Annotated in this window: 60 protein-coding genes and 1 tRNA gene (2 of these 61 running past the window's edge); 30 read left to right on the top strand and 31 right to left on the bottom strand. The window is 68.7% G+C overall.

The window, feature by feature from the left end:
* On the bottom strand, window positions 1–607 hold the 5' portion of the coding sequence (locus tag PK606_RS00860) for a TetR/AcrR family transcriptional regulator (RefSeq protein WP_324559568.1). 47 nt of this gene lie to the left of the window's left edge; 607 of the gene's 654 nt are visible here — the first part of the coding sequence; it begins with the start codon at window positions 605–607; its stop codon lies off the left edge, out of view.
* A gap of 85 nt (window positions 608–692) precedes the next feature.
* On the opposite strand from PK606_RS00860, the gene PK606_RS00855 reads away from it, so the two are divergent.
* The 6 genes from PK606_RS00855 to ipdC all read left to right on the top strand — a co-directional run bounded on the left by PK606_RS00855 (window position 693) and on the right by ipdC (window position 4,816).
* Window positions 693–1,196 carry a VOC family protein gene (locus PK606_RS00855; RefSeq protein ID WP_324559566.1) on the top strand — a complete coding sequence of 168 codons (504 nt, stop codon included), beginning with the start codon at window positions 693–695 and terminating at the stop codon, window positions 1,194–1,196.
* A gap of 44 nt (window positions 1,197–1,240) precedes the next feature.
* Window positions 1,241–1,678, top strand: coding sequence for a VOC family protein (locus PK606_RS00850; protein ID WP_324559564.1), 438 nt, complete (start codon window positions 1,241–1,243; stop codon window positions 1,676–1,678).
* 13 nt (window positions 1,679–1,691) lie between these two features.
* On the top strand, window positions 1,692–2,102 hold the full coding sequence (locus tag PK606_RS00845) for an SRPBCC family protein (protein ID WP_324559562.1): 411 nt from the start codon (window positions 1,692–1,694) through the stop codon (window positions 2,100–2,102).
* 28 nt (window positions 2,103–2,130) lie between these two features.
* A complete protein-coding gene (locus PK606_RS00840) occupies window positions 2,131–2,517 on the top strand; it encodes a VOC family protein (protein ID WP_324559559.1) in 387 nt (128 codons plus the stop codon).
* 7 nt (window positions 2,518–2,524) lie between these two features.
* The gene (locus PK606_RS00835; RefSeq protein ID WP_324559557.1) at window positions 2,525–3,001 is read left to right on the top strand and encodes an SRPBCC family protein; all 477 of its coding nucleotides are present in this window, start codon (window positions 2,525–2,527) and stop codon (window positions 2,999–3,001) included.
* A 162-nt stretch (window positions 3,002–3,163) separates the two neighbouring features.
* Window positions 3,164–4,816: an indolepyruvate/phenylpyruvate decarboxylase gene (gene ipdC, locus PK606_RS00830; RefSeq protein WP_324559555.1), complete on the top strand. Its 1,653-nt coding sequence runs from the start codon at window positions 3,164–3,166 to the stop codon at window positions 4,814–4,816.
* Window positions 4,817–4,842: 26 nt separating this feature from the next.
* On the opposite strand, the gene rlmB is transcribed toward ipdC, so the two are convergent.
* The 10 genes from rlmB to thrS all read right to left on the bottom strand — a co-directional run bounded on the left by rlmB (window position 4,843) and on the right by thrS (window position 13,838).
* Complete coding sequence (gene rlmB, locus PK606_RS00825; protein WP_324559553.1) at window positions 4,843–5,598, bottom strand: 23S rRNA (guanosine(2251)-2'-O)-methyltransferase RlmB; 756 nt, start codon at window positions 5,596–5,598, stop codon at window positions 4,843–4,845.
* 54 nt (window positions 5,599–5,652) lie between these two features.
* Window positions 5,653–5,729: transfer RNA gene (locus tag PK606_RS00820), tRNA-Pro, on the bottom strand.
* A 35-nt stretch (window positions 5,730–5,764) separates the two neighbouring features.
* The gene (locus tag PK606_RS00815) at window positions 5,765–6,208 is read right to left on the bottom strand and encodes a MerR family transcriptional regulator (protein WP_324559551.1); all 444 of its coding nucleotides are present in this window, start codon (window positions 6,206–6,208) and stop codon (window positions 5,765–5,767) included.
* Window positions 6,209–6,341: 133 nt separating this feature from the next.
* The gene (locus tag PK606_RS00810) at window positions 6,342–6,713 is read right to left on the bottom strand and encodes an integration host factor subunit alpha (RefSeq protein WP_324559549.1); all 372 of its coding nucleotides are present in this window, start codon (window positions 6,711–6,713) and stop codon (window positions 6,342–6,344) included.
* Between the two features lie 27 nt (window positions 6,714–6,740).
* Entirely contained in the window at window positions 6,741–9,176 is a 2,436-nt protein-coding gene (pheT, locus tag PK606_RS00805) for a phenylalanine--tRNA ligase subunit beta (protein WP_324559547.1), read from the bottom strand.
* An 80-nt stretch (window positions 9,177–9,256) separates the two neighbouring features.
* Entirely contained in the window at window positions 9,257–10,327 is a 1,071-nt protein-coding gene (gene pheS / locus PK606_RS00800; RefSeq protein ID WP_324559545.1) for a phenylalanine--tRNA ligase subunit alpha, read from the bottom strand.
* A gap of 119 nt (window positions 10,328–10,446) precedes the next feature.
* Window positions 10,447–10,803: a 50S ribosomal protein L20 gene (gene rplT / locus PK606_RS00795; RefSeq protein ID WP_324559543.1), complete on the bottom strand. Its 357-nt coding sequence runs from the start codon at window positions 10,801–10,803 to the stop codon at window positions 10,447–10,449.
* A 26-nt stretch (window positions 10,804–10,829) separates the two neighbouring features.
* On the bottom strand, window positions 10,830–11,033 hold the full coding sequence (rpmI, locus tag PK606_RS00790; RefSeq protein WP_324559541.1) for a 50S ribosomal protein L35: 204 nt from the start codon (window positions 11,031–11,033) through the stop codon (window positions 10,830–10,832).
* A 181-nt stretch (window positions 11,034–11,214) separates the two neighbouring features.
* Window positions 11,215–11,829, bottom strand: a complete 615-nt coding sequence (infC, locus tag PK606_RS00785; protein ID WP_324559632.1) for a translation initiation factor IF-3 — start codon at window positions 11,827–11,829, stop codon at window positions 11,215–11,217.
* A 77-nt stretch (window positions 11,830–11,906) separates the two neighbouring features.
* Window positions 11,907–13,838: a threonine--tRNA ligase gene (thrS, locus tag PK606_RS00780; RefSeq protein ID WP_324559539.1), complete on the bottom strand. Its 1,932-nt coding sequence runs from the start codon at window positions 13,836–13,838 to the stop codon at window positions 11,907–11,909.
* A gap of 479 nt (window positions 13,839–14,317) precedes the next feature.
* Between thrS and PK606_RS00775 the strand changes: the two genes are divergently transcribed.
* Window positions 14,318–14,686, top strand: coding sequence for a hypothetical protein (locus tag PK606_RS00775; protein ID WP_324559537.1), 369 nt, complete (start codon window positions 14,318–14,320; stop codon window positions 14,684–14,686).
* Between the two features lie 39 nt (window positions 14,687–14,725).
* On the opposite strand, the gene PK606_RS00770 is transcribed toward PK606_RS00775, so the two are convergent.
* Complete coding sequence (locus tag PK606_RS00770; RefSeq protein ID WP_324559535.1) at window positions 14,726–15,025, bottom strand: YdhR family protein; 300 nt, start codon at window positions 15,023–15,025, stop codon at window positions 14,726–14,728.
* Between the two features lie 46 nt (window positions 15,026–15,071).
* Window positions 15,072–16,031: a M14 family metallopeptidase gene (locus PK606_RS00765; protein ID WP_324559533.1), complete on the bottom strand. Its 960-nt coding sequence runs from the start codon at window positions 16,029–16,031 to the stop codon at window positions 15,072–15,074.
* Window positions 16,032–16,133: 102 nt separating this feature from the next.
* Here PK606_RS00765 and PK606_RS00760 point away from each other — a divergent pair, with 102 nt between their 5' ends.
* A complete protein-coding gene (locus tag PK606_RS00760; RefSeq protein WP_324559531.1) occupies window positions 16,134–17,162 on the top strand; it encodes an LLM class flavin-dependent oxidoreductase in 1,029 nt (342 codons plus the stop codon).
* Window positions 17,159–17,398, top strand: a complete 240-nt coding sequence (locus PK606_RS00755) for a hypothetical protein (protein ID WP_324559529.1) — start codon at window positions 17,159–17,161, stop codon at window positions 17,396–17,398. Before PK606_RS00760 ends, PK606_RS00755 begins: the two co-directional genes overlap by 4 nt.
* Before the next feature lie 21 nt (window positions 17,399–17,419).
* On the opposite strand, the gene xdhC is transcribed toward PK606_RS00755, so the two are convergent.
* From xdhC to PK606_RS00730, 5 genes are all read right to left on the bottom strand, one after another.
* A complete protein-coding gene (gene xdhC / locus PK606_RS00750; RefSeq protein WP_324559527.1) occupies window positions 17,420–18,238 on the bottom strand; it encodes a xanthine dehydrogenase accessory protein XdhC in 819 nt (272 codons plus the stop codon).
* A gap of 70 nt (window positions 18,239–18,308) precedes the next feature.
* Window positions 18,309–20,849, bottom strand: coding sequence for a xanthine dehydrogenase molybdopterin binding subunit (gene xdhB, locus PK606_RS00745; protein ID WP_324559524.1), 2,541 nt, complete (start codon window positions 20,847–20,849; stop codon window positions 18,309–18,311).
* 16 nt (window positions 20,850–20,865) lie between these two features.
* On the bottom strand, window positions 20,866–22,443 hold the full coding sequence (gene xdhA, locus PK606_RS00740) for a xanthine dehydrogenase small subunit (protein WP_324559522.1): 1,578 nt from the start codon (window positions 22,441–22,443) through the stop codon (window positions 20,866–20,868).
* A gap of 131 nt (window positions 22,444–22,574) precedes the next feature.
* Window positions 22,575–22,718: a hypothetical protein gene (locus PK606_RS00735; protein ID WP_324559630.1), complete on the bottom strand. Its 144-nt coding sequence runs from the start codon at window positions 22,716–22,718 to the stop codon at window positions 22,575–22,577.
* Between the two features lie 23 nt (window positions 22,719–22,741).
* Entirely contained in the window at window positions 22,742–23,143 is a 402-nt protein-coding gene (locus tag PK606_RS00730; RefSeq protein WP_324559636.1) for a type 1 periplasmic-binding domain-containing protein, read from the bottom strand.
* Window positions 23,144–23,171: 28 nt separating this feature from the next.
* Between PK606_RS00730 and PK606_RS00725 the strand changes: the two genes are divergently transcribed.
* The 4 genes from PK606_RS00725 to PK606_RS00710 are packed head-to-tail and all read left to right on the top strand — an operon-like array spanning window position 23,172 to window position 27,380.
* A complete protein-coding gene (locus tag PK606_RS00725; protein ID WP_502920761.1) occupies window positions 23,172–24,095 on the top strand; it encodes a LysR family transcriptional regulator in 924 nt (307 codons plus the stop codon).
* On the top strand, window positions 24,092–25,393 hold the full coding sequence (guaD, locus tag PK606_RS00720; protein WP_324559518.1) for a guanine deaminase: 1,302 nt from the start codon (window positions 24,092–24,094) through the stop codon (window positions 25,391–25,393). Before PK606_RS00725 ends, guaD begins: the two co-directional genes overlap by 4 nt.
* A 50-nt stretch (window positions 25,394–25,443) precedes the next feature.
* The gene (locus tag PK606_RS00715; RefSeq protein WP_324559516.1) at window positions 25,444–26,748 is read left to right on the top strand and encodes an NCS2 family permease; all 1,305 of its coding nucleotides are present in this window, start codon (window positions 25,444–25,446) and stop codon (window positions 26,746–26,748) included.
* 14 nt (window positions 26,749–26,762) lie between these two features.
* Window positions 26,763–27,380, top strand: coding sequence for a DUF938 domain-containing protein (locus PK606_RS00710; RefSeq protein ID WP_324559514.1), 618 nt, complete (start codon window positions 26,763–26,765; stop codon window positions 27,378–27,380).
* A 13-nt stretch (window positions 27,381–27,393) separates the two neighbouring features.
* Here the strand turns inward: PK606_RS00710 and PK606_RS00705 are convergent, their stop codons facing one another.
* Window positions 27,394–28,287: an MBL fold metallo-hydrolase gene (locus PK606_RS00705; protein WP_324559512.1), complete on the bottom strand. Its 894-nt coding sequence runs from the start codon at window positions 28,285–28,287 to the stop codon at window positions 27,394–27,396.
* A 151-nt stretch (window positions 28,288–28,438) separates the two neighbouring features.
* On the opposite strand from PK606_RS00705, the gene gmk reads away from it, so the two are divergent.
* From gmk to PK606_RS00685, 4 genes are all read left to right on the top strand, one after another.
* Window positions 28,439–29,059, top strand: a complete 621-nt coding sequence (gene gmk, locus PK606_RS00700; RefSeq protein ID WP_324559510.1) for a guanylate kinase — start codon at window positions 28,439–28,441, stop codon at window positions 29,057–29,059.
* A gap of 29 nt (window positions 29,060–29,088) precedes the next feature.
* Window positions 29,089–29,289 carry a DNA-directed RNA polymerase subunit omega gene (gene rpoZ / locus PK606_RS00695; RefSeq protein ID WP_324559508.1) on the top strand — a complete coding sequence of 67 codons (201 nt, stop codon included), beginning with the start codon at window positions 29,089–29,091 and terminating at the stop codon, window positions 29,287–29,289.
* A 111-nt stretch (window positions 29,290–29,400) separates the two neighbouring features.
* Window positions 29,401–31,629 carry a RelA/SpoT family protein gene (locus PK606_RS00690; protein WP_324559506.1) on the top strand — a complete coding sequence of 743 codons (2,229 nt, stop codon included), beginning with the start codon at window positions 29,401–29,403 and terminating at the stop codon, window positions 31,627–31,629.
* A 23-nt stretch (window positions 31,630–31,652) separates the two neighbouring features.
* A complete protein-coding gene (locus tag PK606_RS00685) occupies window positions 31,653–32,123 on the top strand; it encodes a c-type cytochrome (protein WP_324559504.1) in 471 nt (156 codons plus the stop codon).
* A gap of 93 nt (window positions 32,124–32,216) precedes the next feature.
* Here the strand turns inward: PK606_RS00685 and greB are convergent, their stop codons facing one another.
* On the bottom strand, window positions 32,217–32,777 hold the full coding sequence (gene greB / locus PK606_RS00680) for a transcription elongation factor GreB (RefSeq protein WP_324559502.1): 561 nt from the start codon (window positions 32,775–32,777) through the stop codon (window positions 32,217–32,219).
* Window positions 32,778–32,802: 25 nt separating this feature from the next.
* Window positions 32,803–32,976 carry a hypothetical protein gene (locus PK606_RS00675; RefSeq protein WP_324559500.1) on the bottom strand — a complete coding sequence of 58 codons (174 nt, stop codon included), beginning with the start codon at window positions 32,974–32,976 and terminating at the stop codon, window positions 32,803–32,805.
* Window positions 32,977–33,391: 415 nt separating this feature from the next.
* Between PK606_RS00675 and atpD the strand changes: the two genes are divergently transcribed.
* From atpD to PK606_RS00620, 11 genes are all read left to right on the top strand, one after another.
* Window positions 33,392–34,789: a F0F1 ATP synthase subunit beta gene (atpD, locus tag PK606_RS00670; protein ID WP_324559498.1), complete on the top strand. Its 1,398-nt coding sequence runs from the start codon at window positions 33,392–33,394 to the stop codon at window positions 34,787–34,789.
* A complete protein-coding gene (locus tag PK606_RS00665; RefSeq protein ID WP_324559496.1) occupies window positions 34,786–35,193 on the top strand; it encodes a F0F1 ATP synthase subunit epsilon in 408 nt (135 codons plus the stop codon). The genes atpD and PK606_RS00665 overlap by 4 nt, the downstream gene beginning before the upstream one ends.
* Window positions 35,190–35,522, top strand: a complete 333-nt coding sequence (locus PK606_RS00660; protein WP_324559495.1) for an AtpZ/AtpI family protein — start codon at window positions 35,190–35,192, stop codon at window positions 35,520–35,522. The genes PK606_RS00665 and PK606_RS00660 overlap by 4 nt, the downstream gene beginning before the upstream one ends.
* A complete protein-coding gene (locus tag PK606_RS00655; protein ID WP_324559493.1) occupies window positions 35,515–35,832 on the top strand; it encodes an N-ATPase subunit AtpR in 318 nt (105 codons plus the stop codon). The genes PK606_RS00660 and PK606_RS00655 overlap by 8 nt, the downstream gene beginning before the upstream one ends.
* Window position 35,833: 1 nt before the next feature.
* Window positions 35,834–36,529, top strand: a complete 696-nt coding sequence (locus PK606_RS00650; RefSeq protein ID WP_324559491.1) for a F0F1 ATP synthase subunit A — start codon at window positions 35,834–35,836, stop codon at window positions 36,527–36,529.
* A complete protein-coding gene (locus PK606_RS00645) occupies window positions 36,526–36,804 on the top strand; it encodes a F0F1 ATP synthase subunit C (RefSeq protein ID WP_324559489.1) in 279 nt (92 codons plus the stop codon). Before PK606_RS00650 ends, PK606_RS00645 begins: the two co-directional genes overlap by 4 nt.
* 5 nt (window positions 36,805–36,809) lie before the next feature.
* Window positions 36,810–37,604: a F0F1 ATP synthase subunit delta gene (locus PK606_RS00640; protein ID WP_324559487.1), complete on the top strand. Its 795-nt coding sequence runs from the start codon at window positions 36,810–36,812 to the stop codon at window positions 37,602–37,604.
* The gene (locus tag PK606_RS00635) at window positions 37,594–39,129 is read left to right on the top strand and encodes a F0F1 ATP synthase subunit alpha (RefSeq protein WP_324559485.1); all 1,536 of its coding nucleotides are present in this window, start codon (window positions 37,594–37,596) and stop codon (window positions 39,127–39,129) included. The genes PK606_RS00640 and PK606_RS00635 overlap by 11 nt, the downstream gene beginning before the upstream one ends.
* Entirely contained in the window at window positions 39,129–40,025 is an 897-nt protein-coding gene (locus PK606_RS00630) for a F0F1 ATP synthase subunit gamma (RefSeq protein WP_324559483.1), read from the top strand. Before PK606_RS00635 ends, PK606_RS00630 begins: the two co-directional genes overlap by 1 nt.
* 162 nt (window positions 40,026–40,187) lie before the next feature.
* Complete coding sequence (gene mutS / locus PK606_RS00625; protein ID WP_324559481.1) at window positions 40,188–42,758, top strand: DNA mismatch repair protein MutS; 2,571 nt, start codon at window positions 40,188–40,190, stop codon at window positions 42,756–42,758.
* Window positions 42,759–42,794: 36 nt separating this feature from the next.
* Window positions 42,795–43,622: a proteasome-type protease gene (locus PK606_RS00620; protein ID WP_324559479.1), complete on the top strand. Its 828-nt coding sequence runs from the start codon at window positions 42,795–42,797 to the stop codon at window positions 43,620–43,622.
* Between the two features lie 69 nt (window positions 43,623–43,691).
* Here the strand turns inward: PK606_RS00620 and PK606_RS00615 are convergent, their stop codons facing one another.
* Window positions 43,692–44,216, bottom strand: a complete 525-nt coding sequence (locus tag PK606_RS00615) for a DUF1622 domain-containing protein (RefSeq protein WP_324559477.1) — start codon at window positions 44,214–44,216, stop codon at window positions 43,692–43,694.
* Here PK606_RS00615 and PK606_RS00610 point away from each other — a divergent pair.
* The gene (locus PK606_RS00610) at window positions 44,206–45,018 is read left to right on the top strand and encodes an alpha/beta fold hydrolase (RefSeq protein ID WP_324559475.1); all 813 of its coding nucleotides are present in this window, start codon (window positions 44,206–44,208) and stop codon (window positions 45,016–45,018) included. The genes PK606_RS00615 and PK606_RS00610 overlap by 11 nt on opposite strands.
* Here PK606_RS00610 and PK606_RS00605 read toward each other — a convergent pair.
* From PK606_RS00605 to PK606_RS00580, 6 genes are all read right to left on the bottom strand, one after another.
* Window positions 44,921–45,667 (bottom strand): alpha-ketoglutarate-dependent dioxygenase AlkB, encoded by a 747-nt coding sequence (locus PK606_RS00605; RefSeq protein WP_324559473.1) that lies wholly within the window; start codon window positions 45,665–45,667, stop codon window positions 44,921–44,923. The genes PK606_RS00610 and PK606_RS00605 overlap by 98 nt on opposite strands.
* A 52-nt stretch (window positions 45,668–45,719) precedes the next feature.
* Window positions 45,720–46,577 carry a pantoate--beta-alanine ligase gene (gene panC, locus PK606_RS00600; protein WP_324559471.1) on the bottom strand — a complete coding sequence of 286 codons (858 nt, stop codon included), beginning with the start codon at window positions 46,575–46,577 and terminating at the stop codon, window positions 45,720–45,722.
* 78 nt (window positions 46,578–46,655) lie between these two features.
* Window positions 46,656–47,534, bottom strand: a complete 879-nt coding sequence (gene panB, locus PK606_RS00595; RefSeq protein ID WP_324559469.1) for a 3-methyl-2-oxobutanoate hydroxymethyltransferase — start codon at window positions 47,532–47,534, stop codon at window positions 46,656–46,658.
* Window positions 47,535–47,741: 207 nt separating this feature from the next.
* A complete protein-coding gene (locus PK606_RS00590; RefSeq protein WP_324559467.1) occupies window positions 47,742–49,430 on the bottom strand; it encodes a cobyric acid synthase in 1,689 nt (562 codons plus the stop codon).
* A 98-nt stretch (window positions 49,431–49,528) separates the two neighbouring features.
* The gene (lepB, locus tag PK606_RS00585) at window positions 49,529–49,930 is read right to left on the bottom strand and encodes a signal peptidase I (RefSeq protein WP_324559465.1); all 402 of its coding nucleotides are present in this window, start codon (window positions 49,928–49,930) and stop codon (window positions 49,529–49,531) included.
* Window positions 49,930–50,544, bottom strand: coding sequence for a DUF6448 family protein (locus PK606_RS00580; RefSeq protein WP_324559463.1), 615 nt, complete (start codon window positions 50,542–50,544; stop codon window positions 49,930–49,932). The genes lepB and PK606_RS00580 overlap by 1 nt, the downstream gene beginning before the upstream one ends.
* 349 nt (window positions 50,545–50,893) lie before the next feature.
* On the opposite strand from PK606_RS00580, the gene PK606_RS00575 reads away from it, so the two are divergent.
* A complete protein-coding gene (locus PK606_RS00575; RefSeq protein WP_324559461.1) occupies window positions 50,894–51,172 on the top strand; it encodes a hypothetical protein in 279 nt (92 codons plus the stop codon).
* Between the two features lie 33 nt (window positions 51,173–51,205).
* Here PK606_RS00575 and PK606_RS00570 read toward each other — a convergent pair whose 3' ends face one another.
* The 3 genes in view from PK606_RS00570 to PK606_RS00560 are tightly spaced (at most 40 nt apart) and all read right to left on the bottom strand, a layout consistent with a single transcriptional unit that may run on beyond the window.
* Window positions 51,206–51,640 (bottom strand): DNA-binding protein, encoded by a 435-nt coding sequence (locus PK606_RS00570; RefSeq protein WP_324559459.1) that lies wholly within the window; start codon window positions 51,638–51,640, stop codon window positions 51,206–51,208.
* Entirely contained in the window at window positions 51,573–52,208 is a 636-nt protein-coding gene (locus tag PK606_RS00565) for a nucleotidyltransferase domain-containing protein (RefSeq protein WP_324559457.1), read from the bottom strand. Before PK606_RS00565 ends, PK606_RS00570 begins: the two co-directional genes overlap by 68 nt.
* A 40-nt stretch (window positions 52,209–52,248) precedes the next feature.
* Window positions 52,249–54,114, bottom strand: the 3' portion of a protein-coding gene (locus PK606_RS00560) for a DNA methyltransferase (protein WP_324559628.1). The gene runs 915 nt beyond the window's last position; the window shows 1,866 of its 2,781 coding nt (coding positions 916–2,781); its start codon lies off the right edge, out of view; its stop codon occupies window positions 52,249–52,251.

Genomic DNA, 54,114 nt, shown 5'->3' with positions numbered 1-54,114 from the left:
GGCGTGCCGCGGCCGAGGCACGGCGCAAGGGTCCGTCGATGCACAGCAGCGCCATGCCGTGCACCGCCGACCAGGCCAGGTACTCGGCGCCCGGCCGGCGCGCCGCGGGCAGCACACCAGCCTGCGTCATGGCGTCGAGTGCCGCGCCGAGCAGCTCGAACGGGTTCAGGCCCAGGGTGCCGGTACGCGCCGGGTCGGCAGGTACCTGGACATCGTGCTCACCGGCGGCGAACGCGGTGCGGAACAGCCCGGTCTCCGCCTGGGCGAAAGCCAGGTAGCCGGCGCCCACCGCGCGCAGCAAGGCGCGCGCGCGCGCCGCCGGATCGGCGATGTGCTGCGCCCGCGCCCAGCGCCGCTCGATGACGCGCGCCAGGGCACCCAGTGCCGCCGCGCGCACCGCCTCGAACAGCGCCTGCCGGCTGGCGAAATGCCGATAGGCGGCATTCGGCACCACGCCGGCGCGGCGGGTCGCCTCGCGCAGCACGATGGCGTCCGGCCCGCCCTCGCGGGCCAGCGCGATGCCGGCATCCAGCAGCGCGCGGCGCAGGTCGCCGTGGCGGTAGGTTCTGCGCGCCGCCGCTGCCGTCCGATCGGAGCGATCCGTCATGTCGTTACAAAATAAATGTGGACAGTGTTCATTTTATCCTTAGCATATGTGTACGTCGTCCACAATCACCACGAAAGACGCTTTCATGCCGTCACTCGCCGCCCGCATTCAACCCTGCCTCTGGTTCGACGACCAGGCCGAGCAGGCCGTCGCGTTCTACTGCGGCATCTTTCCCGGCGCGCGCCTGGGCGCCATCACGCACTACCCCGAGGCCGGTCGCCAGCAGCACGGCAAGCCGCCCGGCAGCGTGATGACGGTGTCGTTCGAACTGCTCGGTCAGCCCATGCTGGCGCTCAACGGCGGGCTGCATTTCAGGTTCAGCGAGGCGCTGTCGCTGATGGTCCTGTGCGAGACGCAGGACGAGATCGATCACTACTGGAACGCCTTGTCACAAGGCGGTGACCCGGCGGCCCAACAATGCGGCTGGCTGAAGGACCGTTTCGGCCTGTCGTGGCAGATCGTGCCGACGCTGTACCAGGAGATCGAGAGCTCGACCGACCGCGCGGCCGTCGAGCGCTACATGGCCGCGATGATGGGCATGAAGAAACTCGACATCACCCGGCTCCGGCAGGCGTTCGACGGCCACTGACGCGAGGCGGCCGCGCCCTTTCAACCCACCCACGGGAGTTCCCGATGCAATTCACCCCCTACCTGAACTTCAACGGCAACTGCGCCGAAGCGTTTGCCTTCTACGTCGACTTGTTCAAGGGCACCATCGTGCACCAGAGCAGCTTCGGCGAGATGCCGCCCAACCCGCAAGGCCCTCCGATTCCACCCGAAGGCCGCGACCACGTCATGCACGTTCACCTGCAGGTCGGCGAGCAGGCGCTGATGGGCTCGGACGCCCTGCCCGGCGCCGCTGACGCCTGCGCCGGTGGCTACGCGCGGCCGCAGGGTCTGTGGGTGTCGATCGGCGCCGACAGCGTGGCCGAAGGCCGCCACATCTTCGACGCCCTGGCCGCCGGCGGCCAGGTGGCCATGCCCTTCGGCCGGACCTTCTGGTCGCCCGGCTTCGGCATGGTCACCGACCGCTTCGGCACGCCGTGGATGGTCAATGCGCCGCACGAGTGACGCCGGTACGCGCATGAACATCACCGTCGAGACCATCGTGCAGGCGCCGATCGAGCGCGTCTGGGCAGCCTGGAACGATCCCGCTGCGATCCGCCAATGGAACGCCGCGACACCGGAATGGCACACGCTACGCGCCAGCGTCGATCTGCGCGAAGGCGGCAAGTTCTGCTGGCGCATGGAGGCAAAGGACGGCAGTGCCGGCTTCGATTTCGAAGGCCGCTACACACGCATCGAAGCGCCGCGCCTGATCGAGTACGTGATGAGCGATGGGCGCGCGGTGCGCGTCGAATTCCTCGCATCCGGCGACAGCATCACTGTGCGCGAAACCTTCGACGCCGAGGACGTGCACAGCGCCGAGCAACAGCGGCACGGCTGGCAGGCCATCCTGGACAACTTCGCGCGCCACGTCGAAGCGCGCATCTGATCTCTCTCCCACCACCAAGGAACGTCCGATGAAACCCAACCCCGTCGTCTGGTTCGAAATCTACGTGCAGGACATGCCGCGCGCCCAGGCGTTCTACGAGCAGGTGTTCCAGTGCAAGCTGACGCCGCTCGGCGCACCGTCCTCCGACACGCAGGGCATGCAGATGCTGGCATTTCCCGGCGACATGAGCACCATGGGTGCCAGCGGCACGCTGTGCAGGATGGACGGCGTGCCCTCTGGCGGCGGCGGCACGCTGGTGTATTTCGCCTGCGACGACTGCGCCATCGAGCAGGGCCGGGTCGAGGCCGCCGGCGGCAGCATCTTCCGGCCCAAGTTCTCGATCGGCGAGTACGGCTTCGCCGCGCTGGTGCAGGACACCGAGGGCAACATGATCGGCCTGCATTCGATGCAGTAAGCCGCGCATGGACCACACCGCGATCCACCACCAGCTTGCCGTCCGGGCGCCACGCGAGCGCATCTACCGCGCGTTGAGCGAGCCGGCCGAGATTGGCGCCTGGTGGTGCCCGCAAAGCATGGCCGACACGCCGGACGGACTGGTCATGTCGCACCAGGCCGGTCCCTATGGCACGGTGCGACTGCGCGTGCTGTGGCGCGATCCGGGCGCGGGCGTCACCTGGACCTGCATCAGCCAGCACCCGACGGACAACCCGGCATCAAGCTGGACCGGCACGCAGCTGGCGTTCGACCTGAGTCGAGGCGACAGTGGCGCTGCCATGGTCGAGCACGCCGTCAGCGGTACACCCTTGTCGCAACTGACCACGGTCGATTTCAGGCACCAGGGCTACGACCTGGCAAGCCGATTCGCCGGCTTCAACAGCTTCGCCTGGGCGCAGGTGCTGCAGTCGCTCAAGCGGCATTGCGAGCGCGAGCCGGACTGATTCGGCAACGCCATCCGCGGCGGATCACCGGCTCCCAGTGAAAGCATGATTTCTGCGTGACATCCTGTTCACGCGCAGTGCATGATGCAGTGAATACGTCAGCACGCACAAACACGCCGCTTTATTGCGGCCTCCCGCTCGGACAATTCATCCTTCGACCAGATGGAAGCCCGACACGCCATGAACCTGACCGAATCCCTGCTGCACGCCCTCAAGGCCAATGGCGCACGCCATATCTTCGGCATTCCGGGCGACTTCGCGCTGCCCTTCTTCAAGATCATCGAGGAATCCGGCATCCTGCCGCTCTACACGCTGTCGCACGAACCGGGCGTTGGCTTCGCGGCCGACGCGGCGGCGCGCATCGATGGCACGCTGGGCGTGGCCGCTGTCACCTACGGCGCCGGCGCGCTCAACATGGTCAACGCCGTGGCCTCGGCCTACGCGGAGAAGTCGCCGCTGGTGGTCCTTTCGGGCGGACCGGGCCAGCACGAATCGGCCTCGGGCCTGCTGCTGCACCACCAGGCCAAGCAGCTCGATTCGCAGCAGCGCATCTACGAGGAAATCACCTGCGCGCAGACCCGGCTGCACGACGCCGAGCGCGCGCCGCAGGAGATCGCCCGCGTCATCGGCGCCTGCCTGGAGCATTCGCGCCCGGTCTACATCGAGTTGCCGCGCGACATGGTGGCGGCACCCTGCGCCCCGGTGCCGCCGCTGCCCGCCATCCAGGTTGATGCCGACGCGCTCGCCGCCTGCGCCGCCGAGGTGCTGGCGCGCCTGCGCGCTGCCAGCAAACCGGCGCTGGTGGTGGACGTCGAGGTGCGCCGCTATGGGCTGGAAGCCAAGGTGGCCGAACTGGCGCGCCGCCTCGGCCTGCCGGTGGCCACCTGCATCATGGGCCGCGGCCTGCTGGCCGACGCCGACATGCACCTGATGGGCACCTACATGGGCGTGGCCGGCGAGCCAGAGCTGACTCGCATGGTGGAGGGATCCGACGGCCTGTTCCTGCTCGGCGTGATCCTGTCGGACACCAATTTCGCGGTGTCCGAGAAGAAGATCGACTTGCGCCACGCCATCATCGCCTGCGACGGCGAGGTGCGCCTGGGCTACCACGTCTATCCGCACATCCCGCTGGCCAGCCTGGTCGACGCGCTGCAGGCGCAGACCGACGCGCGCACCGTGGCCGCGCCGCCGCATCCGCAGCCGGCGCCCTACGCGCGCGGCATGCCGGCCGACGAGGCTTCGATCAGCCCGAACGACATCGCCATGGCCGTGAACGATTTGTTCGATGTACACGGCAAGATGCCGATCGCCAGCGACATGGGCGACTGCATGTTCACCGCCATGGACATCGACCACACCGCCTTCACCGCACCCGGCTACTACGCCACCATGGGCTTCGGCGTGCCGGCCGGGCTGGGCCTGCAGGCGGCCACCGGCCAGCGCCCGCTGGTGCTGGTGGGCGACGGCGCGTTCCAGATGACCGGCTGGGAACTCGGGAACTGCCGCCGCTACGGCTGGGACCCGATCGTGCTGCTGCTCAACAACGCCAGCTGGGAGATGCTGCGCACCTTCCAACCCGAATCGCGCTTCAACGCGCTCGACGACTGGGGTTTCGCCGACATGGCGGCCGGCCTGGGCGGCGACGGCGTGCGCGTGCGCACGCGTGCCGAACTGAAGGCCGCGCTCGACCAGGCGCAGGCCACGCGCGGGCGCTTCCAGCTGATCGAGGTCATGATCCCCAAGGGCGTGCTGTCGCAGACACTGCAGCGCTTCGTCGCCGGGGTCAAGCGGCTGACGGCGACGTCGGCTGGCTGAAGCCGCACGATTCGGTTGCCAGCCGCTCAGCGCGCGGCAGCCAGGCGCTGGCGCCGCGCCTCGTACAGGCACACGCCGCTGGCCACCGACACGTTCAGGCTTTCCACCGGGCCCTGCATCGGGATGCGCACCAGCGCGTCGCAGGTCTTGCGCGTCAGCTGCCGCATGCCCGGGCCTTCGGCGCCCAGCACCAGCGCCGTCGGCACCGTCAGATCGGCGTCGTACAGCGTCTGCCCGGCATCGTCCGCGGTACCGGTGACCCAGATGCCACGCTCCTTCAGTTCATTCAGCGTGCGCGCCAGGTTGGTCACCATGAAGTACGGCACCGTTTCGGCGGCACCGCTGGCCACCTTGGCCACGGTGGCGTTGATGCCGGCGGCGTGGTCCTTGGGTGCGATCACCGCCTGCGCGCCGGCACCGTCGGCCACGCGCAGGCAGGCGCCCAGGTTGTGCGGATCGGTCACGCCGTCGAGCACCAGCAGCAGCGGCACCTCGCCCTGCTCCTGCAGGTCATCCAGCAACTCGTCCAGCGTGCGTACGCCCTCGATCGGCTGCACGCGCGCCACCACGCCCTGGTGGCCGTGACTGCCGCACAGCTTCGCCAGCCGCAGCCCATCGGCCTCGATCACCCGCACGCCCGCCTCGGCGGCGCGCGCCAGGAACTGCTTCATGCGCGCATCGCGCCGCGTCGGATCGGCGTAGACCTCGACGATCGAAGTCGGCGCCGTCTTCAGGCGCACGCCGACGGCATGGAAGCCAAACAGAACTCTTGCAGTTGACATCAACAAAAAGAAAAAGGAGCTACAACTTTGATAGCTGTAGCCCCTTATGAAGGTTGGTCGGCGCGGCGGGATTCGAACTCGCGACCCCTTGCACCCCATGCAAGTGCGCTACCAGGCTGCGCTACGCGCCGACAAGCAGCGAATTATAGCTTGCGCCCGCGCACGGTCATCCGGCCACGGTGAGTAGATCGCGGATTTCCTTCAGCTCGCGCTCGACCTGCCGGATCTGCTCGGGCAGCATGTCCTGATCCCACGCCGCTGCGTCCACTTCGCCCGCAAGCTGTCCGCTCGGTTCCGGCTCCTGCAAGTCCGCTGACGATGCCGCATTGGTGCGGTGCCGGTTGCGTTCGTGCTGCGCCAGTTCCTGCAGCTTGGCGCGCGCGCCGTTGATGGTGAAGCCCTGGTTGTAGAGCAGTTCGCGGATGCGGCGGATCATCAGCACTTCATGGTGCTGGTAGTAGCGCCGGTTGCCGCGCCGCTTCATCGGGCGCAGTTGCGTGAACTCCTGCTCCCAGTAGCGCAGCACGTGGGGCTTGACGCCGCACAGTTCGCCCACTTCACCGATGGTGAAGTAGCGCTTGGCGGGAATCGGGGGCAGCTGGGTCTCCATGGCACGTCAGCATCTTGCACGCTGAGCCATTGAGGTTAGCGCAACTGCACGCGCACTTCTATAGCCCGCACGTGAAATAGTGCTGAGTTTCGCGTGTCGGCTGGTGTCCGGGCGCCACGCCGGTCGGCGCCGGTCAACCCTCGTCGGGATCGGTCGCGCCGACGCTGGGCGCCGACTGGATCATGTCCTTCAGCTTCTGGCTCGGGTGAAAGGTGACGACGCGGCGCGCCGCGATCGGGATCAGCTCGCCGGTACGCGGGTTGCGCCCCGGCCGCGCTGCCTTGACGCGAAGCTGGAAGTTGCCGAAACCCGACAGCTTGACGTCCTCGCCGGCGATCAGGCGCGCACTCATCAGGTCGAAGAACGCGTCCACCATGTCCTTGGCTTCGCGCTTGTTCAGGCCGATCTGCTCGAACAGCATCTCGGCGAGCTGGGCCTTGGTCAGTGCCGAGGTGGCCAGGCTGTCGACCACGAGGTCGAGCACGTGCTTGGGTTCAGTGGCCATGGTGTTTGGACTCCTTGCCTGTCGCCGTCAACCGCGCAGCCGCGCACCGAGCTCGCTGCCCAGGCGCGCGACCACCGCCTGCACCGCGGCGTCGATGCGCTCGTCGGTCAGCGCTTCGCCGTCGCTGCCGAGCACCAGGCGTACCGCCAGGCTCTTGTCGCCGGGCACCATGCCGGCCGCCGCTTCGCTGCCGGCCCTGGGCCGGTAGATGTCGAACAGGCTGGCCTGGCGCAGCAGGCCGCCGGTCGGCGCAGCGTGGACGGACGCCATCAACTGGCCGTGCGTCACCGCCTCCTTGACCACCACGGCAATGTCGCGCTCGACCGACTGCCGGCGCGGCACGGCCTGCGCCTGCGGCAGCGGCGTCGCCAGCACGGCATCGAGGTCGAGTTCGAACATCACCGGCGCCTGCGGCAGCTCCCACTGCTGGCGCCAGCGCGGATGCAGTTCGCCGACGAAGCCGATGGCCTGGCCGTCGAGTTCGACGCGCGCGCAGCGGCCCGGATGCAGCGCCGGGTGCTCGGCGCGCACGAACGTCGCCTGGCGCTGTCCCAGCAAGGCCTCGACGTCGCCCTTGGCGTCGTAGAAATCAGCGGCGGCTTGCCGCCCTTCCCAGCCCTGGCGGCTGGCCGGGCCGTAGCTGATGCCGGCCACCCGCATCGGCTGCGCCACGCCCTTGACGTCGGCGCTGGAGGCCTGCACGCCGGCGTCGCGCCGGTACACCCGGCCGAGCTCGAACACGCGCACGCGCTCGGCACGGCGGTCGGTGTTGTGCTTGACCACCTGCAGCAGCGAACCCAGCAGCGACGAGCGCATCACGTTCATCTGGCTGGCGATCGGGTTCAGCAGCCGGATCGGATCGGGGTTGCCGGCCAGGTCGCGCTCCCAGGCCTCGTCGACAAAGCTGAAGTTGATGGTTTCCAGGTAGCCCAGTGCGGCCATGGCGCGCCGCACGCCGAAGCGGTCGCGGCGGGATTCGGAACCGACGCGCGGCACGATGGGCGCCAGCGGCGCGGTTTCGGGCAGCTGCTGGTAGCCGATGACACGGGCCACCTCCTCGATGAGGTCTTCCTCGATGCGCAGATCGAAGCGATACGCCGGCGGCGTCACCGTGACCGCGCCCTCGCCTTCCGCGCAAGGCAGCCCCAGGCGCCGGAACACGTCGACGCACTGCGCCTGCGACACCGGCATGCCGATCACCTTGCTGGCGCGCGCCACGCGCAGTGAGACCGGCTGCGGCTGCGGCATGTTGGGTTGCTGGTCGTCGACCGGGCCGCAGGCGGTCTCCGGCGTGCCGCAGATGTCGATGATGAGCTGACTGATGCGCTCGATGTGCGCCACCGTCAATTCGGGATCGACGCCGCGCTCGAAGCGGTGGCCGGCATCGGTGGAGAAGTTGAAGCGGCGCGAGCGGCCGGCGACGGCGTCGGGCCACCAGAATGCGGCTTCGACGTAGACATTCTGCGTGTCGTCGGACACGGCGGTGGCGTCGCCGCCCATGATGCCGGCCAGCGACTCGACCTCGCGCTCATCGGCGATCACGCCCACGTTTTCATCGACGCTGACGGTGCCGCCGTTCAGCAGCTTGAGCCGCTCGCCTGCCCTGCCCCAGCGCACATCGAGGCCGCCATGGATCTTGTCCAGGTCGAAGATGTGCGAGGGCCGGCCGTACTCGAACATCACGTAGTTGGAGATGTCCACCAGGGCGGTCACGCTGCGCTGACCGCAGCGCGCCAGCCGGTCGACCATCCAGGCCGGGGTGGTGGCCTGCGTGTTGACGTGCTTGATGACGCGGCCCGAGAAGCGCCCGCACAGGTCGGGCGCGCTGATCTTCACCGGCAGCACATCGGGCGTCGTCACAGCCACGGGCGGGATCTCGGGCGTGCGCAGCGGCGCGCCGGTCAGCGCCGACAGTTCGCGCGCGATGCCATGGACGCTGAGCGCATGACCTAGGTTGGGCGTGAGCTTGAGTGTGAAGATGGTGTCGTCCAGGCGCAGCACCTGGCGGATGTCGGCGCCGACGGCCGGATCGCCCGTCAGTTCGAGCAGGCCTTCGTGGTCGTCCGAGAGCTGCAGTTCGCGCGCCGAGCACAGCATGCCCTGGCTTTCGACGCCACGCAGCTTGCCGAGCTTGATCCGGAACGGCTGGCCATCGTCGCCCGGCGGCAATTCGGCGCCGACCAGCGCCGTCGGCACCTTGATGCCGATGCGCGCATTCGGCGCGCCGCAGACGATGTTCAGCAAGGCGTCCTGGCCGACGTCGACCTGGCACACGCGCAGGCGGTCGGCGTTGGGGTGCTGCTCGACCTGCCTGATCTCGCCGACCACGACCTGGGTGAAGGGCGGCGCCAGCGGGCGCAGCTCCTCGACCTCGAGGCCGGCCATGGTCAGTGTGTCGGCCAGTTGGCTTGTGGTGATCGGCGGATTGCAGAATTCGCGCAGCCAGGATTCGGGAAATTGCATTTCAGGGATTCAGCGTTCGGTGTTTGGCGTCGGACGGGGACGAGGACGCTGAGCGCTTCAATACTCAACGCCCAAGCTCTTCACCGGAATTGACTCAGGAAACGGATGTCGCCATCGAAGAACAGGCGCAAGTCGTTGACGCCGTAGCGCAGCATGGCCAGCCGGTCGATGCCGGAGCCGAAGGCGAAGCCGATGAAGCGCTCCGGATCCAGACCCATGTTGCGCACCACCTGCGGATGAACCTGGCCGGAGCCCGACACCTCGAGCCAGCGGCCGGCCAGCGGGCCGGTCTGGAACTGGATGTCGATCTCGGCACTGGGCTCGGTGAACGGGAAATAGCTGGGCCTAAAGCGCAGCACCAGGTCGTCGGTCTCGAAGAAGGCCTTGCAGAAGTTCAGGTAGGTGACCTTCAGGTCCTTGAAGCTGACGTTCTCGCCCAGCCACAGGCCCTCGACCTGGTGGAACATGGGCGAATGCGTGGCGTCGTTGTCGACCCGGTAGGTGCGACCGGGCACAATGACGCGAATCTCGTGCATCTCGCCGGCCGCCAGCGCCGCTGCGTGCTTTTTCGCATGTGCGGTGGCGTAGCGGATCTGCATCGGGCTGGTGTGGGTGCGCAGGCAGTATGGCAGCCCGTCCTCGTCCTGGATGTCGACGTAGAAGGTGTCCTGCATCGAGCGCGCCGGGTGGTTCGGCGGGTTGTTGAGCGCGGTGAAGTTGTACCAGTCGTTCTCGATCTCGGGGCCGTCGCCGACATCAAAACCCATGCTGCCGAAAATCTGCTCGATGCGCTGCCAGGCCAGGCTGACCGGGTGCAGCCCGCCGACGCCGCGTTGGCGCCCGGGCAAGGTCACGTCCAGCGCCTCGGCCTTCAGCTGGCGCTCCAGTTCGGCATCCTGCAGCGCCTGGCGGCGTGCAGAAAGCAGCGATTCGATGGCCTGCTTGGCCTGGTTGATGGCGGCGCCCCGGGTCTTCTTCTCGTCGACGGACAGCTGCGCCATGCCCTTCATCAGTCCGGTCACGCGCCCGGCCTTGCCGAGGAACTGGGCCTTGGCGTTTTCCAGTTCGGCCGGCGTGGTGGCGCGCGCAAAGCTGTCGCTTGCGCCCTGGATCAGGTCGCGCAGGTCTTCGGGGGCGGTGGTGGTAGTCATCGGTGCAAAACCACGGGATCTCTTGAAACGAAAAAGGGATTGAAGCCGCTGGCCTCAATCCCTCGAGTCGCCGACGCGGCAGCCAGGCAAGCCATGGCCACCGGAGCCGGCGCCGCAGATCAGGCCAGTTTGGCCTTGGCCTGCTCCACGATGCCGGCAAAAGCGGCCTTGTCGTGCACGGCGATGTCGGCCAGCACCTTGCGGTCCAGCGTGATCCCGGCCTTGTTCATGCCATTGATGAACTGGCTGTAGGTGATGCCGCATTCACGCGCTGCGGCGTTGATGCGGGCGATCCACAGACGACGGAAGTCGCGCTTCTTGGCGCGGCGGTCACGGTAGGCGTACTGGCCGGCCTTCATCACCGCCTGCTTGGCGACGCGGAAGACGTTCTTGCGGCGGCCGCGGAAACCCTTGGCCAGGGCCAGGATCTTCTTGTGACGAGCGCGGGCGGTTACACCACGTTTGACGCGAGGCATGTGTTTTCTCCTTGTCCGTCAGTTGATCAAAGGCCGGCGAAGGGCAGCATCTGCGCCATCTGTCCGAGGTCGGACGAGTGCACATTCACCGCACCGCGCAGCTGGCGCTTGTTCTTGGTGGTCTTCTTGGTCAGGATGTGACGCTTGAAGGCTTGACCGCGCTTGACGGTGCCACCGGGACGGACGCGAAAACGCTTCTTCGCGCTGCTCTTGGTCTTCATCTTGGGCATTTCAAATGCTCCTGTTACTTGTGCTCGCGAGGCGTGCGCAAAACTGCTTTGCGCCCTTGCAGGCCCCGAGCCACTTCTTGATGTGATGGGTCACCCCACCACGTTGGGTGGCGGGTCTTGCAACCCACCCGTTCTCCGGACAAGCCGGAAAATGCTTCAGAACTCCCTGCGCCGCCGCCAATCAGGCTGCAGCCTGCTGCTCCGCGGCGGGCGCCGGCTTGGACGCGCCGCCACCGGATGTCTTCTTGCGCGCCGGCGCGATCATCATGATCATCTGCCGGCCCTCCAGCTTCGGAAACTGCTCGACGATGATGCTGTCGGCCAGTTCGTCGCGGATGCGGTTGAGCAGCGCCATGCCCAGTTCCTGGTGCGTGATCTCGCGGCCGCGAAAGCGCAGCGTGACCTTCACCTTGTCGCCATCACCCAGAAAGCGCCGGATGTTGCGCAGCTTGATGTTGTAGTCGCCATCGTCGGTACCGGGCCGGAACTTGACTTCCTTGATTTCGATGACCGTCTGCTTGGCCTTGGCCTCGGCCGCCTTCTTCTGTTCCTGGTACTTGAACTTGCCGTAGTCCATCAGGCGACAGACCGGCGGATTGGCCGTGGCGGCGATTTCCACCAGATCCACATCCAACTCACCTGCCATGCGCAGGGCTTCCTGGATCGGAACCACGCCCAGCGGCTCGTTGTTGGGACCGTTGAGGCGAACCTCCGGCGACATGATTTCTCGGTTCAGACGATGCGCGCGCTCTTCACGATGGCGGCGGTCACGAAAATGGGTAGCGATGGCAGAAATCCTTTGTTCAGAATGCTACGCAAAGCGTAGCTGATACCGCACAATCCACGCGGGCCAGAGCTGTTTCGATCAGAAAATCAGGCTTTGGAAGCGATGTCCTGCGCGATGCGCTTGGCAAACGCATCGAGGGACATCACACCGAGGTCTTGGTTGCCCCGGGCGCGCACTGCGACGGCGCCAGCTTCCTTTTCCTTGTCGCCTACGACCAGGATATAGGGAAGCTTTTGCAACGAATGCTCGCGTATTTTATACGTGATCTTCTCGTTGCGCAGGTCGGTTTCGACCCTAAGCCCTTGATTGCGCAGCGTTTTCGCCACGCTTTGCACGTAATCGGCCTGCGCATCGGTAATCCCGGTGACCACCACCTGCACAGGCGACAGCCACACCGGCAGCGCGCCGGCGTGCTCCTCGATCAGGATGCCGATGAAGCGCTCCATGCTGCCGATGATGGCGCGGTGCAGCATCACCGGCCGGTGCCGGGCGCCGTCCTCGCCGACGTACTCGGCGTCGAGCCGCTCGGCCATCGAGAAATCCACCTGCATCGTGCCGCACTGCCACTGGCGGCCGATCGCGTCCTTCAGCGTGTACTCGATCTTGGGGCCGTAGAACGCACCCTCGCCGGGCGAGATCTCGAACTCGCAGCCGGAATCACGCAGGCTCTCGATCAGCGCCTGCTCGGCCTTGTCCCAGATCTCGTCCGAGCCGATGCGCTGCTCGGGCCGCGTCGCCATCTTGTAGATGATGTCGGTGAAGCCGAAGTCCTTGTAGACCTTCTGCAGCAGCGCCGTGTAGGCGGTGCACTCGGCCAGGATCTGGTCCTCGGTGCAGAAAATGTGGCCGTCGTCCTGCGTGAAGGCGCGCACGCGCATGATGCCATGCAGGCCGCCGGTGGGCTCGTTGCGGTGGCAGGCGCCGAACTCGCCATAGCGCAGCGGCAGGTCACGGTAGCTCTTGACGCCCTGCTTGAAGATCATGATGTGGCCGGGGCAGTTCATCGGCTTGAGCGCGTAGTCGCGCTTCTCGCTCTCGGTGATGAACATGTTTTCGCGGTACTTGTCCCAGTGGCCGGTTTTCTCCCACAAGCTCTTGTCGAGCAGTTGCGGACCCTTGACCTCCTGATAGCCGTTGTCGCGGTAGACGCGGCGCATGTACTGCTCGACCTCCTGCCACAGCGTCCAGCCCTTGGGGTGCCAGAACACGGTGCCGGGCGAATGCTCGTCGATGTGGAACAGATCGAGCTCCTTGCCGAGCTTGCGGTGGTCGCGCTTCTCGGCCTCCTCCAGCATGGTCAGGTAGGCCTTCAGTTCATCCTTGCTGGCCCAGGCGGTGCCGTAGATGCGCTGCAGCATCTCGTTGCGGTGGTCGCCGCGCCAGTAGGCGCCGGCCACCTTCATCAGCTTGAAGTGCTTGAGCTTGCCGGTGCTGGGCACGTGCGGGCCGCGGCACAGGTCCTCGAAGCCGCCTTCGCGGTACAGGCTGACGTCCTCGTTGGTCGGGATGCTGGCGATGATCTCGGCCTTGTAGTGCTCTCCCAGACCCTTGAAGTACTCCACGGCGGCATCACGCGGCATCACCCGGCGTACCACCGGTTCGTCCCTGGCGGCGAGTTCCTCCATCTTCTTCTCGATGGCAGTCAGGTCCTCGGGCGTGAACGGGCGCTTGTAGCTGAAGTCGTAGTAGAAGCCGTTCTCGATCACGGGGCCGATGGTGACCTGCGCATCCGGGAACAGTTCCTTCACCGCATAGGCCAGCAGGTGCGCGGTGGAGTGGCGGATCATCTCCAGCCCCTCGGCATCCTTGGCGGTGATGATCGAGAGTTTGGCATCCTGCGTGATCGGGTAGCTGGTATCGACCAGCCGGCCATCCGCGGCCGACGCACCGGGTGCGCTGACCTTGCCACCCAGTGCGGCCTTGGCCAGGCCGGCGCCGATCGACTGCGCCACCTCGGCCACCGTCACTGGGCCGGGGTAGTCGCGCTGCGATCCGTCGGGAAGCGTGATTTGAACCATCTGAAAACCTCTGAAGCGTGAAACTGGAAAGAACCGGTGGCCAGGACAGCAACAAAAAAGCGCGGCTGTAGGCCGCGCCTGGCTGGATTCTTGCGGCGCCCGTGTGCGATGCGCCCGCGCCTGTCCCGCGATCGGCCTAGATCGTGCCCCTTGTCCGGCAAGTTCGCGGTGTCATAACCAGGGTGCCTTTCTCGCTCTTACACAAAAATGCTGCCGATCACGCGCGCCGCATCGCGCGCGTGCAAAGAGCACATTTTAACCTTTTGATGCGCCGCAGCAAAAGAAGTTCGGCAGGAGCCCGTGCCGCCTGCGCGCCCGGCGGTCCGGACAACGCGCACCAGGGCATGTGAAGGCGACGTAAAGACCCGCTCTCATCGTATCGGTCGGTCAGCCACGTACGCGCGCCGGCGTTGTAGGCATGAGGCGGGCGCAGCCTGGAATGCGGGTTGCGCACGTTTCCTTTGATCGAGTCTACAGCCATGAGAAATCGAAACGTCCAACCCCGGCCCGCCCGCCTCGCCCTCGTCGCCGCCCTGCTGGCCGCAACCACGCTGACCGCCTGCGTGGTCGCGCCGGCGCCGGTGGTCTCCGATCCCTACGGCTACCCGGTCGGCGGCAGCGCCTACGCACCGCTGGCACCGCCCGCACCGTATTACGAGGTGCAGCCGGCGCTGCCCTACCCCGGTGCCATCTGGATCAACGGCTACTGGAACTGGAGCGGCAGCCGCCACCACTGGGTGCCCGGCCGCTACGAGCGCCCACGCCCCGGCTACCGCTGGCACCCGCACCGCTGGGAACGCGCGCCGCGTGGCGGCTGGTACCTGCAGGGCGGCGGCTGGGTGCGCTGAAACCCGTCCGCCCTGCGCTGACCCGCATCGAAGCGGCGCTCAGGCGTCGTCGATCACCCGGCCTGCCTGGTTATCGACCATCACCGGGGTGTGGAAGTAGCTGACTTCCGGCTCGGTGGCGTACTTGTCGCGGATGAACTGGCGCCACTCCTCGGTGTAGATGCGCTCGGCGTCGGCGCGTGTCTGCCAGAGGTAGACGCCGCCAGCGGTGCGGCCGTCCTCGGAAAGCAGGTAGTGCTTGCGCACCAGGCCCTGCATGTCCAAGTAGCGCGGCGCCGTGCTGGCGAACACGGCGCGCGCCTGTTCGGGGGTGAAGGGCTCGGGGAGCCGAAATTGCACCAGGGTCGTGATCATGGCAAGCCTTTCTCGAGCATCACAACATCATTCATGAGGCAAGCGGACGCGTCAGGTACACCGCCTCGCGCCCCACCACCGGCGCGCGCGTCGGCATCATCACGGTGCAGTCGTCGCAGGGCGCGCGGATCTCGCCGGCATCGCCATCGGTGGCGATCAGCTCGCCGCTGGCAAAGGTCTCGAAGCCGACCAGCGGCCGCACGAAGCGGAATTCGGGCGTTCGCACCAGGCAGGTCTGCAGCAGCTCGAAGCGCCGCTGCCGGCTGGCCGTGGCCGGCGCCTCGGCCGGCGTGTCGATGAGCCCGAAATAGGCCAGGAAGTCCAGTGCCGTCACGGTTGCCAGATCGGCTGAGGTCTGCAGGAAATGCTGGCCGCACTCGACCACCAGCGCCACGCCGGCGGTGTCGTCGGGCCGGCCATGGCGCCCATGCTCGATCAGCGGCGTGCCGCTGCCCAAGCCGCGCGGCATCTGCAGATGCACCGCAACCCGCCCCAGCGCGCCCAGCGCCAGCGCGGCGCGCGCGTTGCGCTCGAAACCCGGGTAAACCCAGAACGGCACCACCGGCTGACTGGTCGAATGGATGTCGAGGATGTGGTCGGCCGCGGCCACGATCGGCCGCAGCTCGCGCGCCCGCTTCAGCTCGGGGCTGTGCTCGGGGCCGTCCAGCCATTCGTCCGACCAGACACGGTTGAGGTTGTGCACCAGCTGGCGGTTGGCGAACGGATCATCCTGGCGGAACGCCTCGTAGGCCGCGACGTGGGCGAAGCTCACCGTCAGCGTGCCGATCCGTGGCTGCACGCCGGTATCCAGCAGGTGCGTGGCCGCCACCATGCCGCAGACCTCGTTGCCGTGCGTCAGCGCATTGATCAGCACGTGCGGACCCGGCCGACCGGAGTCGAAGCGGTGCACGTAGTCGATGCCGGTGTTGCCGATCCGGTAGGCCGACAGGTCGCGCGGCAGCACTTCGAGCAGGGGAGCGGTTTGGGCCATGGGTGAGCGCGGTTCCAGATCAATTCCTCGATGACGACCGCCGCATCTTATCGGCCGCCGCACTCGCCAGCGCGCGTTGCCCGCTCTGGCCACAATACGCGCATGCACAAACCACTCCACGACATCGCCTTTTCCATGCTCGACCTGGTGCCGGTGCGCGAGCACCATTCGGTCGCCGACGCGCTGGCCGTCTCGCTGCAGACCGCGCGCCATGCCGAGCGCCTGGGTTTCACGCGCTACTGGCTGGCCGAACACCACAACATGGCCGGCATCGCCTCGTCGGCCACTGCGGTGCTGGTCGGCCACATCGCCGGCGGTACCGAGCGCATCCGGGTCGGCTCCGGCGGCGTGATGCTGCCCAACCACGCGCCGCTGGTGGTGGCCGAGGCCTTCGGCACCCTGGCCGAGCTGTATCCCGGCCGCATCGATCTCGGCCTCGGCCGTGCGCCCGGCACCGACCCGATGACCATGCGCGCGCTGCGGCGCGACCGCGTGGAATCGGTGGAGGATTTCCCGCGCGACGTGGCCGAGCTGCAGCGCCTGCTGGGCACGTCGCAGCCGGGCCAGCGCCTGATCGCCAACCCCGGCGCCGGCACCCAGGTGCCGATCTGGCTGCTGGGCTCCAGCCTGTTCAGCGCCCAGCTGGCGGCCGAGCGCGGCCTGCCCTACGCCTTCGCCTCGCACTTCGCGCCCGCGCTGCTGCTGCAGGCGATCGAGGTCTACCGGCGTGGCTTCAAGCCGTCGGCGCAGTGCGAGAAACCCTACGTGATGATCGGCGTGCCGCTGGTGGCGGCGCCAACCGATGCCGAGGCGCAGTTCCTGGCCAGCAGCATCTTCCAGCGCGTGCTGGGCATCCTGCGTGGCGCGCGCGGGCTGCTGCAGCCGCCGCAGGAGGGTTTCTTCCAGCACCTGAGCACGCAGGAGCGCGCCGGCATCGCCGACTTCCTGGCCTGCGCCGTCGTCGGCGGGCCCGACACGGTGCGCGAAGGCCTGCAGACGCTGGCGCGTGAAACCGCGTGCGACGAGATGATCTTCACCTGCGACATCTACGACCCGGCGCTGCGCCTGCGCTCGCTCGACATCGCGGTGCAGGTGCGCAGCGGCCAGGCGACCGGTACGGCCAGCGCATGAAGCGGCTGGCGTGCGCCGGCGCGACCACGATGGCGGTGATCCTGCTGTCCGGCTGCGCCGTCGCCAGCGCCACTGCGGGCGCCGCGATCTCGGTCACCGGCGCCGTGGTCGCCACCGGCGTGCAGCTGACCGGCCGCGCGATCAGTGCCGGCATCGATGCGCTGTCGTCCGAATCCGAGCCGCCGGACAACAGCGGTATCGTCATTCACGAGCGCATCCGCGACGACGCGCCCTGACCGCGCTGGCCTGGGCCCCGCTCAGGCTGGCGCCGCCTGCTGCAGCAGCTGCGCCACCACGCCGATCGCGATCACTTCGGGCTCCTTGCCCTCGATGCCCGGCACGCCGATCGGGCAGGTCATGCGCGCGATCGCATCGTCCCCGATGCCGCGCCGCTGGAAATGGTGGATGAAGCGCATGCGCTTGCTCTTCGAGCCGATCAGGCCGAAGAAGCCGAAATCATCCCGCTGCAGGATCTGCTCGCAGATGCGCATGTCCAGATCGTGCCGGTGGGTCAGCACCAGGTAGAACCAGCCCGGCCGCGCCTCGGCCACCTCGGCTTCGACCGCATCGACCGACACCATGCGGATGTGATCGGGCCATGGCTGGCCGTCGTCGCCCGGCTGCGGAAACTCGTCCTCGCGCTCGTCGATCCAGTCGACCACGCAGTCGATGTCGGCCAGCAGCCGCACGATGGCACGGCCGACGTGGCCGGCGCCGTACAACTGCAGGTGGAAGCGGGGTCGAGTCGCCGGCCAGGTCGCCAGATGCGTGGTGACGAGCGGCTCGAAGCCCAGCGTGACGGCACCGCCACAGCACTGGCCCAGCGCCGGCCCGAGCGGGAAGTGCTCGGTCTCGGCGTCCTGCACGCCCTCGGCCAGCATGCGGCGCGCGCGGCGGATCGCCTTCAGCTCCAGGTGGCCGCCGCCAATCGTGCCCTCGCAGCCACCGGCCGAAACCAGCATGCGCGTGCCGGCCTCGCGCGGCGCCGAGCCACGCGTGCCTTGCACCTCGACCACGATCGCGGGTATCGCGCGCGCCAGCCACGTGCCGGCAATGCCTTTCAAGCGTGTCGACATGGAACTCTCCTGCGCCCGGCATGGTGGGGCGTGCGGGGCCATGCGGCCATGCCAGGCCGCGCCAAGCGGTTCAGGCCGTCGCGGCGACCTTGGACCTGGCCGCCGCACCAGCGTTCGCTGGCGCTGCCGGCTTGCCGCCCTGCACCACCTGCAGCGCATCCAGGATCGCCTCGCCGGTGGCCGGAGCCCGCAGCGGCGGATCGACGCGGTGCCCGCCGGCGGCCGAGACGGCGTCGCGGATGGCGAAGAACACCGAGAACGGCAGCAGCAGCGGCGGCTCGCCCACCGCCTTGCTGCGGTGGATGCTGTCCTCGACGTTGCGGCCCTGGAACAGGCGCACGCGGAAGTCGGCCGGGCAGTCGTTGGCGGTCGGGATCTTGTAGGTCGACGGCGCGTGCGTGGTCAGCAGGCCGGTCTTGGGATGCCAGACCAGCTCTTCCATCGTCAGCCAGCCCATGCCCTGGATGAAGGCGCCCTCGATCTGGCCGATGTCGACGGCCGGATTCAGCGAGCTGCCGACGTCGTGCAGCAGGTCGGCACGCAGCAGCTTCCACTCGCCGGTCAGGGTGTCGACGACGACCTCGCTCACGGCGGCGCCGTAGGCGTAGTAGTAGAAAGGCCGGCCGGTCATGGTCTCGCGGTCCCAGGACAGGCCCGGCGTGGCGTAGAAGCCGTCCGACCACAGCTGCACGCGGTCCAGGTAGGCCTGCGCCACCAGCGCATCGAAGCCGATGGTGCGGCCGCCGGCCTCGACCTTGTCGTTGGCGAAGCGCACCTGCTCCGGCGTGCCGCCGAAGTGCTCGGCAGCACAGACCGCCAGCCGCTCGCGGATCTGGCGCGCCGCGTCCTGCCCGGCCTTGCCGTTGAGGTCGGCGCCGGTCGAGGCCGCCGTGGCCGAGGTGTTGGCGACCTTCTGCGTGTCGGTGGCGGTGCAGCGCACGCGCCCCAAGTCGACGCCGAGCTCGTGCGCCACCACCTGGGCGACCTTGGTGTTCAGGCCCTGCCCCATCTCGGTGCCGCCGTGGTTGACCAGGATCGAGCCGTCGTTGTAGACGTGCACCAGCGCACCGGCCTGGTTGAAGTGCTTGACGTTGAACGAGATGCCGAACTTGACCGGCGTCAGCGCGATGCCGCGCTTGAGGATGGCGCTGCCGGCGTTGAACTCGGCGATCTCGGCGCGGCGCTTGCGGTAGTCGCTGGAGCTTTCCAGCTCATCGACCAGTTCGTGGATGATGTTGTCGGCCACCGTCTGCGCATAGGGCGTGACGTTGCGACCGGCGGCGCTGCCGGCCTCGCCGGCGGCGGGGCTCGGACCGTAGAAGTTGGCGCGCCGCACGTCGAGCGGATCCCGGCCCAGGTGCCGCGCGACCGAGTCCATGATCTGCTCGATCAGCAGCGCGCCCTGCGGGCCGCCGAAGCCGCGGAACGCCGTGTTGCTCTGCGTGTTGGTGCGACCCGAATAGCCGTGCATCTCGACCTCGGGCAGCCAGTAGGCATTGTCGAAGTGGCACAGCGCGCGCGTCATCACCGGGCCCGACAGGTCGGCCGAGTGGCCGGCGTGCGAGATCATGGTGGCACGCACGCCGAGAATGCGGCCCTGCTCGTCGAAGCCGACTTCATAGCTGTCGTGGTAGCCGTGGCGGCGGCCGGTGATCATGAAGTCGTCGTCGCGGTCCACGCGCAGCTTGACCGGGCGGCCGAGTTTGGCGGCGCCGACCGCGGCGACGCAGGCAAACAGCGCCGACTGCGATTCCTTGCCGCCGAAGCCGCCGCCCATGCGGCGGCACACCACCTGCACGTCGTTGGCCTTGCGCGCCAGCGCGATGGCGACCAGGTGCTGCATCTCGCTCGGGTGCTGGGTCGAGCAGTGCACCAGCATGCCGCCGCCTTCCTGCGGCACCGCGTAGCTGATCTGGCCTTCGAGGTAGAACTGTTCCTGGCCGCCGAGGTCGAACGTGCCCTCGACGCGATGCGGCGCCGCCGCGATCGCCGCGCGCACGGCCTGCGTCACGGCGCTGTCGCCGTCGCCGCTGGCATCGGTGGCACCGGCTGCCACGCTGCGCGACAGGTGCATCGGCGGCAGCACGTACTGGCCGCGCGCATGCGCCTCCTTGGGCGTCAGCACCGGCGGCTCGGATTCCACCGTCATGGCCTGCCTCGCACGGGCCGCGGCGCGGCGTGCCTGCAGGCGGGTCCTGGCCAGCACGGCGAACACCGGCTGCCCGATGTAGCGCAGCTCGCCACCGGCCTGCAGATCGACCAGGATCGGGTCGTCGTGGATGATCGAGCCGCAGTCGTTGCTGCCGGGGATGTCGGCGTGCGTCAGCACGTCGACCACGCCCGGCATAGCGCGGATCTCGCTCAGATCCAGCTTCAGCACGCGGCCGTTGGCCACCGGGCTCAGGCCCAGCGCCACGTGCAGCGTGCCGGCCAGTTCGGGCAGGTCGTCGACATAGGCGGCGCGCCCCGACACGTGCAGGGTGGCCGATTCGTGCGGGCGCGACACGCCGACGCGGGCCCCGGCCTGCGCGCGGCGCGTTTCCTCGTCACGAACGGGCTGCGACGCGGCAGCACCGGATCGGATCACTGGTGTTTCGATGAATTTGTTCATCACAGGCCTCCCGCGTTCAACCGATGGTAGGGACGGTGTCCGCGGCCAGCGTCGGCCGTAGGTGCGCCATCTGGGCAAAGACGCTGACTTCGCTGGCCGGCAGCGGCTGCTCGGCACGCGTCTCGAGCCAGAAGCGCTGCAGCAGGTTGGCAGCCACGCGGGCACGGTGGCTGTCGCTGGCCCGCATGTCGGTCAGCGGCGTGAAGTCGCGCGCCAGTTCGGCCTGCGCGGCGGCGACCGAGGCCTCGTTCCAGGGCTGGCCGAGCAGCGCCGCCTCGGCATGGGCCGCGCGCTTGACGATGCCGGCCATGCCACCGAAGGACAGCCGCACCTGGCTCACTTTCTCGCCGTCGAGCTCGATCGCGAAGCCGGCGCAGACGGCCGAGATGTCGCAGTCGAAGCGCTTGCTGATCTTGTAGCCACGCACCGCGCGGCGCTGCGGATCGAGCGCCGCCAGCGGCACCAGGATCGCCTCGACGAACTCGCCCGGCTCGAGCAGGTTCTTCATGTAGTCGAGGTAGAACTCACCCAGTGCGACCCGGCGCACGCGGTCGCCGCGGCGCAGGTCGAGTTCGGCGTCGAGCGCCAGCAGGATCGGCGCCGAATCGCCGATCGGCGAGCCGTTGGCGACGTTGCCGCCCATGGTGCCGGCATGGCGCAGCGGCAGCGCGGCAAAGCGCAGCCAGACGTCGGCAAGCTGAGGCACGCGTGCGACCAGGGCCTGCCAGGCCTGCTCCAGCGATGCGCCGGCGCCGATGCGCAGCATGCCGTCCTGTTCATTGATGCGCTTGAGCTCGTCGACGGCACCCAGCCAGATGATGTCGCCCAGGTCGCGGTGCTGCTTGGTCACCCACAGACCGATGTCGGTGGAGCCCGCCAGCAGCGTGGCCTTGGGTTTGTCCATGCGCAGCCGGGCCAGCTCGGCCAGCGTGCGCGGCGCATACAGGCGGTCGAGCTCGCCGGCGCGGTGCACCGAGGGCGACTCGAACACCAGCGGACCGTCGGCGGCCAGCTGTTCGAGCGCCTTGATCACCGGCGCGGTATCGAGCGCGGCCGGCGGCAGTTCGAACATGCGCTGGCCCGCGTCGAGGATCGGGCGGTAGCCGGTGCAGCGGCACAGGTTGCCGGACAGCTCGTCAGCCATCTCCTGTCGCGTCGGCTGCGTGCCGGCGGCGCCATGGCGTTCCTGACAAGCCCACATCGACATCACGAACCCGGGCGTGCAAAAGCCGCACTGCGAACCGTGGCAGTCGACCATGGCCTGCTGCACCGGGTGCAGCTTGCCTCCGGCCAGACGTTCCAGGTCTTCCACCGTGAACAGCGCCTTGCCGTCCAGCGTCGGCAGGAAGCGGATGCAGGCGTTGACGCTCTCGAGCTTCAGGCCGCGCACGCTGCCGGGAGCGCCAGCCGGCGCCAGCTCACCGACGACCACGGTGCAGGCGCCGCAATCGCCCTCGTTGCAGCCTTCCTTGGTGCCGGTGCAGTGCGCGTCCTCGCGCAGCCAGTCCAGCACGCTGCGCGTCGGATGCACATCGCGCACCTCGACCACCTGGCCACGGTGGAAGAAGCGAATGGGTCGGGTCGTCTCCTGCATGTCTCTCTCTTTGATTTCAGCTTGCCACAGGGTCCAAAGGTACTCCTTCGTGGCAGGATTGGTCATATCAACGGGATCATGTCATTGATTCGACCGTTAGCATAGCCAGGCGATTCGCTACGCACGCCCCGTCATCGGCCCGGCACCTGGCGCATGGTAGGCCGATCGGTCGAACCCCGCACCACCAGCGTCGCGGCGGGCACCGGCACCTGCATCGGCGCGTCGGCGCCGCGCAAATGCCGCAGAAGCAGGTCGACGGCGGTGCTGGCGACGATGTCCAGGCGCAGGTCGACGGCGGTCAGCGGCGGCCGGGCAGGCCGTGCTCAAGCCGTACGCGCAGGCCGTCGTAGCGGGTGGCGAGCATGACGTCGCCGGGCACGCGGCGCCCGCTCTCCAACACCGCCCGCAAGGCACCAGTCGCGAAGGCATCGACCAGCGCGCAGATGGCGTCGATCTGCGGTTGCCGCTCGAGCAGCCCGACGGTGGCGCGGTGGCCGGCAGCCTCGCGGTCAGCTTGTCGGCCGGCACGACACGCGCTGCCTGGTCGGTGCGCACGCTCACGCGGCGCCGGCAGCTTGCCGCCGGAGGGCGCGTCACTCGGTGGTTTTCCTAGGAACAGCGGCGCCGGGCAGGCATACGATCGGCGGCATGTTCTTCTTAAGGACTGACATATGTCACGTGATTCCGAACTCGACAACATTCACCTCTCACTCATCAAGGTCTTGCACGTGCTTGTCACTGAACGCAGTGTTTCGCGCGCCGCGCTGAAGCTCCACAGCTCGCAGCCGCAGGTCAGCGCCCAACTCGCCAGGCTGCGTCGCCTGACCGGCGACGAGTTGCTGGTGCGCGCGGGCAATGCGATGGTGCCGACACCGCGGGCGCAGCAACTGGCGGAACCGGCGGCACGCATCCTGCAGGACGCGATGCGCATGTTCGGTCCGGTGCAGCGGGCAAGCCGCTTCGATCCGGCCACCGCGCAGCAGACGCTGCGCATCGCCATCAGCGACTACCTCGATCCCCTGTTCATTCCGGAACTGGTGGCGCGCGTCAAGCGCGAGGCGCCGAACCTCAAGCTCGACCTGGTCGGCCTGTCGGACAACTTCGACTACCGGCAGGCGCTGGCCGCCGGCGACGTCGACCTGGTGGTCGGCAACTGGCAGTCGCCGCCAGCCGAGCTGCACATGGCGCCGCTGCTGTCCGAGGACATCGTGTGCCTGATGTCGGACCGCCACCCGGCCCGCCGCGCCGCACTCAGCGGGCGCTGGAGCCGGGCCCAGTACCTGGCCAGCGATCACGTGGCACCGATGCCGTTCCACATGGGCGCGCGCGGCTTCGTCGACGAGCATCTGGAAACACTGGGACTGCGCCGCTCGATCAGCGTGCGCACGGCGCAGTTCAGCCTGATCCCGCTGATGGTCGCGCGCAGCCTGCTGGTCCTGACCAGCGGGCGCCAGTTCTGCCAGCGCTATCTGTCCACGCTACCGCTGATCATCGTGCCCTGCCCGGTCGATTTCCCGACCCTGACCTACTACCAGCTCTGGCACGAGCTGAGCCACAAGGCGCCGGCGATGCGCTGGCTGCGCGAACGCGTGCGCGACGTGGTGGCACAGCTGCACGAAACCAGCCAGCCGGAAACCAAGGAGACCAAGTGAAAGCCATCCGCGCCGACCTGCTCGATTTCGACGGCACGCCCGGCTGGGGCGACGTCGACAGCGCCGCCGTGCGCTGGCGCCCCGACCACTGGCTGCTGGTGGGCGACGATGGCCGTATCGGCGCGGTGCAGCCGCCGGCCTGGCAGCCGCCGCCCGGCACCGAGGTGCACGATTTGTCGGGCCACCTGCTGCTGCCCGGCTTCGTCGACACGCACGTGCATGCGCCGCAGCTCGACGTCATCGTCAGCTACGGCTCGCAGCTGCTCGACTGGCTGGAGACCTACACCTTCCCGGCGGAATCGCGCTACGGCGATCCAGACGTGGCGCAGGCTGGCGCCGATCGTTTCCTGGACGCGCTGCTGGCGCACGGCACCACCAGCACGGTGGCGTTCCCGACCGTGCACAAGGTCAGCGCCGACCGCCTGTTCGACGCCGCCCGCACGCGCGGCATGCGGCTGATCACCGGCAAGGTGCTGATGGACCGCAACGCACCCGATGCGCTGCGCGACGACGTGGTCCAGGCCGAGCGCGACTGCCTCGAGCTGATCGAGCGCTGGCATGGCGTCGATCGCCTCTCGTACGCGGTGACGGTGCGCTTCGCGCCGACCAGCACGCCCGAGCAGCTGGCCATGGCCGGCAGCCTGTGCCGCGCCGACCCGACGCTGTACATGCAGACCCACGTGGCCGAGAACCAGGACGAGGTGCGCTGGGTGCAGGAACTGTTCCCTCAGGCACGCAGCTACCTCGACGTGTATGCGCGCGCCGGCCTGCTGCACCGGCGCAGCGTGCTGGCACACGGCATCTGGCTCGATGACGCCGATCGCCGCCTGCTGCTCGAGATCGGCGCGCAGATCGCCCACAGCCCGACTTCCAATACCTTCCTCGGCAGCGGTCTGTTCGACTGGCGCGCCATGGACGCCGACGGCGTTGCGGTCAGCGTCGCCACCGACGTCGGCGGCGGCCCCAGCCTGTCGATGCTGCGCACCCTGGCCGAAGCCTACAAGGTGCAGGCGCTGCGCGGCGAGCGCCTGACCGCCTGGCGCGCGCTGCACGGCGCCACGCTGGCACCGGCGCAGGCGCTGGGCCTGGAACACGAGATCGGCAGCTTCGAGCCGGGCCGCACGGCCGACGTCTGCGCCTGGCGCTGGGCGGTTGGCGAGGTGGCGGCGCACCGCCTGTCGATGGCGCGCAACCTGCACGAGAAAGTGTTCGCTTGGCTGATGCTGGGCGACGAGCGCAACCTGGCGCGCAGCTACGTGGCCGGACGCATCGCCTACCAGGCACCGTCAACGCCCTGACGGCCACGCCGCCCGGACTTAGGCAGAGAGAAAAACCAGGAAACAAAACCATGGACCAGGTACTCAAGCGGTTCTTCCGGCTCGAGGAACACGGCACGACCATCCGCACCGAGTTGCTGGCAGGCCTGACCACCTTCCTCACGATGGCCTACATCCTGTTCATCAACCCCTCGATCCTGGGCGACGCCGGCATGCCCAGGGACGCGGTGTTCGTCGCCACCTGCCTGATCGCCGCGCTCGGCACACTGGTGATGGGCCTGTACGCCAACTACCCGATCGCGCTGGCGCCGGGCATGGGCCTGAACGCGTACTTCGCCTACGTGGTCGTGCTCGGCATGGGCTACACGTGGCAGGTCGCGCTCGGCGCCGTGTTCGTCTCCGGCTGCCTGTTCCTGGTGGTGACACTGACCGGCCTGCGCGGGTTGATCATCCGCGGCATCCCGCTGTCGCTGCGCTACGCGATCGCGGCCGGCATCGGCATGTTCCTGGCGCTGATCGCGCTCAAGAGCGCCGGCATCGTCGCCACCAGCCCGGCCACCTACGTCACGCTGGGCGACCTGCACACGCCGCAGGCGGTGCTGGCGGTGCTCGGCTTCATCCTGATCGTGGCGCTCGATCGGCTGAAGGTCACCGGCGCCATCCTGATCGGCATCCTGGCAGTCACCATCGCCTCCTTCTTCTTCGCCGACAACAAGTTCGGCGGCATCGTCTCGATGCCGCCGTCGATCGAGCCGACCTTCCTCCAGCTCGACATCATGGGCGCGCTGTCGGTCGGCGTCGTCAACGTGGTGCTGGTGTTCTTCCTGGTCGAGCTGTTCGACGCCACCGGCACGCTGATGGGCGTGGCGCGCCGCGCCGGCCTGCTGGTGCCGGGCAAGATGGACCGCATGGACAAGGCGCTGCTGGCCGACTCGGCGGCGATCTTCGCCGGCTCGCTGCTGGGCACCTCGAGCACCACCGCCTACATCGAGAGCGCTTCGGGCGTGCAGGCCGGCGGCCGCACCGGCCTGACCGCGCTCATGGTTGCCGCGCTGTTCCTGGCCTCGCTGTTCATCGCGCCGCTGGCTGGCTCGGTGCCGGCCTACGCCACCGCACCGGCGCTGTTCTACGTCGCCTGCCTGATGCTGCGCGACCTGACCGAGCTCGACTGGGACGAAAGCACCGAGGTGGTGCCGGCGGTGATCACCGCGCTGGCCATGCCGTTCACCTACTCGATCGCCAACGGCCTGGCGTTCGGCTTCATCAGCTACGCGGCGCTGAAGCTGTTCACCGGCAAGGTCAAGGAAGTGCACTGGATGGTGTGGCTGATCGCCATCATCTTCCTGGTCAAGTTCATCGTCATCGGCGGCCACTGAGCTAAGCTGGGGCCATGAGCGACCTGCCCTACAGCCCCGCTTCCGAACGCAACCGCGAGCCGATCCTGACCGTGCTGCGCACACTGCTGCCGCAGCGTGGCCGCGCACTGGAAATCGCCAGCGGCACCGGCCAGCACGCGGCGCACTTCGCCGCCGCGCTGCCAAGCTGGAGTTGGCAGCCTACCGACCTGGGCGACGGGTATTTCGAGGCCATCGCCGGCTGGGCGGCGCAGGCCGGCGCTGCCAACGTGCTGCCGGCACGCCGGCTCGACGTCTGCGACGCGTCCTGGCCCTCCGACGGCGCCGCCTTCGACACCCCGTTCGATCTGATCTTCTGCGCCAACCTGCTGCACATCAGTCCCTGGGCCTGCTGCGCCGGCCTGATGCGCGGGGCCGCCCGCCACCTGGCGTCCGATGGCTGGCTGGTCACCTACGGGCCCTACCTGGAAGACGAGCTGCCGACGGCCCCCAGCAACCTCGCCTTCGACGCCGACCTGCGCGCGCGCAATCCGGCCTGGGGCATCCGCCGCCTGGCCGACGTCGACCGCGAGGCGGACCAGGCCGGCCTGGTCCGGCGTGAACTGTTCGCGCTGCCAGCCAACAACCTGCTGCTGGGTTTTCAGCGCCGGTGAAGGCGCACCGCACTCAAGCCAGCGCGTAGACGCCTTCGCCCGATACCCGCACTGCGCCCTGCTGCTGTAACTGCTCCAGATGCAGCGCGATGCTGCGCCGCTCGGCGCTCTCGACATAGGGCAACTCGAAGCCGAGCGGGTACAGCAGCCGACGCGCCACCAGTTCGTCCAGCGTGTGCGGACGCTCGCGCAGGTAGCCGAGCAGCCTGTCATTGCGCTCGTCGATCTTGCCGGCGAAGCGCGCCAGCGCCTGCTCGAACGCGGCGCGCTCGGCGATCACCCCACGATGGTGCGAGGTGACCCAGATGCGCGCATCCAGCTCGCGCACCCGCCGCAGGCTGCGCTGGAACTCGGTCAGGCTGGAACTGGCATCGCCGTAGTACGGCCCGAAGCCGGTCAGGTCGATGTCGCCGATGAAGGCCACGCCCTGGCTTTCCTCCACCAGCGCGCAATGGCCGGCGGTATGGCCCGGCAGGTGGTGTGCGCGCACGCGCACGCCGCCGCCCAGATCCCAGCTCGCGCCGTCGGTGTAGCCCGTCGCATCGGGCCGCGGCGCCCAGCTGAACTCGCGCGCGATCATCTCGCGGATCACGGCCAGCACCGGCGCCGGATAGCCGTAATGGCGCGCCAGCCCATCCCAGGACTGCGCCGCCGCCAGGTCGGCTTCGTGCACCTGCACCTGGGCATGGCGCAAGCGGCCCATCGCCACCGTGTGGTCCTCGTGCACGTGGCCCAGGATCAGCAGGTCGACCTCGTCGAGATCGTCGCCGATCCGCTGCGCCACCAGCGGCGTGTCGAAGGCGACGCGCGTGTCGGCGCCCTGCACGACGACCTGGTTGCCGTCGGGGTACTTGCCCGACTTGTCGCCGAGGTAGATGCGGACCGGGCCGAAAGCCAGGTGCTCCATCGGATGCTCCATCGAAGTTCAGGAATCGGGTGAAGAACCGTGGATTCTCGCAGCCGCGCACGGTGCGCGAGCCGGCGGGCCACAGCGAGGCTTATAAAATCGCGCCCACTTCGCTCTCATCGCTGCCTCGTATCAGCCGCGCCACGCGCTCATGGACTATCCCGGAAACCTCTTCGTCGTCGCCGCCCCCAGTGGATCGGGCAAATCCAGCCTGGTGAACGCCCTGATGGAAGTCGACGCCGGCGTGGCGCCCTCGGTCTCGCACACCACGCGGACGCCGCGCGGGCAGGAAATGGACGGCCGCGAATACCACTTCATCAGCGACCAGGCCTTCGACGCCATGGTCGCGGCCGGCGATTTCCTCGAATGGGCCCATGTGCACGGCAACCGCTACGGTACCTCGCGCCAGTCGATCGAGCAGCGCATCGGCGCCGGCGGCGACGTGGTGCTGGAGATCGACTGGCAGGGCGCGCTGCAGATCAAGCGCCTGTTCGACAACGCGGTGCTGGTGTTCGTGATGCCGCCGAGTTGGGAAGAATTGCGCGCCCGCCTGACACGCCGCGGCGAGGACGCGCCCGACGTGATCGAGCTGCGCCTGACCAATGCGCGCGAGGAACTGGCGCAGGCCGAGAACTTCGACTACGTTATAATCAATGAGATATTCGAACGCGCGCTTTTCGATCTGAAAGCCATTGTTCATGCCCAGCGCCTGAAGTACATCGCCCAGAAGCGCGCCCGCGCCGACACCTTCCACGCGCTCGGCATCGCCTGATCCAGCCCACTTTCCGAGAACATCCGTCCATGGCCCGCATCACCGTCGAAGACTGCCTCGAGCAGATCCCCAACCGCTTCCAGCTGGTGCTGGCGGCCACCTACCGCGCCCGCATGCTGAACCAGGGCCACGCCCCCAAGCTGGAGACGCGCAACAAGGCCGGCGTCACCGCGCTGCGCGAGATCGCGGCCGGCAAGATCGGGCTGGAAATGCTCAAGAAAGTGCCCTGAACGCCTTTTTCGCGTTTTAACCCACTCCCGAAGGCGCCCACGAGGCGCCTTTTTGCTGCACTTGCACAAAATTGTGTCGGCGCGGTTAAATTCGGAGCTATGAGTTCCGTCATGCCTGCGATCGACAGTCCGGTGGCCACGGCCAATGCCGCGGCCGCCAGCTTCGCCGCGCTGGACGCGAAGCTCGACTACCTGGACCAGGCCGACCGCAACCTGGTCCGCAAGGCCTACCGCTTCGCCGATGCCGCGCACCTGGGGCAGTTGCGCCACAGCGGCGAGCCCTACATCACGCACCCGATCGCGGTGGCGGCCCAGGTGGCCGAGTGGAAGCTCGACGCCTATGCGCTGATGGCTGCGCTGCTGCACGACACGCTGGAAGACTGCGGCGTCGACAAGGCCGCGCTGCTGGCCGAATTCGGCTCGCAGGTGGCCGAACTGGTCGACGGCCTCACCAAGCTCGACAAGCTGCAGTTCAACACGCGCGAGGAAGGCCAGGCCGAATCCTTCCGCAAGATGCTGCTGGCGATGGCGCGCGACGTGCGCGTGATCCTGGTCAAGCTGGCGGACCGCCTGCACAACATGCGCACCATGGGCGACATGCCGCGCAGCAAATGGGGGCGCATCAGCACCGAGACCATCGAGATCTACACCCCGATCGCGCACCGCCTGGGCCTAAACCAGACCTACCGCGAACTGCAGGACCTGTCGTTCCGCCACCTCAAGCCGTGGCGCTACAGCGTGCTGGTGAAGGCGGTCGACCGCTCGCGCCAGCGCCGGCGCGACCTGATCCAGAAGGTGCAGCAGGAGGTGCAGGCCAAGCTGTCGGATGCCGGCCTGCAGGCGCGCATCGTCGGGCGTGAGAAGACGCTCTACTCGATCTACCGCAAGATGGACGACAAGCGCCTGTCGTTCGCCCAGGTCAACGACCTGTACGGCGTGCGCGTGATCCTGCCCAGCGTGCTCGACTGCTACACCGCGCTCGGCCTGCTGCACCAGCTGTACAAGCCGGTGCCGGGTCGCTTCAAGGACTACATCGCGATCCCGAAGGTCAACGGCTACCAGTCGCTGCACACCACCCTGGTCGGGCCGGCCAGCATCAACATCGAGTTCCAGATCCGCACCGACTCGATGGACCTGGTGGCCGAGGCCGGCGTCGCCGCGCACTGGCTCTACAAGGCCGGCCACAAGGAAGGCACGCCGGAGGACGACCGCCTCGGCACGCAGTGGCTGCAATCGCTGCTCGACATCCAGAGCGAGACCCGCGACGCGACCGAGTTCTGGGACCACATCAAGGTCGACCTGTTCCCCGATTCGGTCTATGTGTTCACGCCCAAGGGCCAGATCATGGCGCTGCCGCAGGGCGCGACCACGGTGGACTTCGCCTACGCCATCCACAGCAACGTCGGCGACCACACGGTGGCGGCCAAGGTCAACGGCGAGCAGGTGCCGCTGCGCACCGAGCTGCACAACGGCGACGTGATCGAGATCATCACCGCGCCGGTGTCCACGCCCAACCCGGCCTGGCTCGGCTTCGTGCGCACCGGCCGCGCGCGCAGCCGCATCCGGCACCATTTGAAGAACCTGGCGCAGGACGAGGCGCGCGAGCTGGGCGAGAAGCTGCTGGCGCAGGCGCTGCGTGCCGAAGGCATGGGCCAGCCGCCCGGCAAGGACCGCGGCGACAAGCCGATCTGGGACAAGCTGCTGCGCCTGACCGGCAACCGCACGCGCGACGAGATGCTGATGGACATCGGCCTCGGCAAGCGCAGTGCCAACCTGATCGCCAAGCGCCTGGTCACCCTGCTGGTCGACAAGGGCGTCAAGCCGGATGCGCTGCTGCTCACGCGCGAGCGCTACACCGCGCACGAGAACCTGTCGCAGGGCGCCGTGATCCTGGACGGCGCCGACAACGTCTCGATCAAGTACGCCACCTGCTGCCGCCCGATTCCCGGCGACGGCGTGCTCGGCTACCTGGGCCGCGGCGAAGGCCTGGTGGTGCACACCGACGACTGCGCGATCGCACGCCGCCTGCAGAACAAGGACGCCGAGCGCTTCATCACCGTGGCCTGGGCCGACGAGCCGGTGCGCGCCTTCGAGGCCGGCATCGTCGTCACCGTGGTCAATGGCAAGGGCGTGCTGGCGCGCGTGGCCGCGGCCATGGCGGCGGCCGAGGCCGACATCGTGCATATCGGCATGGCCGAGGAAGGCGCGCAGCAGGCGCTCGATCTGCGCTTCGTCGTCACCGTGCGCGACCGTGCCCACCTCGACGCGGTGCTGCGCGGGCTGAAACGCACGCAGTCGGTGCTGCGCGCAGCGCGCATCAAGCCGGCCGCGGGCAGCTGATTTCCATTCCCCGGAGCTTCACCATGAATGCCTCACCCCTGCTGGCGGCCGCGCTGGGCCTGCTGCTGGCCGCCCCGCACGCGCTGGCGCGCGATGCCGGCAAGCCGCTCGGCGGCGAGCAGGTATACCAGCGGACCTGCTTCGCCTGCCATCAGAGCGGCGTCGCCCACGCGCCGACCTTCGGTGACGCCAAGGCCTGGGCGCCGCTGATCGAGGAAGGCCAGGCGGTGCTCACCGCGCACGCCTTCGTCGGCGTGCGGGCGATGCCGGAACGCGGTGGCGACGACAAGTTGTCGCTGGAGGAGTTCGCCCGTGCCGTCGCCTACATGGCGCGCCAGGCCGGCGGCAACTGGCAGGATCCCGACCGCGCGCTGATGTTCGCCATCCGTGCCGAAGCGCAGAAGCGGCTCGACCGCGAGATTGCCGCCAAGCAGAAGCTCAGGAAGGAACTGCGCGCGCAGAACGCGGCCACCGAAGCGGCACGCAAGCGCTAGGCTGTTGTCCGCCAATGGGCCGCGGCCGCCACACGCAGTGCCGACTGCCTGCCCAGCTCCCGGTTGCAATGCAGTGCCCGGTGACGCGGCGATTCAGTGCGGCGCCGGGTAATCCACCGTCAGCACCTCGATGTCCTGCAGGCCCTGCGGCGTGCGCAGTTGCAGCACGTCGCCGATGCGCGCGCGCAGCAGCGTGCGCGCGATCGGGCTGATCCAGCTCACCTCGCCCTGGCTGTTGTCGGCTTCGTCGATGCCCTTGATGGTGATGCGACGCGCCTCGCCGTCCTCGCCGGCGTAGGTCACGGTGGCACCGAAGAACACCTGCTCGCCACCGTGGTGGACGCTCGGGTCGGTCACCTCGGCGATCTCGAGCCGCTTGGTCAGGAAGCGGATGCGCCGGTCGATCTCGCGCAGGCGCTTCTTGCCGTACAGGTAATCGCCGTTCTCGCTGCGGTCGCCATTCTTGGCGGCCCAGTGCACGGTCTCCACCACGCGGGGCCGCTCATCATCGATCAGGGTCAGCAGTTCACCGCGCAGGCGCGCGTAGCCCTGCGGCGTGATGTAGTTCTTGCCACCCGCCGGCAAGGGCGGCAGCTCGACAGCGCCGTCCTCGTCCTCATCGCCATCGGTTTCGCGCGTGAACGCCTTGCTCACGGTCTTCTCGGCTGGTACGGCCGGCTCAGGCGTCCTTGGTGCGCCAAGACAGCGCGCTGTCGCTGGTGGCGCGGCGGCTGGACTTGTGCAGCAGTTGCTCGATCTCGGCCACGCTGGTGCTCTTGGGCGCCGGCGCTTCGGTCGCGCCGAAGGCAGCGGTCCACAGGCCCGACAGCTCGTCCCAGGTCACGGATTTCACGCCAGACACTTTCTGGCGGTTCATCCAGTGACGCCAGCACGGTGTCAGGTAGCTGTTGTCGTCCATAAAAATCGAATCGCCGTCAAGGCTGGGCCACTCGGGGGCGTTGACATTTCCATTGATTTCATGACTCATGGCCCTACATATAAGGCCAAACCGCCAAATTGCAAATCGCGCCGCCCTACTCGCACGCGGGCATGGGGTTATTGCGTGGCGGGTCCATGCCGCCGGCCGCAAGCACCCGCCGGCTGCACCAGCGCCCTGCCGGCGCCACGCTGCTGACCCGGCCTGCTAGGATCGACATCGTGTCCCTCTCTCACGCTGGCCGCGCCTCGCCAATGCCATCGGCAAGTCTCCACCGTGCGCAGCACCACCATCCGGTCGACGCAGCTGCTCGGCCAAGGATCCGGCCTGCATGACGGCCGCGCCCAGCGTGGGCCAGGTGGTCAGGATCCGGGGTGACGTGGTCGATGTGCGCTTCACCGACCGCGTGCCGCGCCTGCAGGAGGCGCTGCACGTCGATGGCCTGGCGCTGGAGGTGGCCGCGCTGCTCGACCAGGGAACGGTGCGCTGCATCGCCCTGGCGCCGCTGCGCGGCCTGGGGCTGGGTGCCGAAGTGCAGGCCAGCGGCGCGCCGATCCAGGTGCCGGTCGGCCAAGCCCTGCTGGGCCGCATGCTGAACGTATTCGGCGAACCCATGGACGGCGGGCCGCCACCGGCCGCCAGCGCATGGCGCCCGATCCACCGGCCGCCGCCGCCCCTGTCCGAGCGCGTGCTGCAGGGCGAGGTGCTGGAAACCGGCATCAAGGCCATCGACCTGCTGGCGCCCATCGAGCGCGGGGGCAAGACCGGGCTGTTCGGCGGCGCCGGCGTCGGCAAGACGGTTTTGATCAACGAGTTGATCCACAACACTGTGCGCCACCATCGCGGCGTAAGCCTGTTCTGCGGTATCGGCGAACGCTCGCGCGAGGCCGAGGAGCTGTACCGCGAGATGGGCGAAGCCGGCGTGCGCGACATGACGGTGATGCTGTTCGGCCAGATGAACGAGGCGCCGGGCGTGCGCTTCCTGGTCGGCAACACGGCGCTGACCATGGCCGAGTACTTCCGCGACGACCTGCGCCAGGACGTGCTGCTGCTGATCGACAACGTGTTCCGCTTCGTGCAGGCCGGCTCCGAGGTGTCCGGCCTGCTCGGGCGCATGCCCTCACGCGTGGGCTACCAGCCGACGCTGGCGACCGAGCTGGCGGCGCTGCAGGAGCGCATAAGCTCGACCGCGAATGGCGCCATCACCTCGGTGCAGGCGGTCTACGTGCCGGCCGACGACTTCACCGACCCGGCGGCGGTGCACATCTTCTCGCACCTGTCGGGCTCGGTGGTGCTGTCGCGCAAGCGCGCCAGCGAGGGCCTGTACCCGGCGGTCGATCCGCTGGCCTCCAGCTCGGTCATGCTGACGCCGGCCGTGGTCGGCCAGCGCCACTACGACATCGCCCGCGCCGTGCGCAGCACCCTGGCCGAGTACGAGGAGTTGCGCGACATCATCGCCATGCTCGGGCTGGAGGAGCTTTCCACGGCCGACCGCGCCGTGGTGGCACGCGCACGACGGCTGGAGCGTTTCCTGACGCAGCCCTTCAGCGTCGCCGAGAGCTTCAGCGGCACGCCGGGCCAGCGCGTGCCCATCGCACTGACGCTGGACGGCTGCGAGAGCATCCTGACCCGGACGCACTTCGACGACAAGGAAACCGACTACTACATGATCGGCGCGCTACCGGCCTCACAGCCCAAGGCTGCAACGCCGGCGAAGGGACACGCATGAGCCTGGCAGAGCACATGCACGTCAGCCTGCGCGTGCCGACCCGGCTGCTGCACGAGGGCGGCGCGCTGCGCCTGGTCGCGATGGCCGAGAACGGCTCGTTCGGCATGCTGCCCAACCACGCCGACCACGTCGCCCCGCTGGTACCCTCGGTGCTGGTGCTGACCGACACCGAGGGGAAGGAGCATTTCTTCGGCATCGACCACGGCCTGCTGGTCAAGCGCGGCCATCAGGTGGACATCGCCGTGCGCCGCGCCGTGCGGGGCGACAACCTGGACACGCTGGCCGAGACAATCGACATCATGTTCACCCAGATCGACGAGGAGGAGCGCAGCGCGCGCACCGCCATGGCGCGGCTGGAAATCGGCATGGTGCGCCACTTCGGCCAGCTGAACAAACCGGCATGAAGCAGGACGAACGCTCTTCGCACGAGGCCATCCGCCGCAGCGCCGAGCGCATGCGCGCCAGGCGTCGGCGGCCCGGCGACAGCCCGCTGCGCGGCCTGAGCCTGTTCGGCGCCATCGGCTGGTCGGTGGCCACGCCGACGGTAGGCGGCGCGCTGCTCGGTCTGTGGCTGAACCGGGTCGCGCCGGCGGGGTTCTCGTGGCCGGTGGCGCTGATGCTGGGCGGCCTGGTGATCGGCATCCTCGTCGCCTGGGAATGGGTGGCACGCGAAAGTCGCGCCGCGCAGGACGAGAGCCCGGCGCAACCGGACAAGGAGTCACGCGATGGCTGAAATCCCCTGGCAGGCCGTCGTGCAGGGGCTGGGCCTCGGCATTCTCGTGAGCGGCCTGTTCTTCGCCGGCCTGGCCTGGAGCCTGCGCCACGCACTGCGCGCACGCCGGCCGGCGCTGGTGTTGCTGCCCAGCTTCCTGCTGCGGGCGGGGCTGCTGCTGGGCGCTGGCTGGTGGCTGATGCAGCACGGCAACGCGGCCTGGTCGCTGCTGGCCTATGTGCTGGCGTTTTTCGTCGTGCGCACTATGGCGCTGCGGCACGCGCGCCGCGGCAGCGCGGCAGCACCACCTGGTCCGCTGGAGGGCAGTTGAGATGGAGCTGACCCCCGACAGCCGCATTCTTTTCGAGTTCGGCTTCATCCGGCTCAATGCCACCATCGTCAACACCTGGATCGTGATGGCGCTGCTGGTGGGCGTCTCCTGGCTGGTGACGCGCCGGCTGCGCCCCGACACGCCGCCCGGCCGCCTGCGCAATGCGCTGGAGGTGCTGGTGCTGATGATCCAGGAACAGGTCCACGCCGTCGCCCAGCGCTCGGTGCACCCGGTCATGTACTTCGCCGGCACCTTGTTCCTGTTCATCGCCACCGCCAACCTGCTGGCCCTGGTGCCGGGCTTCCGCTCGCCGACCGGGTCGCTGTCCACGACACTGGCCCTGACCCTGGCGGTGCTGCTGGCGGTGCCGATCTTCTCCATCGGCCACGGCGGCCTGGGCCACTATCTGCGCAGCTTCACGCAGCCGACCGTGCTGCTGTTGCCGATGAACATCCTGGGCGAATTCTCGAAGGCGATCTCGCTGTCGATCCGCCTGTACGGCAATGTCATGAGCGGCGCGGTCATCGCTGCCATCATCCTCAGCATCGCGCCGTTTTTCTTCCCCGTGGTGATGGAGCTGCTCGGCCTGCTGGTCGGCCTGATCCAAGCCTATATCTTTGCCATCCTGGCGACGGTCTACATCTCCTCGGCCATGGCCGACCCGAAGACCGTCGCCCAACTGGAGAACGTCCCATGATCGACATGAGCCTGATCGCCGTGATTTCCATCATTACCGCCGGCCTGACGGTGGCCATCGGTTCGTTCGGCGCCGCCATGGGCGAAGGCCGCGCCGCCGCCGCGGCGATGTCGGCCATCGCCCAGCAGCCGGACGCAGCACCGGCGCTCTCGCGCACGCTGTTCGTCAGCCTGGCCATGGTCGAATCCTCGGGCATCTACTGCTTCGTCGTCGCCCTCATCCTGATCTTCGCCAACCCATTCTGGGACGCGGTGCGGCCGGCGATCGGAGGCTGATCGGCATGTCGATCGACTGGGTCACCGTGGTGGCGCAGCTGGCCAACTTCCTGCTGCTGGTCTGGCTGCTCAAGCGCTTTCTGTACCGCCCCATCCTGGACGGCATCGACGCACGCGAAGCCGAGATCGCGCAGCGCATGGCCGCCGCCGACGCCGCGCGCGCCGAGGCGCAGGCCGCCGAGCAGCGCTACCAACAGCTCTACGAGCGAACGCAATCGGCGCAGCAGGACGAGGTGGCCGCGGCGCTGCGTGCCACCGAGCACGAGCGCCAGCAACTGCTGGACGAGGCCCGCGCCCAGCGCGAGCGCGAGAAGGGCGACTGGCAGCGCCACCTGGCCCACGAACGCCAGGAATTCACCGAGCGCCTGCAGCGCGCCGGCGCATCGACGCTGCTGGAGCTGACGCGCAAAGCGTTGCATGACCTGGCCGATGAACGGCTCGAGGCAGCCATCGCGCGCCAGCTTGCCGCACGGCACGTGGCGCCACGGAGTGACGAGCTCGGCGCCGCCGCCGGCCCGGCGCGCGAGGCCGTGGTCCGCACCCAGCACCCGCTGGATGCCGACGCCAGGGCGCCGCTGGCCGCCGCACTGAGCCACGCCATGGGCGGCATCGAACCGCGCTTCGTCGTCGATGACGCTCAGTCCCCCGGCGTCATCATCGAGGCCGGCGGTGCGCGCCTGGAATGGACCATCGACAGCTACCTGGATGAGCTCGATGCGGCCCTGGTGCAAACCCAGGCGCCCGAATCACACCTGGGCCCTGCCCATCAGCCAGACGCCGGAGCAGCCGATGCCAGATGAGCGCGGCGCGGCGTCCGCGCACGCTTTCGAGCAGTGGCGCCAGGGCCTGATCGAGGCACCGCAACCTCAGCCGGTCCTGACCGAGTCCGGCGTCGTGACCGAAGTCGGCGCCGGCGTGGCGGTGGTCTCCGGCCTGGCCCGCGCGCTGGCCGACGAGTTGGTGCTGTTCGCCAGCGGCGTGCAAGGCCAGGTGTTCGACCTGGAGCCTGGCCGCCTGGGCGTCATCCTGCTCGGGCCGGCCGAATCGATGCGGGTCGGTGAGGCCGTGCACCGCACGCGCAAGGTCGTCAGCGTCCCCGTGGGGCCGGCCCTGCTGGGCCGCGTCGTGGATGCGCTCGGGCGTCCGCGCGACGGCCTCGGCCCCATCAACAGCCTGGTCAGCGTGCCAGTGGAAGCCGAGGCCGCATCAATCCTGGAGCGGGCGCCGGTGGCGCGGCCGCTGGCGACCGGCCTCACGGCCGTCGACGCCGCGATCCCGGTCGGCCTGGGTCAGCGCCAGCTCATCATCGGCGACCGCCAGACCGGCAAGACCTCGCTGGCCGTCGACGCCATGCTCAACCAGCGCCGCTCGCAGCTGATCTGCATCTACTGCGCCGTCGGCCAGCGCGGCGACGCGGTGGCGCACGTCATCCACGCCCTGCGGCAGGGCGGCCTGCTGCCGCGCAGCATCGTGCTGCACAGCGGCGACGAGGAAGCGCCCGGCCTGGCCTACACGGCGCCCTACGCCGCGATGGCGATGGCCGAGCACCTGGCGGCCCAGCAGCGCGACGTGCTGCTGGTCATCGACGACATGACGCACCACGCGCGCGCCTACCGGGAGCTGTCGCTGCTGATGCGCCGCCCGCCCGGCCGCGAAGCCTTTCCGGGCGACATCTTCTACGTGCATGCGCGCCTGCTCGAGCGCGCCGGGCAGTTCGGCGGCGAACGCGGCGGCGGCTCGATCACCGTCTTGCCGGTGGTCGAGACCGAGGCCGAGAACCTGTCGGCCTACATCCCGACCAACCTGATCTCGATCACCGACGGGCAGATCTACCTGTCGCCGCGGCTGGTGCGCCGCAACCAGTTCCCGGCCGTGGACCTGGGCCTGTCGGTGTCGCGCGTCGGCGGCAAGGCGCAGGGGCGCGCGCTGCGCAGCGTCGCCGGCAACCTACGGGTGACGCTGTCGCAGTTCGAGGAGCTGGAGGACTTCGCCCGCTTCGGCACCCGCCTGGATCACGGCGTGCGCGCCCGCCTGGCGCGCGGCGCCGCCGTGCGCGCCGCGCTGCGCCAGGCCGAGCGCGATCCGATGTCGACGCTGGAGCAGCTGGCGGTGCTGACGGCGGCCATGGAGGGCCTGTTCGACGACATCGCCGAGGCCCGCTTGCCGCGGGCCATGGCCGCGGTGCGCGCGGCCGCGCTGCAGGCGCTGGCCGAACTGGAGCCGCGCATCGCCGCCGGCGGCAGCCTGCCCGACGACGATCGGCAGCGCCTCGTCGCGGCAGCGCGCCAGGCCCTGGCCGATGTGGCCCATCCGCGGGAGCACTGATGGCGCACACGCTGGAGCAGCTGACCCGGCAGGAGCAGACCCTGACCAGCATCCGCAGCGTGGTGCGCACCATGAAGACGCTGGCCGCCATCAACGCCACACCCTACGAGCGCGCCGCCTCGGCCATCGAAGGCCATCGGCGCACCGTGCGCCATGGCTTCGCCGCATTCGCCTACCGCATGGGCGGGCAGATCGTGGTCGACGAGCTGGCGGTGCAGCGGCAGGTGCTGGTAGCCTTCGGCTCCGACCACGGCTTCTGCGGCAACTACAACGAGGCGGTGGCGCGCGTCGCCGAGCGCCGCCTCGCCGACGGCAGCACGCGCCCGACCACCGTGCTGTGCATCGGCGCCAAGCTCGAGGCCGCCCTGGCCGAGCGCGGCATCGCGGTCGACCAGCGGCTCACGCCGCCGGCCTCGGTCGACGGCATCGGACGGCTGGCCAGCCGGATCGTCAGCCAGCTCGAACGCCTGGCACGCGGCCTGCCCCTGCTCAGCCTGACCGTCGACCTGATCCATACGCGCCGCCTGGAACGCGGCGAGCGCGGCGTCGTCACGGTGCCCCTGCTGCCGCTGGAGCGCAGCCTGCTGCAAGCGCCCAAACCCTGGCCCGGGCGCGCCCTGCCCGACTTCAGCATGGCGCCGACGGCGCTGCTGGCGGCACTGCTGCGCAGCCACCTCTTCGCCAGCGTGTTCCATGCTTCGGCCGAGGCCATGGTGACCGAGAACGCGGCCCGGCTGGCCCTGATGCAGCAGGCCGAGCAGTCGGTCGACGAACGCCTGGACGCCGTGCGCCGCCAGGCCTCCGGCGTGCGCCAGGATCAGGTCACGGAGGAGCTGATGGACATCGTCATCGGCCACTTCGAAGCCAGCACGCGGGCGAAGAAGACAGCACGCTAAGCTACGCTGAGCAGCCAGGTGCGGTGCAGTGTCAATAAAGGCGCGCAACAGCCGGGCCAGCAGCGACCAAGCAAGAAAATGTCCAAGCAGAGCAAAGCGTTAGAGCGCCAAAGCCAGGGAAACCAAGGGCTTGCGGATGGCGTCGAGGCAGGGCACACGCCGATGATGGCGCAGTACCTGCGCCTGAAGGCCGACTTCCCCGACACCCTGCTGTTCTACCGCATGGGCGACTTCTACGAGATGTTCTACGCCGACGCCGAGAAGGCCGCCGGCCTGCTGGACATCACGCTCACCACGCGCGGGCAGTCGGCCGGGCAGCCGATCCTGATGGCGGGCGTGCCCTTTCATTCCGTCGAGGGCTATCTGGCGCGGCTGATCAAGCTGGGCGAATCGGTCGCCATCTGCGAGCAGGTCGGTGACGTCGCCACGGCGAAAGGCCCGGTCGAGCGCAAGGTGGTGCGCGTGGTCACGCCCGGCACACTGACCGATGCCGAGTTGCTCGCCGACAAGAGCGAATCGATGCTGCTGGCCGTGCAACCGGGCGCGCGCAACCGCTGCGGCCTGGCCTGGCTGGCGGTGACGCAAGGCGTGGTGCACCTGGCCGAATGCACGCCTGCCGAACTGCCCGGCTGGCTGGAACGCATCGCGCCCAGCGAACTGCTGCTGCCGCAGGATGCCGCGCCGGCCCTCGAGCAGCACCTGCGCACGCTGCGGCCGGCAACAGGTCGCGCACCCGCCCTCACCCACCGGCCCGGGTTCCAGTTCGACGCCGCGCTGGGTCGCGGCAAGCTGCTGGAGCAGCTGCAGACCGCCAGCCTGGCCGCCTGGAACGCCGAGGACCTGCCGCAGGCGCACGCCGCCGCCGCCGCCCTGCTGGCCTATGCCGAGCACACGCAGGGCCGCGCGCTGACGCACGTGCACGACGTGGTGGTCGAGCGGCCGGGCGAGCTGATCGACCTGCCCGCCACCACGCGCCGCAACCTGGAGCTGGTGCAGACCCTGCGCGGCGAGGACGCACCCACGCTGTTCTCGCTGCTCGACAGCTGCATGACCGGCATGGGCAGCCGCCAGCTCAGGAGCTGGCTGCTGGCGCCCGCGCGCGACCGCGCCGACGCCGGCGCGCGGCTGGCCGCCATCGGCGCGCTGCGCGAGCACGGCCTGTGGCAGCAGCTGCGCGCGCAGCTGAAGGGCACCAGCGATGTCGAGCGCATCACCGCCCGCCTGGCGCTGGGCCAGGTGCGCCCGCGCGAACTGGTGGCACTGCGCCTGGCGCTGCAAAAGCAGGGGCTGCTCGCACTGCTCGATGGCCGCCCGGAGCCGCTGCTGGCCCGCATCGCGATCGATCTGGCGCCGCCCGCCGAAGCGCTCGATCTGCTGCAGGCGGCGCTGCTTGACGAGCCGGCCGCCCTGATCCGCGATGGCGGCGTGATCGCGCCCGGACTGGACGAGGAGCTGGATGAGCTGCGCGCCATTACCGACAACTGCGACGCCTTCCTGATCGAGCTGGAAGCGCGCGAGCGCGAGCGCACCGGCATCGCCAACCTGCGCGTGCAGTTCAACAAGGTGCATGGCTTCTACATCGAGGTCACACTGGGCCAGGCGTCCAAGGTGCCCGAGGACTACCGCCGCCGCCAGACACTGAAGAACGCCGAGCGTTTCATCACGCCCGAGCTGAAGGCCTTCGAGGACAAGGCGCTCAGCGCGCAGGAGCGCGCGCTGGCGCGCGAGAAGTGGCTGTACGAGCATCTGCTGGAGGCGCTGCAGCCCCACGTGCCGCAGCTCACCCGCTTCGCCCGCGCCATCGCCGCGCTGGACGCGCTAAGCTGTCTGGCCGAGCGCTCGCTGACCCTGAGTTGGTGCGCGCCGAGCTTTGTGCGCGAGCCCTGCATCGAGATCCGCGGCGGCCGCCACCCGGTGGTGGAAAGCCGGCTGGCCGAGACCAGCGGCGCGCCCTTCATCGCCAACGACACGGTGCTCGGCCCCAAGGCGCGGATGCAGGTCATCACCGGCCCCAACATGGGCGGCAAGAGCACCTACATGCGCCAGGTGGCGCTGATCGCGCTGCTGGCGAGCATGGGCTCCTACGTGCCGGCGCAAAGCTGCCGGCTCGGCCCGATCGACGCCATCCACACCCGCATCGGCGCCGCCGACGACCTGGCCAACGCGCAGTCCACCTTCATGCTGGAGATGACCGAGGCGGCGCAGATCCTGCACACCGCCACGCGCGAGTCGCTGGTGCTGATGGACGAGATCGGCCGCGGCACCAGCACCTTCGACGGCCTGGCGCTGGCCAGCGGCATCGCCGCGCAACTGCACGACAAGACCCAGTGCTTCACGCTGTTTGCCACCCACTACTTCGAGCTGACCGAATTCCCGGCCACGCACCGCGCGGCCGTCAACGTGCACGTCAGCGCGGCCGAGAGCGGACACAACATCGTGTTCCTGCACGAGCTGCAGGCCGGCCCGGCCAGCCGCAGCTACGGCATCCAGGTGGCGCGTCTGGCCGGCGTGCCGGCGCCGGTGGTCAATCATGCGCGGCACGTGCTGAGCGAGCTCGAGCGCGGCGCGACGCAGCAGCGCGCCCAGGTCGACCTGTTCGCGCCGCCACCGATGGCGGACGCCGCCGAACCCTCGCCCGTAGAATCGGCACTCGAGGGCATCGACCCGGACGCGCTGAGCCCGCGCGATGCGCTGGACGCGCTGTACCGACTGAAGCAACTCCTGCCGAAATGAGCGCGCCGTGGCGCGTTCGCCGGCCATCACAGCCTCATGACCTATTGCTGCGCCATCAAGATCAATGAAGGCATGGTGTTCCTGTCGGATTCGCGCACCAACGCCGGCGTCGACTCGATCAGCACCTACCGCAAGATGCTGGTCTACGAGCGCCCGGGCGACCGCTTCATGGTCATGCTCTCGGCCGGCAACCTGTCGATCTCGCAGTCGGTGCGCGAGATCCTGCAGACCGAGGCGATCCGTGATGCGGAAAGCGGCGAGGCGATCACGATCTGGAACGCGCGCAGCATGTTCGAGGCCGTCCAGGTGCTGGGCGCGGCGGTGCGCCACATCAACCAGCGCGACGGCGCCGCGCTGCGCCATGCGGGGCTCGAGTTCAATGTCTCGCTGATCTTCGGCGGCCAGATCGCGGGCGAAGGCATGCGCCTGTTCATGGTGTATTCGGCCGGCAACTTCATCGAATCGACGCCCGAGACGCCCTACCTCCAGATCGGCGAGTCCAAGTACGGCAAGCCGGTGCTGGACCGCGTGATCACACCCGACACACAACTGGACGAGGCCGCCAAGTGCGCGCTGGTGTCGATGGATTCGACCATGATGTCCAACCTCTCGGTCGGCCTGCCGCTCGATCTGGTGGTGTATGAGACCGATGCGCTGCGCTCCGATCGCATCGTCTGCATCGACGGCAACAACCCCTACTTCCGCATGCTGCACGAGAGCTGGGGCCAGCGCCTGCGCGCGGTGTTCGACAGCATCGAGGATCCGCAGTGGAACGGCGAGCAGACCGAGATCCCGCTCAAGGTCGCATCGCCGCGCCATCCGCCGCTGAAGAAGATCACCAAGGCGGACGAGCGGCTGATCTGATGCCGCATCGATCAGCTCCGTGCGCTCTTGCACACCGTGACGCGCTCGCGCCGGCCATGGCGGACCAGCTCAGGCTTGCGGCGGCCGCTCACGGGCACGCCGCCACGGCCAGTCGCCTTCCAGCTCCACCTGCAGCGCCATGCTCAGGAAGGTCCGGATCAGCACGATCAGCCCCAGCACACCGGCGCTCTCCAGCGTCGGCGTCACGGCGACGGTGCGGATGATGTCGGCGGCGATCAGGATGTCCAGACCCAGCAGAATGCCCTGCCCCATGTCATGGCACAGCCGCTGCAACCCCTGCGGCTGGCGCCGGTGGACGCTGAGGTACCGGCCCAGCGCCAGCACCAGACCCAGCACGATGACCAGAACCCCGGCCGCATCCACGGCAAGCCCGATGTGTTCGACGACGATCCTGAACGTAGGCATGGCGGCTTTGCACAAGAACAAACTGGACCGCAATGTAGCCCGATCCAGGCCCGCCGCCGGCGTTTTTCCGTCACGCTGGACCGGGCCCATGAGTCGCTTTTCCTGACTGATTGATTCCGGCCGCGCACCACGCCGGTGCGTCGTCCCTGCCACCACCATGACCGCCATCGTCTTTTCCCACGGCAACAGCTTCCCGGCCGGCACCTACCGCGTCATGCTCGACAGCCTGCGCGCACGCGGCTGGTCCGTGAGCGCGATCGAGAAGTTCGGCCACGACCCGGACTACCCGGTCACCAACAACTGGCCGCACCTGGTGCGGCAGCTGGCCGATTTCGCCGGCCAGCAGAAGCAAGCCAATGACGGCCAGCCGCCGGTGCTGGTCGGCCACTCGCTGGGCGGCATCCTGAGCCTGATGTGTGCGGCCGAACACCCGGCACTGGCGCGCGCCGTGGTGATGCTGGACTCGCCGGTGCTGCGCGGCTGGCGCGCCGGCGCGGTCAGCGTGGCCAAGCGCACCGCGCTGATGAAGCGGTTGTCACCCAGCCAGGTCAGCCGCCGACGCCGCAACCAGTGGGACGACCGCGCGGCGGTGTTCCAGCACTTCCGCGGCAAGAAAATGTTCGCCGGCTGGGACGAACAGGTGCTGCGCGATTACGTCGACCACGGTACCTTCGACGCCGAGGACACCTGGCGCCTGGCCTTCGATCCGGTGGTCGAGTCCGACATCTACGACACCCTGCCGCACAACATCGACCGGCTGCTGCGCAAGCACCCGCTGAAGTGTCCGGTCGCCTTCATCGGCGGGCTGCAGTCGGCCGAGCTCAAGCAGGCCGGCGGGCTGAACTCGACTGCCAAGTACGCCAGGGGCCGGGTCATGATGATCGACGGCACCCACCTGTTCCCGATGGAAAAACCGCTCGCCGCCGCAGCCGCGGTGGAGGCCAGCCTGCGTGCGATGAGCCTGCCCTGAGCCCTCGACGCCGCATCAGGCCAACTGGACGCCGCCATCCCCGTGGTCGTTGGCCGCTATCTCCGGACCGGCGGTAGCGCACCCGCAGCGCCACGCTGATGCGCGGCCCCACCGTTTGCGCAGTCTTTGGAATGCCATGGTCGTGCGTGTATTGCGAGGCGTGGCTCATCACCAGCACGCTGCCGGGCTCCAGCAGCACACGCACAGGGCGGTGCGGCGGCGTCTTGGCGCGGATCAGCATCTCGCGCGCGTCCCCCAGCGACAGGATGGCGATCGGCTGGCCCGGCGCCAGGTCGGCGATGCGGTCGTTGTGCGGCGCCACGCTGTCGCGGCCGTCGCGGTACAGGTTGAACCCGGCGTGCGTGTAGGGCGCCGGCGCCACGCCGCATACCGCCGCCGCCACCGCATCCAGCAGCGGCGGCCGCGCCGGGTCATCCAGCAGCAGGCGCGCCATCAGCCGCGGCACCGTCACCGAGCGCTCGTACATCCAGCGCTGCTGGCCGTGCCAGTCGATGGCCTGGCGCAGCTCGTCGAACCAGGCGCGATGCAGCGCGGCCGGCACCACCTGCGGCCAGTACACGATGCCGCCCTCGGCGTCGTGCAGCAGAGGCACGGGCTCGTTACCCAGCATCGATAACTGTGTTTTCATACAGTTATCTTAAAACTGGTTGGCATCCCGCGCAAGGCGGGTCGGGGTCGGTTCAGATCTCCAGGTTGTCGATCAGGCGCGTGCCACCCAGCCGCGCCGCGCCCAGCGCCACCAGCTGGCCGGCGCCGTCACCGGTTTGCGGCGGCAGCAGGTCGGCGCGGCGGCGCACCGTGAGGTAATCCGGCTGCCAGCCGCGCGCCGCCAGGCCGAGCCGGGCCGCGGCTTCCAGCGCCGGCAGCTTGTCGGGCAAGGCGTGCGCGGCCGCCAGCGCATCGCGCGCCAGGGTGCGCAAGGCCAGCTGCAGTTGCAACGCCTCGTCACGCTCGGCCGGATTCAGGTAGTTGTTGCGCGAAGACAGCGCCAGCCCGTCCTCGGCGCGCCGGGTTTCGCCGGCCACGATCTCGATCGGCAGCGCGAATTGGCGCACCATGCGGCGGATCACCATCAGCTGCTGGTAGTCCTTCTTGCCGAACACGGCCACGCCCTGCGCCTTACCGGCGAACACGGCCATGAACAGCTTCATCACCACGGTGGCCACGCCGGTGAAGAAGCCGGGGCGAAACTCGCCCTCCAGCAGGTCGGCCAGGGCCGCGTCGGGCACGACCTTGAAGGTCTGCGGCTCCGGGTACAGATCCTGCTCGCGCGGCGCGAACACCAGGTCGCAACCGGCCTCGCGCAGCTTGGCGCAGTCGGGCTCGAAGGTGCGCGGGTAGCTGTCGAAGTCCTCGTGCGGCAGGAACTGCAGCCGGTTGACGAAGATGCTGGCCACGGTGGCGTCGCCCAGCGGCCGGGCCTGCTCGACCAGGGCCAGATGGCCGGCGTGCAGGTTGCCCATGGTGGCGACGAAGCTGGGCCGCTGGGCGCCCTGCAGGGCCTGGCGCAGCTCGGAAAGCGTGTGAACGATGTGCATGGGAAGGTATTTCTACACGTTGCTGTCGGCAACCCGGCGCGATCCGCGCTCAGGCGCAGGCGATCCGGCCCGGGCGGTTTACCAGGCGTGCAGCGCGTCGTCGGGAAAGCTGCCGGCCTTCACCGCCTGCACGTAGGCCTGGATCGCGGCCGGCACGCTGTCGGCGTCCTGCATGAAGTTGCGCACGAACTTCGCCATCTTGCCCAAGTTGACGCCCAGCATGTCGTGCATCACCAGCACCTGCCCCGCCGTGCCCTTGCCGGCGCCGATGCCGATGGTGTGGCAGTGCGGCAGCTCGGCAGTCAGGCTGGCCGACAGCGCAGCCGGCACCATCTCCAGCACCAGCATGGCGGCGCCGGCATCCTGCAGTTCCAGCGCGTGCTGGCGCAGGGTCTGCGCTGCCGCGTCGTCACGGCCCTGCACGCGGTAGCCGCCGAGCGCGTGCACCGTCTGCGGCGTCAGGCCCAGGTGGGCGCAGACGGGAATGCCGCGCTCGACCAGGAAGCGCACCGTCGGCACGGTCCAGCCGCCGCCCTCGAGCTTGACCATGTGGGCGCCGGCCTGCATCAGCGTGGTGGCCGAGCGCAGCGCCTGCTCGGGCGACTCGTGGTAGCTGCCGAACGGCAGGTCGGCGATCAGCCAGGCCGTGCCCTGCACCCGGTACAGCCCGCGCGCCACGCTTTCGGTGTGGTAGCGCATGGTCTCCAGCGTCACGCCGACGGTGGACGGCAGGCCCTGGCAAACCATGCCGAGCGAGTCGCCGACCAGCAGGCATTCGACGCCCGCCGCGTCGGCGACGGCGGCGAAGGTGGCGTCGTAGGCGGTGAGCATGGTGATCTTCTCGCCGGCGGCACGCAGCTGCGCCAGGCGCGGCAGGCTGATCGGGCGCCGCTGCGGCAGCGGCGATGCGGGCGGCAGCGTGCCGTAGGGCGAGCTGCTGGTGGCGGGCTGGTTCATCGGTCTTCGCTTGAACGGTTGTCGGATCGTCCAAGTCTAGTCCAGCGATGCAAGCCAATGCGCCCGCCGCGCCGTCAGGCAGGCCCAGTCTTGCGCAGGCTCAAACCATCGGGACTGGTTATGCGGGGATGCACGACCAGGTGCACGCGGACTGCAGCCACTGCAGCCACTACAGCGCCAGGCGCCTCGGGTCTGCGGCGGCGGTGCTCACGGCGCCACCAGCGCATCCAGCACGCCCGGCGCACTGGCCTCGGCCAGCGCATCGGCCAGCCGGTCGAACACCGCATCCAGCGTCGGCGCCCGCGCGCCGAACAAGGCCCGCAGCACCGCGGCGTCCTCGAACAGGCCGTGCAGGTACACGCCCAGCACGTTGCCGGTCCGGTTCTGCCAGGCCAGGCCAGGGATCACTTCGCGCGCCACATCGCCGCTGGCCGCCATGGCCGGGTGCTGCGCAGTGCGGCCGCTGTGGATCTCGTAGCCGCTGGCCTCGACACCGGCCAGCGCCGACCAGGCGCCCGCCAGCGTGCCGAAACGCACGCTGCTGCGCTGCACCGTCTTGCGCGGCTCGAAGCTGGTGACCAGCGGCAGAAGCCCGAGTCCCGGCGCGTTGCCCTGGCTTTCGACGCCGTGCACGTCGACCAGCGCTTCGCCCAGCATCTGCAGCCCGCCGCAGACGCCGAGCACGCGCCCGCCCCGCGCCGCATGCTGCGCGATGGCGCCGTCCAGCCCCTGCGCGCGCAGCCAGGCCAGGTCGCTCGCCGTGGCCTTGCTGCCCGGCAGGATGATGGTGTCGGCGCCGTGCAGAGCGGACGGCGCGCGCGCCCAGGTCAGCATCACGCCCGGCAGGTTCTTCAGCGGCTGGAACTCGTCGAGGTTGCTGATGCGCGGGTAGGCGACGATGGCGATGCGCGTGATGGCGAGGCCGCCCTCCTCGCGACTTTCCGATGCGGCCGGCAGGAATGGCGAGCCCGCCACGCCATCGTCGAACACGCCGTCCTCCTCCGGCAAGCCATGCCCGAAGCGCATCGGCACCACGGCCACCGTCGGCACGCCGGTCAAGGCCTGCAGTTGCTCGGGCGCGGGCGCCAGCAGCGCGGCGTCGCCACGGAACTTGTTCAGCACGAAGCCCTTGATGCGCGCACGGTCGGCCTCCGGCAGCAGCGCCCAGGTGCCGAACAAGTGCGCGAAGGCGCCGCCGCGGTCGATGTCGGCCACCAGCAGGCAGCGTGCGTCGGCATGGCGCGCCACGCGCAGGTTCACCACGTCGCTGGCCATCAGGTTGATCTCGGCCGGCGAGCCGGCGCCCTCGATGACGACGACATCGTTCTCGGCGCGCAGCGCGTCCAGCGCGGCGGCGATCTGCGGCCAGACGCGTTCGCTGCGGCCGCGCCAGGGCAGCGCCGTCAGCTCGCGGCTGACCTGGCCCAGCAGCACCACCTGGCTGTGCGTGTCGGCTTCGGGCTTGAGCAGCAGCGGGTTCATGCGCACGTCGGGCACGGCGCGCGCGGCCAGTGCCTGGAAGTACTGCGCGCTGCCGATCTCCCCCGGAACGTGGCCCCCACGCTCCACGGCTGCGCCTGTTGCGCTGCCCCCCGACGGGGCCACGCCCCACCTTGGGAGCGGCCCGGCGGCGCTCCACGTGCCCCCACGCTCCACGGCTGCGCCTGTTGCGCTGCCCCCCGAGGGGGCCACACCCCACCTTGGGAGCGGCCCGGCGGCGGGGTGGTCGCCCATCGGCGCGCCTGCCACCACGCGCGCGTTGTTGCTCATGTTCTGCGCCTTGAACGGCACCACCTTCAGGCCGCACCGCGCGTAGTGGCGGCACAGCGCGGTGGCGATCCAGCTCTTGCCGGCGCCGCTGCTGGTGCCCAGCACCATGACGCAGCGCGCGCTCATGGCCGGGCTCCGGCGTGCACGCGCGCGGCGTGTGGAGGTTTCGATGGGGTCGGGGATGAACTCACGCGGCCGATCTTATCGGCGCGCGCTGCCGGCGCTCAGTGGCGCCAGCCGGTCCACAGCCGGCCGACCAGCGCCGCGCGTTCGACGAAGGGCTGGCGCCAGGTCCGGCTGTCGCTGGACGCATCGCGGTTGTCGCCCAGCAGGAAGTAATGCGCCGGCGGCACCTGGTAACTGTCATTGAACATGGATGGGCTGGCGTAGGGCTCGCTCAGCGCCCGGCCGTCGATGCTGACGCGGCCGCCCGCGATCGTCACGCGCTCGCCCGGCAGGCCGATCACGCGCTTGACGACCGGTTCGCCCAGCTCGGGCGAATCGACCACCACCAGGTCGCCGCGCCGGATCGGCGTGCGGCGCCCCAGCTTGCGCGTCAGCGCCAGGCTGCCATCGCGCAGCGTCGGCGCCATCGAGTGCGAGCGGACCCGCGTCAGCCAGAACATCAGTGCTGTCCCGCCGCGCCGTGCGCGTGCCCATGTCCGTGCGCCGCATGCGCGTGCGCATGGTCGTGGTCATGGCCTTCGGCGTACTTGAAGAACGACACGTAGGCGTCCATGTAGCCGCGCGCCGCCATCAGGTCGTCGGTGTCGAAGTTCTTCAGCGCCAGCGCGCGATCGAAGCGCTTCTCCAGCTCGCCCCAGCGCTCGGCGTCGATCAGGCCGCGCAAGGGTTCGATGTTGCCGCGCTCCAGCGCCTCGTCGGCCGCGCGAACCTGCGGCGGCACGTGCGTGCCGATCGGCTTGATGCCGTCGTAGCTCGCACCCTCGCCGGCACGGTGGATGCGCACCAGGTTCTCCAGGAACCACTGCTCGGCCAGCTCGGCAGCCTCGCCGCCACCCTGGTAGACGCGCAGAGCGCGCTCGAAGATCGGCCGCAGCTCGGCCTCGGCGTCCGCGTGCACCCATTTCAGCGCGATGTTGGCGTTGCCCGAGGCCAGCGCGCGGCGGCCGTCGACCACCGCCGGGCCGTCGGCGGTATCGCAGTGTGCCGACGCCGGCCGGACGATCCAGCCCGTCAGGGCAGCGGTCAGGCGCTGCAAGGATGTCATGATGTTCATGTTGTGCTCCTTCAATTTGACGGGCTGGCGGTCGATCACGCCATTGACGCGTCTCCAACTGCCCGTGCTATCTGGCCAGCGACCACCGCCGGCCTACATGGATGTGGGAGCGCCCCGCAGCCAGGGGGTTCACCACAAGGCTGGTACGCTTAACAAATGTCAAGACGACGTGGGCACGAGGGTAGAACCGGCTGCTTGCCACCGTCATGCTCCCCTGTCACACGTCGATCGAGGTCGACTCGGTACCCGACATCCGGCTGACTCATTGTCACACCCGCGTCGAAACCGCCGGGCAGCATGGACATTGAAGGCTGGGCATCCCGCCCGGCCGCGAGAAGGAGCGCACGACATGGACACCACCGCCCAAACCCTGCTGGCCGCCGACCTGGCCGACCGCTGGATCGACGCCATCCTGAGCGAACAGCCCGAGGTGCTGCTTCACGCCGACAGCGAGGAGCCGCTCAGCCCCGAGGACATGGCGCGCAACCTGGCACAGTTCCGCGCCACGCTGATCGAGGAGCTCAGCGAGCAGCCGATCGCCATCGCGTTCGATGACGACGATGACGACGATGACGACGATGACGACGACGATGAGGATGATGAGGACGGCGCCGCCGAGCCACGCTGAAGCTCCAGCCGCCGCCGACGGCCCTCGCCCCGCTCAGCGCGCGCCGACCTTCGCGCGCGCCAGGCGCAGCAGCGCCACAGCTTGCGCCACGCATTCGGCGACCATGTCCGGCGTGACCCCATCGCCGGTGTAATCGTTGGCGTTGCGACGGCGGCGCAGGGCATCCAGCACCACCCAGCTCTCAGGTTTCACGCCGAGGGTCTGACCCAGAGCCTGGATCAAGGTCTGGTGATGGCCTGGTTCGCTGGTCGAAGGCCGGTAGCCGCTGGCCATCATGCCCACCAGCGCGCACTGCATGATGGCCTTGTAGGCGGCATCGAAGCGTGTTTCATCACTGATGGCATCGACGCCCGCGTCCTTCAGGTTGCGCTCCGCCGCGGCCAGCAAGCGCCGCAACTCGTCAGGCGTCGGCTGATGCACCTTGAGCCGGCCGATCGCTTGCAGGTTCTGCAAGTTCTGCGAACTCATGCTCACCCCCTTTCAGCCAGATGCGCGGGCCTGCCGCCACACCACGCACGAAGCCATCGCCCTCGCGCCACTTGCGTGCAAAGCCCGCCACCTCCATCGGCGTCGGATTCACCTCGCGGCCCAGCACCTGCGAGGTCGGCGCCAGCGCGCGCACCGCGTCGGCGAACGAAACCCGGCCCAGCAGCATGACGTCCACGTCGCTGACCGGCCCCGCCGTGCCCGCAGCCATCGATCCATACACGAACGCCAGCGTCACCGCATCTCCCAGCGGTGCAATGGCCTGGCGCAGTACGTCGGCCACGCCCCCCGTCTTGCGCAGCACCGCCGCCAGCTCGGCGAACACCGGATGCACCTTGTTGGCCTGGTACAGCACCTGCCGCCCCTGCTCGTGCCGCAACACCAGCCCCAGGTCGGCGAGCAAGCGCAGCTCGCGGTGCAAGGAACCCGGTGACGCCTGCGTCATGCGCGCCAGCTCGCGCACGTGCACGGCGCGCTCGGGATGCAGCAGCAGTGCCCCCAGGACCGCCGCGCGGGTACGGCCCAGCAACTCGACGTCAAGGCTCTTCATGTTCTCAAAATTGCTTCAATTGTACTCAAATTGAGTACATTCACGCACTGTCCCTTGCCGCGCGCCGACGCCTGCTGCCGGGCTTGGCAGCAGCGGCGGGCAGCAGGCTGGTGATGCGCTGGTAGAGCGTGAACAGGAAGGCCACGCGCTCGGCGTCGTTCTTGTAGCTGCGCGGGCCGCCAGCGAGCTGGTAGGCCTTGTCGACGGCGGCGTCGAGCTTCTGGTGCGCCTTCAGCAGCGCGGGCGGCATGGTCAGCGGGTCGTACAGGTCGGCCAGGCTGCTGCCGGGGAACTGGGCGCGGGCGTCGAGCACGGCCTGCGCAGCGGATTCGATGGCTGCCTGAGCGGACTGCACGGCGGCGGCCAAATCGGCAGCGGCTTCCGGCAGGCTGAAGGGCCAGGGGAAGTTGTTGTAGATGGCTGGCGAGTGGCGAATATCGCTCTTCATCCGACCTCCGACCAGTCGCAACCAAGCGTTGTACATCGAGCTTGAAACGACTCCAAAGTGAAGCGCGGAAGCACCGACTGCTATTTGAAGCTGGTTGCTCGCAATAACGTGTGGCCAGAGAAATCCGATAGGAATGTATTGGCGCGTCTCCGACGACACCTCCGGTATTGCCAGGTACTGCGCATCCGGCTGCCTGTCTTGCGTGAAAAGGGTCGGATACGCCGCGAATTCGACCACGCTCTTCGTCGGACTCTTGCGCCGTGTCTCCGCCACGCGCTGGACGCGCTCCATCACCAACGGCATGGCTCGTAATTGCGCGGGCGCGGCGCCCTTGAGCCAAAGGCACCAGCGACCGTTTCCGTTGATCAATTCCTCACCACCGATGTACGGTCGTATCCACGCCTGCGCGTTAGGCTCTCGCGTCAAAAACTCAGTCTTCTCGGCTTCGGTGAATATCAGGTGCCCGCCATCTGTTGGTTGACTCCCTTTCCTGAGTTGAGGCAATCCTGGCGGCGTTTCTGTTCGCGATGGCAACAACACGTCGGGCGCATCAACCAGGTACGGATTGATATGAGAGGCTTGTATGGCGTGCGGATCACCTTTGACGTTTTCGTACTCGTAGATGACCTTGCCTGGCCGATCCTCCAGCCCGAAGCCGATGATGACGCAGTGAACCGCCGCCTTGCCACGTGCCTCGTTGGTCCAGGCGAAGGTGCGGTGCGCGAAATGAATGTGCGTGCCATTGGCGAGCATCCATCCCCATAACGTGGCCACTTGTTCGCCTTGGCATATGCTGTTGGTGGAAACGAGCGCCGCGTTTGTTGCTGTATTTCCACGCAGGTACTCCACCGTGCGACGGTGCCAGCAAGTCACGTAATCGAGACGGCCAAAACGCCCTTCCGTTCCCCAGATACGGGCCATGTCGGCCATCTGCTCTTGGGTTCTCCATTGGTGTCCCACGAACGGCGGATTGCCCAGCACGTAGCTGCACCGCGTCGCCGGCAGCACCTCGTTCCAGTCGATGGTCAGCGCGTTGCCGTGCACGATGTGCGGGCTGGTGACGAGCGGGATGCGGGCGAAGTACTGGCCGAATTCCTCGCTGACGCGCAGGTTCATCTGGTGGTCGACCAGCCACAGCGCGACCTGGGCGATCTGGGCCGGGAATTCCTCGATCTCGATGCCGAAGAACTGGTCGACGTTGACGCCGATCAGGCTGTGCACGTCGACGCTGCGCTGGCCGGCGTGGCCCTGCAATTCGGCCGCGGCGCGCAGCACCTCCAATTCGAGCAGGCGCAGCTCGCGGTAACTGATGACCAGGAAGTTGCCGCAACCGCAGGCCGGGTCGAGGAAGCTCAGGTGCCGCAGCTTCTTGTGGAAGTCGAACAGCCGATTGCGGTTGCTCCGGACCCTGGCGAACTCGGACCGCAGTTCGTCGAGGAACAGCGGCTGGATCAGCTT

This window comes from Ottowia sp. (assembly GCF_035444425.1).
Taxonomy (GTDB): Bacteria; Pseudomonadota; Gammaproteobacteria; order Burkholderiales; family Burkholderiaceae_C; genus Ottowia.
Note: the sequence above shows the minus strand (reverse complement) of the source record. Positions and strands in the feature narration are given on the sequence as shown.

Bases quoted from the DNA above. Each gene is read 5' to 3' on its own strand.
- PK606_RS00840 (WP_324559559.1), top strand. From the start codon at position 2,131: ATGAAACCCAACCCCGTCGTCTGGTTCGAAATCTACGTGCAGGACATG.
- gmk (WP_324559510.1), top strand. From the start codon at position 28,439: ATGGACTATCCCGGAAACCTCTTCGTCGTCGCCGCCCCCAGTGGATCG.
- PK606_RS00615 (WP_324559477.1), bottom strand. From the start codon at position 44,216: ATGGCGGTCATGGTGGTGGCAGGGACGACGCACCGGCGTGGTGCGCGG.
- PK606_RS00730 (WP_324559636.1), bottom strand. From the start codon at position 23,143: ATGTTGTCGAGTTCGGAATCACGTGACATATGTCAGTCCTTAAGAAGA.
- PK606_RS00635 (WP_324559485.1), top strand. From the start codon at position 37,594: ATGCCAGATGAGCGCGGCGCGGCGTCCGCGCACGCTTTCGAGCAGTGG.
- PK606_RS00710 (WP_324559514.1), top strand. From the start codon at position 26,763: ATGAGCGACCTGCCCTACAGCCCCGCTTCCGAACGCAACCGCGAGCCG.
- xdhC (WP_324559527.1), bottom strand. From the start codon at position 18,238: ATGTCGACACGCTTGAAAGGCATTGCCGGCACGTGGCTGGCGCGCGCG.
- PK606_RS00630 (WP_324559483.1), top strand. From the start codon at position 39,129: ATGGCGCACACGCTGGAGCAGCTGACCCGGCAGGAGCAGACCCTGACC.
- PK606_RS00715 (WP_324559516.1), top strand. From the start codon at position 25,444: ATGGACCAGGTACTCAAGCGGTTCTTCCGGCTCGAGGAACACGGCACG.
- panC (WP_324559471.1), bottom strand. From the start codon at position 46,577: ATGCACATCGTTCACACGCTTTCCGAGCTGCGCCAGGCCCTGCAGGGC.
- panB (WP_324559469.1), bottom strand. From the start codon at position 47,534: ATGAACCAGCCCGCCACCAGCAGCTCGCCCTACGGCACGCTGCCGCCC.
- rpoZ (WP_324559508.1), top strand. From the start codon at position 29,089: ATGGCCCGCATCACCGTCGAAGACTGCCTCGAGCAGATCCCCAACCGC.
- PK606_RS00580 (WP_324559463.1), bottom strand. From the start codon at position 50,544: ATGAACATCATGACATCCTTGCAGCGCCTGACCGCTGCCCTGACGGGC.
- PK606_RS00855 (WP_324559566.1), top strand. From the start codon at position 693: ATGCCGTCACTCGCCGCCCGCATTCAACCCTGCCTCTGGTTCGACGAC.
- pheS (WP_324559545.1), bottom strand. From the start codon at position 10,327: ATGACTACCACCACCGCCCCCGAAGACCTGCGCGACCTGATCCAGGGC.
- rlmB (WP_324559553.1), bottom strand. From the start codon at position 5,598: ATGTCAACTGCAAGAGTTCTGTTTGGCTTCCATGCCGTCGGCGTGCGC.
- PK606_RS00590 (WP_324559467.1), bottom strand. From the start codon at position 49,430: ATGAGCGCGCGCTGCGTCATGGTGCTGGGCACCAGCAGCGGCGCCGGC.
- PK606_RS00845 (WP_324559562.1), top strand. From the start codon at position 1,692: ATGAACATCACCGTCGAGACCATCGTGCAGGCGCCGATCGAGCGCGTC.
- atpD (WP_324559498.1), top strand. From the start codon at position 33,392: ATGACGGCCGCGCCCAGCGTGGGCCAGGTGGTCAGGATCCGGGGTGAC.
- PK606_RS00760 (WP_324559531.1), top strand. From the start codon at position 16,134: ATGCACAAACCACTCCACGACATCGCCTTTTCCATGCTCGACCTGGTG.
- PK606_RS00650 (WP_324559491.1), top strand. From the start codon at position 35,834: ATGGAGCTGACCCCCGACAGCCGCATTCTTTTCGAGTTCGGCTTCATC.
- rpmI (WP_324559541.1), bottom strand. From the start codon at position 11,033: ATGCCCAAGATGAAGACCAAGAGCAGCGCGAAGAAGCGTTTTCGCGTC.
- PK606_RS00565 (WP_324559457.1), bottom strand. From the start codon at position 52,208: ATGAAGAGCCTTGACGTCGAGTTGCTGGGCCGTACCCGCGCGGCGGTC.
- PK606_RS00640 (WP_324559487.1), top strand. From the start codon at position 36,810: ATGTCGATCGACTGGGTCACCGTGGTGGCGCAGCTGGCCAACTTCCTG.
- mutS (WP_324559481.1), top strand. From the start codon at position 40,188: ATGATGGCGCAGTACCTGCGCCTGAAGGCCGACTTCCCCGACACCCTG.
- PK606_RS00655 (WP_324559493.1), top strand. From the start codon at position 35,515: ATGGCTGAAATCCCCTGGCAGGCCGTCGTGCAGGGGCTGGGCCTCGGC.
- PK606_RS00690 (WP_324559506.1), top strand. From the start codon at position 29,401: ATGCCTGCGATCGACAGTCCGGTGGCCACGGCCAATGCCGCGGCCGCC.
- PK606_RS00660 (WP_324559495.1), top strand. From the start codon at position 35,190: ATGAAGCAGGACGAACGCTCTTCGCACGAGGCCATCCGCCGCAGCGCC.
- PK606_RS00810 (WP_324559549.1), bottom strand. From the start codon at position 6,713: ATGGCCACTGAACCCAAGCACGTGCTCGACCTCGTGGTCGACAGCCTG.
- xdhA (WP_324559522.1), bottom strand. From the start codon at position 22,443: ATGCAGGAGACGACCCGACCCATTCGCTTCTTCCACCGTGGCCAGGTG.
- PK606_RS00665 (WP_324559496.1), top strand. From the start codon at position 34,786: ATGAGCCTGGCAGAGCACATGCACGTCAGCCTGCGCGTGCCGACCCGG.
- ipdC (WP_324559555.1), top strand. From the start codon at position 3,164: ATGGAAGCCCGACACGCCATGAACCTGACCGAATCCCTGCTGCACGCC.
- PK606_RS00850 (WP_324559564.1), top strand. From the start codon at position 1,241: ATGCAATTCACCCCCTACCTGAACTTCAACGGCAACTGCGCCGAAGCG.
- PK606_RS00705 (WP_324559512.1), bottom strand. From the start codon at position 28,287: ATGGAGCACCTGGCTTTCGGCCCGGTCCGCATCTACCTCGGCGACAAG.
- PK606_RS00610 (WP_324559475.1), top strand. From the start codon at position 44,206: ATGACCGCCATCGTCTTTTCCCACGGCAACAGCTTCCCGGCCGGCACC.
- PK606_RS00815 (WP_324559551.1), bottom strand. From the start codon at position 6,208: ATGGAGACCCAGCTGCCCCCGATTCCCGCCAAGCGCTACTTCACCATC.
- thrS (WP_324559539.1), bottom strand. From the start codon at position 13,838: ATGGTTCAAATCACGCTTCCCGACGGATCGCAGCGCGACTACCCCGGC.
- PK606_RS00570 (WP_324559459.1), bottom strand. From the start codon at position 51,640: ATGAGTTCGCAGAACTTGCAGAACCTGCAAGCGATCGGCCGGCTCAAG.
- PK606_RS00605 (WP_324559473.1), bottom strand. From the start codon at position 45,667: ATGAAAACACAGTTATCGATGCTGGGTAACGAGCCCGTGCCTCTGCTG.
- PK606_RS00645 (WP_324559489.1), top strand. From the start codon at position 36,526: ATGATCGACATGAGCCTGATCGCCGTGATTTCCATCATTACCGCCGGC.
- pheT (WP_324559547.1), bottom strand. From the start codon at position 9,176: ATGCAATTTCCCGAATCCTGGCTGCGCGAATTCTGCAATCCGCCGATC.
- PK606_RS00620 (WP_324559479.1), top strand. From the start codon at position 42,795: ATGACCTATTGCTGCGCCATCAAGATCAATGAAGGCATGGTGTTCCTG.
- xdhB (WP_324559524.1), bottom strand. From the start codon at position 20,849: ATGAACAAATTCATCGAAACACCAGTGATCCGATCCGGTGCTGCCGCG.
- lepB (WP_324559465.1), bottom strand. From the start codon at position 49,930: ATGTTCTGGCTGACGCGGGTCCGCTCGCACTCGATGGCGCCGACGCTG.
- PK606_RS00835 (WP_324559557.1), top strand. From the start codon at position 2,525: ATGGACCACACCGCGATCCACCACCAGCTTGCCGTCCGGGCGCCACGC.
- PK606_RS00755 (WP_324559529.1), top strand. From the start codon at position 17,159: ATGAAGCGGCTGGCGTGCGCCGGCGCGACCACGATGGCGGTGATCCTG.
- PK606_RS00765 (WP_324559533.1), bottom strand. From the start codon at position 16,031: ATGGCCCAAACCGCTCCCCTGCTCGAAGTGCTGCCGCGCGACCTGTCG.
- PK606_RS00575 (WP_324559461.1), top strand. From the start codon at position 50,894: ATGGACACCACCGCCCAAACCCTGCTGGCCGCCGACCTGGCCGACCGC.
- rplT (WP_324559543.1), bottom strand. From the start codon at position 10,803: ATGCCTCGCGTCAAACGTGGTGTAACCGCCCGCGCTCGTCACAAGAAG.
- PK606_RS00685 (WP_324559504.1), top strand. From the start codon at position 31,653: ATGAATGCCTCACCCCTGCTGGCGGCCGCGCTGGGCCTGCTGCTGGCC.
- PK606_RS00775 (WP_324559537.1), top strand. From the start codon at position 14,318: ATGAGAAATCGAAACGTCCAACCCCGGCCCGCCCGCCTCGCCCTCGTC.